This window comes from Peribacillus sp. FSL E2-0218, assembly GCF_037992945.1.
Lineage (GTDB): Bacteria > Bacillota > Bacilli > Bacillales > DSM-1321 > Peribacillus > Peribacillus simplex_B.
The window spans coordinates 3,261,103-3,317,998 of sequence record NZ_CP150304.1 but is presented as its reverse complement, the minus strand read 5'-3'; the positions used below and the strand labels follow the sequence as shown (position 1 = coordinate 3,317,998).

General features: G+C 43.3%; 61 protein-coding genes, 1 pseudogene and 1 riboswitch (1 of these 63 cut by a window edge). Of the genes and pseudogenes, 49 read left to right on the top strand and 13 right to left on the bottom strand.

The window, feature by feature from the left end:
* Positions 1-430, top strand: partial view of a superoxide dismutase gene (locus MHI53_RS15965; RefSeq protein WP_061140655.1) — the 3' portion only. It extends 179 nt beyond the left edge of the window; only the last 430 of its 609 coding nucleotides appear in the window; its start codon lies off the left edge, out of view; the stop codon is at positions 428-430.
* Between the two features lie 158 nt (positions 431-588).
* Here MHI53_RS15965 and MHI53_RS15960 read toward each other — a convergent pair whose 3' ends face one another.
* The gene (locus tag MHI53_RS15960; protein ID WP_340371509.1) at positions 589-1,947 is read right to left on the bottom strand and encodes an IS1182 family transposase; all 1,359 of its coding nucleotides are present in this window, start codon (positions 1,945-1,947) and stop codon (positions 589-591) included.
* Positions 1,948-2,510: 563 nt separating this feature from the next.
* On the opposite strand from MHI53_RS15960, the gene MHI53_RS15955 reads away from it, so the two are divergent.
* From MHI53_RS15955 to phoU, 7 genes are all read left to right on the top strand, one after another.
* A complete protein-coding gene (locus MHI53_RS15955; protein WP_340371722.1) occupies positions 2,511-3,731 on the top strand; it encodes an MFS transporter in 1,221 nt (406 codons plus the stop codon).
* Positions 3,732-3,904: 173 nt separating this feature from the next.
* Positions 3,905-6,082 (top strand): penicillin-binding protein 2, encoded by a 2,178-nt coding sequence (locus tag MHI53_RS15950; RefSeq protein WP_340371721.1) that lies wholly within the window; start codon positions 3,905-3,907, stop codon positions 6,080-6,082.
* A 209-nt stretch (positions 6,083-6,291) separates the two neighbouring features.
* Positions 6,292-7,254 carry a PstS family phosphate ABC transporter substrate-binding protein gene (locus MHI53_RS15945; protein ID WP_061141974.1) on the top strand — a complete coding sequence of 321 codons (963 nt, stop codon included), beginning with the start codon at positions 6,292-6,294 and terminating at the stop codon, positions 7,252-7,254.
* Between the two features lie 139 nt (positions 7,255-7,393).
* A complete protein-coding gene (pstC, locus tag MHI53_RS15940) occupies positions 7,394-8,293 on the top strand; it encodes a phosphate ABC transporter permease subunit PstC (protein WP_061142097.1) in 900 nt (299 codons plus the stop codon).
* Positions 8,294-8,296: 3 nt separating this feature from the next.
* Complete coding sequence (gene pstA, locus MHI53_RS15935) at positions 8,297-9,175, top strand: phosphate ABC transporter permease PstA (RefSeq protein WP_061141975.1); 879 nt, start codon at positions 8,297-8,299, stop codon at positions 9,173-9,175.
* 17 nt (positions 9,176-9,192) lie between these two features.
* Positions 9,193-10,020, top strand: coding sequence for a phosphate ABC transporter ATP-binding protein PstB (pstB, locus tag MHI53_RS15930; RefSeq protein ID WP_061141976.1), 828 nt, complete (start codon positions 9,193-9,195; stop codon positions 10,018-10,020).
* Between the two features lie 18 nt (positions 10,021-10,038).
* On the top strand, positions 10,039-10,692 hold the full coding sequence (gene phoU, locus MHI53_RS15925; protein ID WP_061141977.1) for a phosphate signaling complex protein PhoU: 654 nt from the start codon (positions 10,039-10,041) through the stop codon (positions 10,690-10,692).
* Between the two features lie 53 nt (positions 10,693-10,745).
* Here phoU and MHI53_RS15920 read toward each other — a convergent pair whose 3' ends face one another.
* Together MHI53_RS15920 and MHI53_RS15915 are read right to left on the bottom strand one after the other, a co-directional pair.
* Positions 10,746-11,192, bottom strand: a complete 447-nt coding sequence (locus tag MHI53_RS15920; protein WP_340371720.1) for a hypothetical protein — start codon at positions 11,190-11,192, stop codon at positions 10,746-10,748.
* Positions 11,179-11,577: a hypothetical protein gene (locus MHI53_RS15915; RefSeq protein ID WP_340371719.1), complete on the bottom strand. Its 399-nt coding sequence runs from the start codon at positions 11,575-11,577 to the stop codon at positions 11,179-11,181. The genes MHI53_RS15920 and MHI53_RS15915 overlap by 14 nt, the downstream gene beginning before the upstream one ends.
* 422 nt (positions 11,578-11,999) lie before the next feature.
* Here MHI53_RS15915 and MHI53_RS15910 point away from each other — a divergent pair, with 422 nt between their 5' ends.
* From MHI53_RS15910 to MHI53_RS15890, 5 genes are all read left to right on the top strand, one after another.
* A complete protein-coding gene (locus MHI53_RS15910) occupies positions 12,000-12,608 on the top strand; it encodes a hypothetical protein (RefSeq protein ID WP_061141980.1) in 609 nt (202 codons plus the stop codon).
* 116 nt (positions 12,609-12,724) lie between these two features.
* Positions 12,725-12,874, top strand: coding sequence for a 50S ribosomal protein L33 (rpmG, locus tag MHI53_RS15905; RefSeq protein ID WP_028391797.1), 150 nt, complete (start codon positions 12,725-12,727; stop codon positions 12,872-12,874).
* Between the two features lie 116 nt (positions 12,875-12,990).
* Positions 12,991-13,563 (top strand): 5-formyltetrahydrofolate cyclo-ligase, encoded by a 573-nt coding sequence (locus MHI53_RS15900; protein ID WP_340371718.1) that lies wholly within the window; start codon positions 12,991-12,993, stop codon positions 13,561-13,563.
* Between the two features lie 75 nt (positions 13,564-13,638).
* Complete coding sequence (locus tag MHI53_RS15895; RefSeq protein ID WP_100530859.1) at positions 13,639-13,827, top strand: hypothetical protein; 189 nt, start codon at positions 13,639-13,641, stop codon at positions 13,825-13,827.
* 125 nt (positions 13,828-13,952) lie between these two features.
* Complete coding sequence (locus tag MHI53_RS15890) at positions 13,953-15,491, top strand: rhomboid family intramembrane serine protease (protein ID WP_340371717.1); 1,539 nt, start codon at positions 13,953-13,955, stop codon at positions 15,489-15,491.
* Here the strand turns inward: MHI53_RS15890 and MHI53_RS15885 are convergent.
* Positions 15,486-16,343 (bottom strand): hypothetical protein, encoded by an 858-nt coding sequence (locus MHI53_RS15885; RefSeq protein ID WP_340371716.1) that lies wholly within the window; start codon positions 16,341-16,343, stop codon positions 15,486-15,488. The genes MHI53_RS15890 and MHI53_RS15885 overlap by 6 nt on opposite strands.
* 226 nt (positions 16,344-16,569) lie before the next feature.
* On the opposite strand from MHI53_RS15885, the gene MHI53_RS15880 reads away from it, so the two are divergent.
* The 6 genes from MHI53_RS15880 (at position 16,570) to MHI53_RS15855 (ending at position 22,102) form a co-directional block, all read left to right on the top strand.
* Entirely contained in the window at positions 16,570-16,791 is a 222-nt protein-coding gene (locus MHI53_RS15880) for a YqgQ family protein (RefSeq protein WP_061141985.1), read from the top strand.
* Positions 16,792-16,793: 2 nt separating this feature from the next.
* Positions 16,794-17,756, top strand: coding sequence for an ROK family glucokinase (locus MHI53_RS15875; protein ID WP_340371715.1), 963 nt, complete (start codon positions 16,794-16,796; stop codon positions 17,754-17,756).
* A gap of 152 nt (positions 17,757-17,908) precedes the next feature.
* Positions 17,909-19,075: a M14 family metallocarboxypeptidase gene (locus MHI53_RS15870; protein ID WP_061141987.1), complete on the top strand. Its 1,167-nt coding sequence runs from the start codon at positions 17,909-17,911 to the stop codon at positions 19,073-19,075.
* A 167-nt stretch (positions 19,076-19,242) separates the two neighbouring features.
* Positions 19,243-20,415, top strand: a complete 1,173-nt coding sequence (locus MHI53_RS15865) for a hypothetical protein (RefSeq protein ID WP_340371714.1) — start codon at positions 19,243-19,245, stop codon at positions 20,413-20,415.
* Between the two features lie 861 nt (positions 20,416-21,276).
* Positions 21,277-21,675, top strand: a complete 399-nt coding sequence (locus MHI53_RS15860; RefSeq protein WP_340371713.1) for a protease inhibitor I9 family protein — start codon at positions 21,277-21,279, stop codon at positions 21,673-21,675.
* Between the two features lie 232 nt (positions 21,676-21,907).
* Complete coding sequence (locus MHI53_RS15855; RefSeq protein WP_061141990.1) at positions 21,908-22,102, top strand: hypothetical protein; 195 nt, start codon at positions 21,908-21,910, stop codon at positions 22,100-22,102.
* A gap of 139 nt (positions 22,103-22,241) precedes the next feature.
* On the opposite strand, the pseudogene MHI53_RS15850 reads toward MHI53_RS15855, so the two are convergent.
* A pseudogene (locus MHI53_RS15850) lies at positions 22,242-23,002 on the bottom strand (IS1595 family transposase); the annotation flags it as partial.
* 33 nt (positions 23,003-23,035) lie between these two features.
* On the opposite strand from MHI53_RS15850, the gene MHI53_RS15845 reads away from it, so the two are divergent.
* Positions 23,036-23,284 (top strand): hypothetical protein, encoded by a 249-nt coding sequence (locus MHI53_RS15845; RefSeq protein ID WP_340371712.1) that lies wholly within the window; start codon positions 23,036-23,038, stop codon positions 23,282-23,284.
* Between the two features lie 304 nt (positions 23,285-23,588).
* Here the strand turns inward: MHI53_RS15845 and MHI53_RS15840 are convergent, their stop codons facing one another.
* Positions 23,589-23,762 carry a DUF2759 domain-containing protein gene (locus tag MHI53_RS15840; protein ID WP_064505148.1) on the bottom strand — a complete coding sequence of 58 codons (174 nt, stop codon included), beginning with the start codon at positions 23,760-23,762 and terminating at the stop codon, positions 23,589-23,591.
* Between the two features lie 228 nt (positions 23,763-23,990).
* On the opposite strand from MHI53_RS15840, the gene MHI53_RS15835 reads away from it, so the two are divergent.
* Complete coding sequence (locus MHI53_RS15835) at positions 23,991-24,617, top strand: MBL fold metallo-hydrolase (RefSeq protein ID WP_061142098.1); 627 nt, start codon at positions 23,991-23,993, stop codon at positions 24,615-24,617.
* A 203-nt stretch (positions 24,618-24,820) separates the two neighbouring features.
* Positions 24,821-25,918 (top strand): SAM-dependent methyltransferase, encoded by a 1,098-nt coding sequence (locus tag MHI53_RS15830; RefSeq protein ID WP_185113069.1) that lies wholly within the window; start codon positions 24,821-24,823, stop codon positions 25,916-25,918.
* A gap of 59 nt (positions 25,919-25,977) precedes the next feature.
* On the opposite strand, the gene MHI53_RS15825 is transcribed toward MHI53_RS15830, so the two are convergent.
* Both MHI53_RS15825 and MHI53_RS15820 read right to left on the bottom strand, forming a co-directional pair.
* Positions 25,978-26,220, bottom strand: a complete 243-nt coding sequence (locus tag MHI53_RS15825; RefSeq protein WP_061141993.1) for a DUF2626 domain-containing protein — start codon at positions 26,218-26,220, stop codon at positions 25,978-25,980.
* Positions 26,221-26,304: 84 nt separating this feature from the next.
* The gene (locus MHI53_RS15820; protein WP_061141994.1) at positions 26,305-27,006 is read right to left on the bottom strand and encodes a helix-turn-helix domain-containing protein; all 702 of its coding nucleotides are present in this window, start codon (positions 27,004-27,006) and stop codon (positions 26,305-26,307) included.
* 211 nt (positions 27,007-27,217) lie between these two features.
* On the opposite strand from MHI53_RS15820, the gene MHI53_RS15815 reads away from it, so the two are divergent.
* From MHI53_RS15815 to MHI53_RS15775, 9 genes are all read left to right on the top strand, one after another.
* Positions 27,218-27,598, top strand: a complete 381-nt coding sequence (locus MHI53_RS15815; protein ID WP_061141995.1) for a Spx/MgsR family RNA polymerase-binding regulatory protein — start codon at positions 27,218-27,220, stop codon at positions 27,596-27,598.
* A gap of 104 nt (positions 27,599-27,702) precedes the next feature.
* Positions 27,703-28,773 carry a competence type IV pilus ATPase ComGA gene (comGA, locus tag MHI53_RS15810; protein ID WP_340371711.1) on the top strand — a complete coding sequence of 357 codons (1,071 nt, stop codon included), beginning with the start codon at positions 27,703-27,705 and terminating at the stop codon, positions 28,771-28,773.
* Positions 28,766-29,797, top strand: coding sequence for a competence type IV pilus assembly protein ComGB (comGB, locus tag MHI53_RS15805; RefSeq protein ID WP_061141997.1), 1,032 nt, complete (start codon positions 28,766-28,768; stop codon positions 29,795-29,797). Before comGA ends, comGB begins: the two co-directional genes overlap by 8 nt.
* A gap of 78 nt (positions 29,798-29,875) precedes the next feature.
* A complete protein-coding gene (comGC, locus tag MHI53_RS15800) occupies positions 29,876-30,184 on the top strand; it encodes a competence type IV pilus major pilin ComGC (RefSeq protein WP_061141998.1) in 309 nt (102 codons plus the stop codon).
* Between the two features lie 40 nt (positions 30,185-30,224).
* On the top strand, positions 30,225-30,635 hold the full coding sequence (gene comGD / locus MHI53_RS15795) for a competence type IV pilus minor pilin ComGD (protein ID WP_061141999.1): 411 nt from the start codon (positions 30,225-30,227) through the stop codon (positions 30,633-30,635).
* Positions 30,622-30,960, top strand: a complete 339-nt coding sequence (locus MHI53_RS15790; protein WP_061142000.1) for a hypothetical protein — start codon at positions 30,622-30,624, stop codon at positions 30,958-30,960. The genes comGD and MHI53_RS15790 overlap by 14 nt, the downstream gene beginning before the upstream one ends.
* Complete coding sequence (gene comGF, locus MHI53_RS15785; RefSeq protein ID WP_185113070.1) at positions 30,908-31,387, top strand: competence type IV pilus minor pilin ComGF; 480 nt, start codon at positions 30,908-30,910, stop codon at positions 31,385-31,387. The genes MHI53_RS15790 and comGF overlap by 53 nt, the downstream gene beginning before the upstream one ends.
* Positions 31,380-31,766, top strand: coding sequence for a competence type IV pilus minor pilin ComGG (gene comGG / locus MHI53_RS15780; RefSeq protein ID WP_061142002.1), 387 nt, complete (start codon positions 31,380-31,382; stop codon positions 31,764-31,766). The genes comGF and comGG overlap by 8 nt, the downstream gene beginning before the upstream one ends.
* Positions 31,767-31,869: 103 nt before the next feature.
* Positions 31,870-32,055 (top strand): YqzE family protein, encoded by a 186-nt coding sequence (locus MHI53_RS15775; protein WP_061142003.1) that lies wholly within the window; start codon positions 31,870-31,872, stop codon positions 32,053-32,055.
* A 787-nt stretch (positions 32,056-32,842) separates the two neighbouring features.
* Here the strand turns inward: MHI53_RS15775 and MHI53_RS15770 are convergent.
* Together MHI53_RS15770 and MHI53_RS15765 are read right to left on the bottom strand one after the other, a co-directional pair.
* The gene (locus MHI53_RS15770; protein WP_340371710.1) at positions 32,843-33,640 is read right to left on the bottom strand and encodes a YqhG family protein; all 798 of its coding nucleotides are present in this window, start codon (positions 33,638-33,640) and stop codon (positions 32,843-32,845) included.
* Positions 33,618-35,306: an SNF2-related protein gene (locus MHI53_RS15765; protein WP_061142005.1), complete on the bottom strand. Its 1,689-nt coding sequence runs from the start codon at positions 35,304-35,306 to the stop codon at positions 33,618-33,620. Before MHI53_RS15765 ends, MHI53_RS15770 begins: the two co-directional genes overlap by 23 nt.
* Positions 35,307-35,637: 331 nt before the next feature.
* A riboswitch (glycine riboswitch) is annotated at positions 35,638-35,725 on the top strand.
* A 209-nt stretch (positions 35,726-35,934) separates the two neighbouring features.
* Between MHI53_RS15765 and gcvT the strand changes: the two genes are divergently transcribed.
* The 3 genes from gcvT to gcvPB are packed head-to-tail and all read left to right on the top strand — an operon-like array spanning position 35,935 to position 39,855.
* A complete protein-coding gene (gcvT, locus tag MHI53_RS15760; RefSeq protein ID WP_340371709.1) occupies positions 35,935-37,041 on the top strand; it encodes a glycine cleavage system aminomethyltransferase GcvT in 1,107 nt (368 codons plus the stop codon).
* A gap of 17 nt (positions 37,042-37,058) precedes the next feature.
* Entirely contained in the window at positions 37,059-38,405 is a 1,347-nt protein-coding gene (gene gcvPA, locus MHI53_RS15755) for an aminomethyl-transferring glycine dehydrogenase subunit GcvPA (RefSeq protein ID WP_340371708.1), read from the top strand.
* Entirely contained in the window at positions 38,398-39,855 is a 1,458-nt protein-coding gene (gcvPB, locus tag MHI53_RS15750) for an aminomethyl-transferring glycine dehydrogenase subunit GcvPB (RefSeq protein ID WP_100531640.1), read from the top strand. Before gcvPA ends, gcvPB begins: the two co-directional genes overlap by 8 nt.
* A gap of 154 nt (positions 39,856-40,009) precedes the next feature.
* Here the strand turns inward: gcvPB and MHI53_RS15745 are convergent, their stop codons facing one another.
* Positions 40,010-40,393, bottom strand: coding sequence for a rhodanese-like domain-containing protein (locus MHI53_RS15745; RefSeq protein ID WP_061142009.1), 384 nt, complete (start codon positions 40,391-40,393; stop codon positions 40,010-40,012).
* Between the two features lie 215 nt (positions 40,394-40,608).
* On the opposite strand from MHI53_RS15745, the gene MHI53_RS15740 reads away from it, so the two are divergent.
* The 4 genes from MHI53_RS15740 (at position 40,609) to MHI53_RS15725 (ending at position 46,714) form a co-directional block, all read left to right on the top strand.
* Positions 40,609-41,445 carry a biotin/lipoate A/B protein ligase family protein gene (locus MHI53_RS15740; protein WP_100531639.1) on the top strand — a complete coding sequence of 279 codons (837 nt, stop codon included), beginning with the start codon at positions 40,609-40,611 and terminating at the stop codon, positions 41,443-41,445.
* Positions 41,446-41,829: 384 nt separating this feature from the next.
* Positions 41,830-44,400 carry a vitamin B12-dependent ribonucleotide reductase gene (locus tag MHI53_RS15735; RefSeq protein WP_340371707.1) on the top strand — a complete coding sequence of 857 codons (2,571 nt, stop codon included), beginning with the start codon at positions 41,830-41,832 and terminating at the stop codon, positions 44,398-44,400.
* 323 nt (positions 44,401-44,723) lie between these two features.
* A complete protein-coding gene (splB, locus tag MHI53_RS15730; RefSeq protein WP_340371706.1) occupies positions 44,724-45,749 on the top strand; it encodes a spore photoproduct lyase in 1,026 nt (341 codons plus the stop codon).
* A gap of 83 nt (positions 45,750-45,832) precedes the next feature.
* Positions 45,833-46,714: a patatin-like phospholipase family protein gene (locus MHI53_RS15725; protein WP_061142013.1), complete on the top strand. Its 882-nt coding sequence runs from the start codon at positions 45,833-45,835 to the stop codon at positions 46,712-46,714.
* A gap of 338 nt (positions 46,715-47,052) precedes the next feature.
* Here MHI53_RS15725 and MHI53_RS15720 read toward each other — a convergent pair whose 3' ends face one another.
* Complete coding sequence (locus MHI53_RS15720) at positions 47,053-47,427, bottom strand: SA1362 family protein (RefSeq protein ID WP_061142014.1); 375 nt, start codon at positions 47,425-47,427, stop codon at positions 47,053-47,055.
* A gap of 136 nt (positions 47,428-47,563) precedes the next feature.
* Positions 47,564-48,517, bottom strand: a complete 954-nt coding sequence (locus tag MHI53_RS15715) for a DUF1385 domain-containing protein (RefSeq protein ID WP_340371705.1) — start codon at positions 48,515-48,517, stop codon at positions 47,564-47,566.
* A gap of 328 nt (positions 48,518-48,845) precedes the next feature.
* Here MHI53_RS15715 and MHI53_RS15710 point away from each other — a divergent pair, with 328 nt between their 5' ends.
* The 11 genes from MHI53_RS15710 (at position 48,846) to spoIIIAG (ending at position 56,890) form a co-directional block, all read left to right on the top strand.
* Positions 48,846-49,358, top strand: coding sequence for a YqhR family membrane protein (locus MHI53_RS15710; RefSeq protein ID WP_061142016.1), 513 nt, complete (start codon positions 48,846-48,848; stop codon positions 49,356-49,358).
* A gap of 95 nt (positions 49,359-49,453) precedes the next feature.
* Positions 49,454-49,900: a type II 3-dehydroquinate dehydratase gene (gene aroQ / locus MHI53_RS15705; protein ID WP_061142017.1), complete on the top strand. Its 447-nt coding sequence runs from the start codon at positions 49,454-49,456 to the stop codon at positions 49,898-49,900.
* Positions 49,901-50,962: a Xaa-Pro peptidase family protein gene (locus tag MHI53_RS15700; RefSeq protein ID WP_340371704.1), complete on the top strand. Its 1,062-nt coding sequence runs from the start codon at positions 49,901-49,903 to the stop codon at positions 50,960-50,962.
* A 26-nt stretch (positions 50,963-50,988) separates the two neighbouring features.
* Complete coding sequence (gene efp, locus MHI53_RS15695) at positions 50,989-51,546, top strand: elongation factor P (protein ID WP_034308328.1); 558 nt, start codon at positions 50,989-50,991, stop codon at positions 51,544-51,546.
* A 732-nt stretch (positions 51,547-52,278) separates the two neighbouring features.
* Entirely contained in the window at positions 52,279-53,211 is a 933-nt protein-coding gene (gene spoIIIAA / locus MHI53_RS15690) for a stage III sporulation protein AA (protein WP_340371703.1), read from the top strand.
* Positions 53,204-53,719, top strand: a complete 516-nt coding sequence (gene spoIIIAB / locus MHI53_RS15685) for a stage III sporulation protein SpoIIIAB (RefSeq protein ID WP_340371702.1) — start codon at positions 53,204-53,206, stop codon at positions 53,717-53,719. The genes spoIIIAA and spoIIIAB overlap by 8 nt, the downstream gene beginning before the upstream one ends.
* Positions 53,720-53,739: 20 nt before the next feature.
* On the top strand, positions 53,740-53,943 hold the full coding sequence (gene spoIIIAC / locus MHI53_RS15680; protein ID WP_034308319.1) for a stage III sporulation protein AC: 204 nt from the start codon (positions 53,740-53,742) through the stop codon (positions 53,941-53,943).
* Positions 53,944-53,950: 7 nt separating this feature from the next.
* Positions 53,951-54,346, top strand: coding sequence for a stage III sporulation protein AD (gene spoIIIAD, locus MHI53_RS15675; RefSeq protein ID WP_100531630.1), 396 nt, complete (start codon positions 53,951-53,953; stop codon positions 54,344-54,346).
* 33 nt (positions 54,347-54,379) lie between these two features.
* The gene (gene spoIIIAE / locus MHI53_RS15670) at positions 54,380-55,588 is read left to right on the top strand and encodes a stage III sporulation protein AE (protein WP_061144414.1); all 1,209 of its coding nucleotides are present in this window, start codon (positions 54,380-54,382) and stop codon (positions 55,586-55,588) included.
* Positions 55,589-55,604: 16 nt separating this feature from the next.
* Positions 55,605-56,213 carry a stage III sporulation protein AF gene (gene spoIIIAF, locus MHI53_RS15665; RefSeq protein ID WP_061144413.1) on the top strand — a complete coding sequence of 203 codons (609 nt, stop codon included), beginning with the start codon at positions 55,605-55,607 and terminating at the stop codon, positions 56,211-56,213.
* A gap of 8 nt (positions 56,214-56,221) precedes the next feature.
* A complete protein-coding gene (gene spoIIIAG, locus MHI53_RS15660; RefSeq protein ID WP_061144412.1) occupies positions 56,222-56,890 on the top strand; it encodes a stage III sporulation protein AG in 669 nt (222 codons plus the stop codon).
* Positions 56,891-56,896 lie beyond the last annotated feature (6 nt).

Genomic DNA, 56,896 nt, shown 5'->3' with positions numbered 1-56,896 from the left:
CCTGGATGCAGTACCTGAAGCGGTTCGCACTGCTGTTCGCAACAACGGCGGCGGACACGCTAACCACACTTTATTCTGGGAAATCCTTTCACCAAACGGCGGCGGTCAGCCAACTGGTGAATTAGCAGATGCCATCACATCGAAATTCGGCAGCTTCGACAGCTTCAAAGAAGAATTCGCTAAAGCGGCTACTACTCGTTTTGGATCTGGCTGGGCTTGGCTTGCAGTCAACAATGGCGAGTTGGAAGTAACAAGCACTCCGAACCAAGACAATCCGTTATCTGAAGGCAAAACGCCACTTCTTGGATTGGACGTTTGGGAACATGCTTACTACCTAAACTACCAAAACCGCCGTCCTGAATACATCAATTCTTTCTGGAATGTTGTAAACTGGGATGAAGTATCAAAACGCTACAACGCTGCTAAATAAGCAGTCGGAATTAAAAAAAGACAGGATCCCCTTACGTGGGATCCTGTCTCAGTTTGTAGACAAAAGGGGTTCGGAATTAAAAAATTCCGAACCCCTTTTGAAATTCCTTTGAAATTTTGACCAAAGGTTACGAGATTTGGGCTCTTCGAGCCACTATGTTAAGCCATTTTAGGACCTTGCCATGTCCAAGTGGCCATCTTCTTTAAATTCATGGCAGCGAAAGTAAGCATCGCCTGCATCGACAATTTTTTAAGTCCCCTTAAAGTAGTCCAACGCATACCATGCTTTTCTTTTGCATCTGCGAATACACGCTCAATCGTTTCTTTGCGTTTCGCATATATAGGTTTTACCTCTTGATGATGACGCAGATGATCTGCTTCTTCCACATATGCTTGCCAGATATGCCGTGTCACTACTTTTTGATGGTCTTTGCTTTCCGTACACCGTGATAAAAATGAGCATGTTGCACAAATTTGTTTTGGCGATTTGTATTCGCGATAGCCCTCTTTATTTGTTGTTGAGTACTTTAAAGTTTCTCCCGAAGGGCAAAGGTAACAATCAAAGTGTTCATCGTAAACATAGTCATGTTTGCGAAAGAATCCTTCTTTTGTACGAGGACGTGTATAGGGTAAAGCAGGTGTGATTTCTTTGTTAAATAGGTAGCTTGTAATCGCTGGTGTTTTATAAGCTGCATCTGCGGCAACTGCTTCTGGTTTTCCAACTTTCTCAATCACTTGCTCAACAAGTGGCTCCAAAATATGACTGTCATGTGTATTACCAGGTGTTACAATCGTTCCCAATACAAAACCGTTGCCGTCTGCGGCCGCATGGAATGAATAGGCAAACTGTTTTGTTCGTTCATCTTTCACATAGTAGCCACTCTCAGGATCCGTAGTACTTTCTTTAATTGCTTTGGTTTCTTCCTTATCAAATTTATCTGGTGGAAAAGGCTTCTTTCCGTGGTTTTCACGATCTTGATTGATTTCTTCTTGAAGACGTCCTTGATACGCTCGTGTTTCTTTACGAACGATTTTCTTTTCAAATTTCCGTTTATTCGCACTGGCTTTCACATGTGTGGAATCCACGAAAACGTGTTCTACACTTATTACCTTTTTATTAGCAGCTGTCATTAAAATGCGACAGAAAATCTGTTCAAACAGGTCTGTATCTTTAAAGCGTCGCTCATAATTTTTTCCGAACGTAGAGAAATGAGGCACTTTATCATGGAAACCATAGCCTAAGAACCAACGATAAGCCATATTGGTTTCAACTTCTTCAATCGTTTTACGCATGGAACGAATACCGAAGGTATATTGAATGAAAGTCAGTTTAACTAAAATAACTGGATCAATACTTGGGCGTCCTACCTCTGAGTACATATCTTTCACCAAGTCATAAATGAAAGTGAAGTCAATGGCAGCCTCCATTTTACGAACCAAATGGTTCGGTGGCACCAGTTGATCTAAAGTAATCATTTCAAGTTGATCTCGCTGAATAGAATCATGTTTAGAAAGCATCCTCATCACCTCAAGTTTTAATCCTTCAATTTTAAAACAAAAATGACTCCAGTCAAAAGTGTTCTATCTAAAAGGTAAGACAAAGTTGATTGGAGCGGGTGTTCGAGACTCCTGCGGGAAAAGCGCGTCTAGGGGAGACCCCGCAGGCAAAGCCGAGGAGGCTCCCCGACCGCCCGCGGAAAGCGAGTGCCTGGAGTGGAAATCAACGTCTAAATTGTACAGGCCATAAAAATAGACAAACTCGATTTTTATCGAGTTTGTCTACAGTCTGAGACAGGATCCCCTTACGTGGGATCCTGTCTTTTTTTGTGTTTTCTTCTCTTAGCTGAAATCACCAGAACCGCTCCACTCGCGAGTAAACCCCAAAAATTCGTTTTGCCAATCGAAGAGTTTTCTTTGCACTGTTTTGGATGGGAAGAGCGAAAAGGAAAACAGTATAAGGGCAACTACTTCTCTGTCGTCGCCTTCGTCTTGCCAATCGAAGAGTTTTCTTTACTTTTTTTTTACATAAATCCCCTTGTTTTTTCAAACACTAGAGTGGAATTTAAAGGAGAGTTAAAACAATGGGTATTTTAGAGAGATGGTTGGGTGAAGCGGGAGGGAAGAAGGATCTGCACCTGCTTTTGTTTATCGGCGGACTGTACAGCCTGAGTATTGCTTTGTCCAATACATTCGTTAATGTGTACTTGTGGAAACAATCCGGTCAAATTGTTGATATTGCTGTATATAATCTAACCGTGGTGCTTTTTCAACCGCTGACGTTTGTTTTTGCCGGCAGGCTGGCGAAGAAAGTGGATCGAATCATTGTATTGCGTCTTGGTGTTATCTTCTTGGCCCTGTTTTATTTATCTGTCCTTTTGGTCGGGACGAGAGCCACGGATTTCATTTGGCTTCTTGGTGCATTGATCGGGATAGGGTATGGGTTTTATTGGCTGGCGTATAATGTCTTGACTTTCGAGATTACCGAGCCGGAGACGAGGGATTTCTTCAATGGTTTTCTGGGGATTTTATCTTCTCTTGGAGGAATGATTGGTCCGATTCTTTCAGGGTTCATCATTTCGAGGCTTGAAAAATTCACGGGGTATTCCATTGTATTCGGATTATCATTGCTTTTGTTTTCCGTTGCCGTTTTTCTTAGCTTTTCGTTAAAAAGGCGTCCTGCTCATGGGAAATACTTTTTCCTAAGGATTTTGAAAGAGCGAAAAAACAATCGGAATTGGCTGCTGATCACTCGCGCCCACTTTTTTCAAGGGCTGCGAGAGGGTACTTTCATGTTCATCATTTCAATTATCGTTTACATCCAGACGGATAGTGAACTTGCTTTGGGGAGCTATGGTTTATTGAATTCCGCCATATCATTCGTTGCGTATTTTCTCGCTTCTCGGTATATAAAACAACCGATGCGAAAAAAAGCGATCTTTATCGGCGGAATCCTGTTATATGCGGGGATTTTGCTGATCGCATTTGATGTTACCTTCGGAAAGCTTCTCATTTATGGGGCAATTGTGGCGACCGCCTATCCGATCCTGCTCGTCCCATACATATCCTTGACCTATGACATCATAGGCCGGGCATGGCAAGCTGCGGACATGAGGATAGAATATATTGTCGTCCGGGAGCTATTCGTCCATTTTGGAAGGATCGTATCCATTTTAGGGTTCATTTTATCCGTCCTGTTTTTTGACTTGAAGCAAGTCCTGCCGATTTATTTGTTGATCGTGGGGGCAGGGCATACGATGATATATTGGTTTGTGCGGAAAATCGATATCAACGACCAAGATTGAGAAAGGGGCCCAAAGAGGCCTCTTTTCCATGAAGCATGAGCCGTAAGTCACATTTTGTCGAAAGTGGGTCAGATGTTTAATATTTCTAGAACACTAAGGTAGAAAAAAATAAGAATGTTCTATAGAATAGTAAAGGACCATTATGACTATGTAAAAAGGATGTGTGGCTTAGTGTGAATAAAAAGAAAAAGAAAAAGACGCATGTGCCTTTCAGATTGAATATTCTTTTCTTTTTAGTGTTTGTTTTGTTTTCCGCTCTCATTTTACGCTTAGGTGTCGTGCAGATTGTGTATGGCGATGATTACCGGCGTGAGATTGAAAGAACAGAGGAAGTGACCGTGAATAATTCGGTGCCCCGTGGGAAAATGTATGACCGAAATCTGAAATTGATGGTCGACAACCAACCACTGGATGCAATTACATATACACGAAAGCAAGGTACGAAACCAGCAGAAATGGTGGAAACCGCCGAGAAACTTGCGAAGTTGATCGAAAAAGATACGGATAAAGTGACTGAGCGCGATAAGAAGGATTTTTGGATAATGAATAATCCAAAGCTGGCGGAGAAAAAGGTTACCGATAAAGAGAGAAAGAAAGTCGAAGAGGGTGAGCTGAAAGAGAGTGATTTGTACAAGCTTCAGCTCGACCGGATTACGGGGGATGAAATAAAACTTTCCGATAAGGATATGGAAACCCTCGCTATTTACAGGGAATTTGCCAGCGGATATGCACTTACGCCGCAGATTGTGAAAAACAAGAAAGTATCGAAGGAAGAATTCGCCAGGGTGAGTGAAAACCTCGATTCGCTGCCTGGTGTGGATATATCGACGGATTGGGATCGTTTTTATACGTATAATAAGACACTCAAATCGGTATTAGGTAAAGTATCTTCTTCCGAAGAAGGTTTGCCGAGTGAAAGTCTCAATTATTATCTGGCGCGTGATTACAGCCGGAATGACCGTGTAGGAAAGAGTTATATCGAGCTTCAATATGAGGACATCCTCCAAGGGCAGAAAGCGAAAGTAAGGAACGTGACCGACAAATCGGGAAATGTCGTCGACTCCGAGGTGGTTTCTGAGGGTCAGCGCGGAAAAGATCTTATCTTGACGGTTGATATGGATTTACAGCTGGCAACCGAGGAAATCATTGAAAAGCAATTGATTGCCAAGAAAAAATTGGGGAACACGAAGTTTCTCGATAGGGCGTTCGTCGTGATGATGGATCCTGATACAGGGGAAGTCCTGACGATGGCGGGCAAGAAAATTGAGAAGGATCCGAAGACCGGTAAATCCTCCATAGAAGACTTCGCCTTAGGCAATATCACGACTTCCTATACGATGGGTTCTGCCGTGAAAGGTGCCACCGTCTTAACGGGATACAAGCAGGGAGCGATCCAGCCGGGCACCGTCTTTTATGATACGAAATTGAAGATCAAGGGTACAAAGGCTAAAGGATCGTACAGTAATTTCGGGAACATCAATGATTTGACGGCGTTGAAGGTGTCTTCAAACGTTTATATGTTCAGGACGGCGATCAATATCGCCGGTGCCCACTATGTGCCGAATGAGCCATTGAATATCAGTTCAAGCGCCTTTTCGACGATGCGTAATTCATTCTCACAGTTTGGCTTGGGTGTGCGCACGGGAATCGACCTTCCAAATGAAATGGGCGGGTTCAAAGGCTCGGAAACATCACCAGGTAAGCTGCTTGACCTTGCTATCGGGCAGTATGATACGTACACACCGATGCAGCTTGTTCAATACGTTTCCTCCATTGCCAATGGCGGAAACCGTATGAAGCCACATATGGTCAAGGAAATCCGTGATCCGGTCGATAATAATGAGGAATTGGGACCTGTCGCCGAAGACGTTTCTCCGACGGTCATGAATCGCCTGGATATGAAAGAAGACTGGATCAAGCGCGTACAAAGCGGTTTCGAGAAGGTTTCAATGGAACAAGGCGGGACAGCTTATAGGTTCTTCGGGAATAAACCGTACACAGTCGCTGCTAAAACAGGGACGGCTGAAGCGTTCTATGATGGACCGGACCGCGAGAAGTTCAGTGAGCCTCAAGATACGATGAACATCACGATGGTGGGCTATGCACCTGCTAAAAATCCTGAAGTTGCATTTGCGGTCGTCGTACCGTGGGCATATCAGGGCCATACGGGTCATGACATGAGTAAAGAAATTGGTAGGGATATCATGGACACGTATTTCAAACTGAAAAAAGAACGGGCTAAGAAGGAAACGAATAAAGATGCAGAAAAATCGACTGATTTGAAAGTGGAGAATGGAAAAGACGTACAAAAGGATCAGGCAGAGGTCAGAAAAAGCCAGAAAAATGAATGAATGAAGTCAAAACACGTTTTCGGATAAACCGAAGACGTGTTTTTTTTTTCTATTTTGCCCATTATCAATGCGAATCCGGCATCTTTACAATTAACACACAATAATTTACTGAATATTTACAATCCCTTCAAACGGGGTTTACAGACTAAAAGTATGATTTGGTTGTAGGACAAAATATTCATATAAAAAATTCTTAGGGGGACTTACAAATGAGACGTTTCAAAGGTGTGGCGATGACTGTAGTGATGGGCGGAGTAATTGCAGTGGCTGCGGGTTGTGGATCTGATGATGCTAAGACAAGCGGCAGTGAAGCAAAAGGGTCAAGCCAGCTGCAAGGGGAAGTGATCACGGATGGTTCTTCTACGGTCTTTCCGATCATGGAGGCAGTGGCAGAAGAATATATGAGTGCCCAGCCTGATGTCAAAGTTTCCGTTGGATCATCAGGAACTGGCGGCGGTTTTAAGAAATTCATCGCCGGTGAGACGGATTTAAGTAATGCCTCACGTCCGGTCAAAGAAGAAGAAAGTGCAATGCTTGATGATAAGGGAATTAAATATACAGAATTGAAACTGGCATTTGACGGCATTTCAATCGTCGTCAATAAAGATAATGACTTCATTGATTCACTTACGGTTGAAGAATTGCAAAAGCTGTGGGTTGATGATGGCAAGGTGAAGATGTGGTCGGATATTCGCCCTGAATGGCCGAAGGAAGAAATTAAATTCTACTCCCCGGGAACAGATTCGGGCACATACGATTATTTCAATGAAGTGATCCTGGAAGAAAAACCGATGGTGGAGAATGCGACGCTATCCGAAGACGATAACGTCCTTGTACAAGGCGTGGAAGGTGATAAGAATGCGATCGGATTCTTCGGATTTGCCTACTATGCTGAAAATAAAGATAAGCTGAAGATCATTTCCATCGATAACGGAAAAGGCGCTGTAGAGCCAACTCATGAAACGATTAAAAGCGGGGAGTATGCACCATTGTCCCGTCCGCTTTACACATATGTCGCCAACAAGTCTGTAGCGGAAAAAGAACAAGTGGCCGACTATACAGAATTCGTCATTGAAAATGCAGGGGAACTTTCCGAAGAGGTGGGGTATATAAGCCTTCCGGAAGAGGAGTACCAGAAAGATCTTGATAAATTGAAGGAACTGAAAAAATAATTGATATTACAGGCTATCAAAAATCCCGCCTTGGCAAGGTGAAGGCGGGGGCAACGGCTTGTAAATCCAAATATTGCGGGTCTGAAATGGAGGATGCAAGTTGGAACTGAGAAAAACAGAAACCTATTCTGTACAACAAATGATCCTGGAAAAGAAAAGCAAGAAAAAAATAAATGTAGAAAAAATCATACCGAAGCTCTTGTTCCTTATGGCGGCCATTTCCGTTTTCACTACAATCGGGATTATCCTGACGCTCATATTTGAAACATTCATCTTTTTTGACAGGGTTTCGATCGTCGAATTTTTCACGGAAAGCAAGTGGCTCCCATTTGCATCTGTTCCTTCATTTGGAATCATGCCCCTTGTCGTTGGGACGTTGAAGATTACGGTGATAGCTGCGGTGGTTGCCGTTCCGATAGGGCTTGCAACAGCCATTTTCTTGAGTGAATATGCATCTGAGAAAACACGGAGGATCATCAAGCCGATATTAGAAGTTTTAGCCGGGATTCCGACTATCGTTTACGGCTTCTTTGCCTTAACTTTTGTAACACCGGTTTTGCGGGATCTATTTCCTTCCCTTGACATGTTCAATGCCTTAAGTCCCGGGATCGTTGTAGGAATCATGATCATGCCGATGGTGGCCTCTTTGTCAGAAGATGCCCTTGTTTCAGTACCAAAGTCGATTCGCGAAGGTGCGTATGCGCTTGGTGCAACGAAACTTGAAACGACCATTAAAGTGGTATTGCCGGCGGCCATATCCGGAATTGTCGCATCCATCGTGCTTGGCTTATCCAGGGCGATCGGCGAGACCATGATCGTGAGTGTGGCAGGGGGCTCGACCCCGAGCATGAATATGGATGTCACTTCATCGATTCAAACGATGACCGCCTATATCGTACAGGTCAGTTCAGGGGATGCAGGGTATGGGACAACGATTTACTACAGCATCTATGCGGTGGGAATGACACTGTTCGTCTTTACGCTTGTTATGAATTTACTGGCGCAGTTCATCTCTCGCAGATTCAGGGAGGAATATTAAGACATGAAGCTGATAAATAAAAGTCATGTTGCAAAAAAGATGCCCGTAAGGCTGGCGGTCAACACGATATGTAAAGGATTGTTTTTCTTGGCAACACTGGTTGGCCTTATCGTATTGGCCATCTTATTTTATCGGATATTCACTCAAGGAATTGGCCATTTGAATGGGGATTTCCTGCAGAATTTCGCTTCGAGGAAGCCAGAGGAAGCTGGGATAAAAGCGGCCTTGATCGGGTCGATCTGGTTGATGGCCGTCGTTGCGCCCGTTTCGCTTATGCTTGGTGTAGGGACGGCCATTTATTTAGAGGAATATGCGAGGAAGAATTGGATCACCACTTTCATCAAAGTGAACATCTCCAATTTGGCAGGGGTTCCGTCGATCGTGTTCGGATTGCTTGGCTTAACGGTTTTCGTCCGGGCTCTAGCATTGGATCGGTCCGTATTGGCGGCAGGCTTGACGATGAGTCTCCTCGTCCTTCCCGTTATCATCGTGGCTGCCCAGGAGGCGATACGTGCCGTCCCGCGTGATTTAAGGGAAGCTTCCTTTGGGATGGGAGCAACAAAATGGCAGACGATACGTAAAGTTGTCCTGCCAGCTGCCATACCTGGCATATTGACGGGCGGAATACTTGCTTTATCAAGGGCAATCGGAGAAACGGCTCCATTGGTTGTGGTAGGTATCCCACTGTTCATCGCCTTTTTGCCGCAAACGGTGCTGGATACATTTACCGTGCTCCCGATGCAAATTTATAATTGGACATCTCGTCCACAGGAGGAATTCCAGCAGGTCGCTGCCGCAGGAATCATCGTATTGCTCATCTTGTTGATTTTTATGAACTCAGTCGCGGTCCTGATTCGAAATAAATTCCAGAAAAGATACTGAACGAGGAGGAAGGTAGAATGAATATGACCTTAACGAGAGAAAAAGAGTCAACAGCCATCGCGACGGATGCTGTACAACCCGCCGCCTTACCGGAAAAGGTATATGAAACGTCCGATCTCAATTTATGGTATGGGGAAAACCACGCTTTGAAAAATATTAACCTTGATATGCATCAAAATGAAGTGACAGCCATCATCGGGCCTTCTGGATGCGGAAAATCCACCTATATCAAAACATTGAATAGAATGATCGAATTGGTACCGGATGTCAAAACGACAGGTCAGATCAAATACCGGAACAGAAATATCCTGGATCAGTCATACAGGGTTGAAGATTTACGGACACAGGTGGGCATGGTCTTTCAAAAACCTAATCCGTTTCCTAAATCCATATACGATAATGTGGTCTACGGACCAAGAACCCATGGCATCAAAAACAAAAAGATACTGGATGAAATCGTTGAAAAGAGTTTAAAAGGGGCAGCCATTTGGAATGAAGTGAAAGACCGGCTGCACGAAAATGCCTACGGACTTTCAGGTGGACAGCAGCAGCGCCTTTGCATTGCCAGGTGTTTGGCAATCGAACCGGATGTCATTTTAATGGATGAACCGACTTCTGCCCTTGATCCGATTTCCACCCTGAAGATAGAAGAATTGGTCCAGGAACTGAAAAAGGACTTCAGCATCATCATCGTCACCCATAACATGCAGCAAGCGGCGCGTATTTCCGATAGAACGGCCTTCTTCTTAAACGGGGAAGTCGTAGAGTACGCCAATACCGACACCATTTTCTCCAATCCGGATGATAAAAGAACGGAAGACTACATTACAGGGCGCTTCGGTTAACGAGAAAGGGTGATAATCATGATCGTTCGTGAAAATTTTGAACTTCAATTGAAAGAGCTTCAAGAAAAAGTGGTCGATTTGGCCAACCTAGCTTCGGATGCCATTTCAAAATCATTCGCTGCGCTGGAAAATAGGGATGCAGAAGCGGCATTGGAAGTCATTGAAGATGATACGAAAGCGGATTTACTGGAAGAGGAAATCAATGATTTTGCGATTTTGCTGATTGCTAAGCAGCAGCCTGTTGCCATTGATCTAAGAAGGATCATTGCGGCCATAAAAATTGCCTCCGACATTGAAAGGATGGCAGACTTTGGCGTCAATATCGCCAAGGCGGCAATCCGTATCGGCGATCAGGAGTTCATCCTCCCTTTGACACCGCTGCAACAGATGTATGATATCACGCTAAAGATGATCGAACTCTCGATAGAAGCATTCGAGAAGGAAGATGTCGTGTTATCCAGGGAAATTATCGAAATGGATGAAGAAGTCGATCGTTTTTATGGAGAAATGATTCGCAGCCTTCTCCGGCTTTCTGATGAAAAGAACCTTCAGCAGGTCACGCAGCTCTCATTCATTGCCCGCTATTTGGAAAGGACTGCGGATCACACGACCAATATCGCCGAAAATATTTATTTCCTTGTAAGAGGTAGATACATCGGCAGAAATGACTGATCCAATCCGCAAGTGAAAAAAGAGGCTTTGGAAAAAGCCTCTTTTATTATTGATTAATGAGATAAAGTATTGGCCAATTGCCGATAAGACATCGTATTCGTGACCACGAACTCACCGATTTGAATTTTTTTCGAGAAGCCATGCTCGTTCATGTAAGCCTCAAACTCAGATGCATCATCGATGATCTTTTTCTCGAAAAGCCGCTTGGCAATTTCAGTTGTGGTCATATTCGATTTGACTTTTATGGTATAGGAGACGATAGCCGATTCCTCCGCATTCGGAGAATGATCGGTCTCCTTTGACGGCTGGACAGTTTGCTTCGCTTCTTCATGGGGAAGCGAGACAACGAATCCGTCATTCTCGAGCATTTCCTTCGCTTCCTCAATGGTCACATTGGTTTCTTTCAATAATCCGGTTCCATAGTAACAGCCGGCAAAGATGCAAGTCGTGAAGATGATTCCGGTGGAAATGCCCTGCAGTCTTGCCTTAAACATCTTCATTTCCCCGCATTCTATGCTGTTCGATGACCGATAGGGTTTGTTCCTCGGTTAAGGAGGATTGTTTAGCGATTTGGGCCAAAGAAAGCCCCTGCCCGTATAGGGATAGAACTTGGCTCTTTAGAATCTCATGAATCGCTTCGGAATTCCTGGAAGTGACCGTTGGCTGTGTAATTTGGGCTTTTACGGCAGGAAGGGGATCACCCTCGATGACGAATTCCTCTTCAAGGATCTTCACTTTCTTTTTTAATTGATAGATATCCTGCATATAGGTTATCGTCATCTGTTCTAAATCTTCTTCTAATTTGGCCACCTTATCTTTGCTGAAAAACGAAAGGATAAGAAGGATGACGGCCAACGAGAAGAGAAGGATGATAAGGGTTTCCATGTTTTCACCTCAGAAGATAATTTTCGACATATACTTATATTTTACACATATTTTAAAAAAAATGGAGATTTTCATATTTTTTATATCCTGTACAGGGGTAGCACCCGCCATTTTTTTGCCTGTCTTGTTTTAAAATCATGTCGAAACGTATCAAGAACCTAGCCATGAAAAAAAAATGGCCATGAAAACGGGCATAAAACCTTTGCTAGATAACTTGCATAAAATTCGACAAAATGTGTTTATTGTCCATCAGCTCAATCAGTGCTAACATGAAGGTAGAATAAATCGAAAAACGAATATTTTGAATATTTAGACTCATTGAACCCATAAGGAAATGGTGTGCAGATCCAAGCGTGGATTCTTTCACTGTCAGCGCCTAACGATAAGCTGTTTAACAATAGAGAAGAAGAAGGGATGATTATATGAATTCGTTATACGCATATATGCCGCAGGGTAACCAAGATCTGTATCGTAAGGGGTTAAAGGCTGGTTTATGGATGGATGAGAGTTTTGATTGGTATCCTGAGGAAGATATGATGAGTCATCCGAATGGGGAGATACGGACACTGCTACAAACGTTTACACAAGGCCAGGTGACCTTTTCGAAGTTCACGATCAGGAATACCTCATTCGAGACGAAGCGGCCAAAAGTATTTTTTCACTATGAAAACGCTTTCGAAAAGCAGGCAGTGGCTTTTTACAGCCCCAATGAACGGGCCATATTACATGTAGCACCCCGTTCCATTGCCTTATTAGGCGGTCTCGTAAAAGGGAAAAGCATCTCTCAATATTGCATTCAAGGCAAGGGAAGCCTTTATCAGGAGGGGTGTTTCAAATCATTGAAAGAAGGGCTGCTTGCTTACTCACCGCTTGCGAAAGGGGAAGTGACCAGCATGTTCACGTTGGAGACGGAGATTCTGCCGAAGGAATGTGTCGAAGCGGTGGCCTGGGCGATTCATGCTGAAACGAAGGAGGAAGCCAAAGTCATCAATAATCAGCTTCTACTTACAATGCAAAACGTTACGAATTGAAATGGATAAAAGTTAATGTGCGATTTCCCAAAAAACATACTAGCAATTCACATGGAATAATGCTATTATAGAAAAGTCCTATGTGAAAAAGTCAATATGTTTGGAGGGAAATACACATGCGCGTGAATATTACATTAGCTTGCACTGAATGTGGAGACCGTAACTATATTTCTAAAAAAAATAAACGTAACAATCCAGACCGTCTTGAGCTTAAAAAGTACTGCTCAAGAGAAAAACGCAGCACGACTCACCGTGAAACAAAGTAAGCAACAGGATTTTTCCTGTTGTTTTTTTTATGCTTTTTTTTACGTTCTTACCGACGTTCTGTAAACGAACTGCTATTATGGAATAATAAAGCAGCAGAGCAAAGGAGTGGGTAACGATGAAAGATAACAAGAAAAGGCTTCGACAGGAAGTGAAATCCCTCTTGATGGGGCTGACCGATGGGGAACATGAAGAAGGATCGAACAGGATAGCTGAAAACTTATTTTCGTTGGAAGAATGGAAAAAGGCAAAAACGATCGGCATCACGATTTCCATCCATCCCGAAGTGCCAACAGAACGGATCATCGAACAAGCGTGGAGTGAAGGCAAGGAAGTGGCGGTACCAAAATGTGAGCCCGATAAAAAGACGTTGCAATTCAAAAAAATATCCTCCTTCAAAGAGCTGGAGTCTGTATATCATGGGCTGCTTGAACCTGTAGCCGAAACAGCCAAGGTGACGAAAAGCGAAATGGATGTAGTGATCGTCCCCGGCCTCGCTTTTACGAAAGAGGGGTTTCGCCTCGGCTTCGGGGGCGGCTATTATGACCGGTACCTTCCCGGCTTCAAAGGAACCACGATGGCCCTTGCATACGAAATTCAGCTTGTGGATGAGCTCCCGATAGAGATGCATGATATGGCAGTCGATAAGCTCATTACCCCATCCAAGGTCCTGCAAACGTCCGTCCAATAGAAGATGTTTGATTTTTATCACTTTTAGCTCATAAAAATCCTCTCCTGTATCACACTAATGATAGGAGGGATTGCTATGCTTCGATCCATTATTCACATCTTCTTGGTTGGTTTAGCGGTGTATGCCGGTTATAAAAACCGGTACCGCTTGGTCAATGCGGCGCTATCCAATGGCTTCCTGAGAAGATTTTTAGTGACCAAATCCTTGAGCATGCCAATGTTCAGGGACAAAATGATGCAAAGCATGTTCAGTCAAACCAAATGAAAATGCCTGCATTTCTTAAAAAGGAACCTCATCAAGGTTCCTTTTTTTACTTTTTTCATGATATCGTCTATAGTTTTAAGTAACAAAATCAGAAGCTTGAGATCGATTGGAAAGTGGGGAAGGCATTGGGATTTAAAGAGGATTATTTGTTTTGGGGAACTATAAGGGAGTTGTCGGCCCATTATGATTATCGAATGATTACCGTCACGGAAAACCATCAGGAGATTTGGCTTGAAAGCGATACGAATAAGGAATTCCCTGTCATCAGGCTGATCCGGCATGATTTGGATTGGGCAAACTGGCTGAAGCGTGATATCGAACGGACTCTGCAGAATGGGGAAAGAATCAGGCAGAAATTATACAAAAAACCAATAAACATATTAAGCATCTATGTGAGTAAATTTACGCCTGTCGATGATCATGATTTCAGTTTGCAGGCTGCCTCCTATAAAAAAACGAAGGTGGACACATTCATTCTCACTTCTGAAGCATTTCAACAGTCGCTTCAGAACCTTGAGCATGTCTTGAAAAAATCACTTTCCGTTCAGGTTCTTCAAGAAGATGAAATAGATGAAGAAAAAGTACTTGCCTTAAAGAAGGACGCCATCTCCGAGTCAGTCAAAAAGGCCAAGGCAGAGCAGAAAGTGTTTCAAAATGCCAATAAGCCTTTCTTTACATATATATTCATGGCGATTCAGATAGCTGTGTTCATCTTGATGGAGTTCAATGGGGGCAGCACCAATTCCAAGACGTTGATCGAGTTCGGGGCAAAATCCTCACCATTGATCATGCAGGGGGAGTGGTGGAGGTTCCTTAGCCCGATGATCGTGCATATTGGCTTCCTTCATTTGCTGATGAACACTTTTTCCCTGTATTTAATTGGTGCTGAAGTAGAAAGGATTTACGGCAATGCCAGGTTCCTTTTCATTTATGTATTCGCTGGCTTTGCCGGGACGCTAGGCAGTTTCATCATGACCCCGAACCTATCGGCTGGCGCAAGCGGAGCGATTTTCGGCTGTTTCGGAGCACTGCTGTACTTTGGAATCGTCTACCCGAAGTTATTCATGCGCTCGATGGGATCGTCGGTCATCGTCTTGATCATCATTAACCTGATATATGGTTTTTCGGTTTCAGGCATTGACAACGCAGGACATATCGGAGGTTTGATTGGTGGCTTCCTTGCTGCTGGAGTGGTCCATCTTCCAAAAAACAAACACATTTTGCGGCAGTTGGTTTTTTTAATGGGAACGGTGATTTTGACTTATACTCTGCTCCAGTACGGCTTCCATCATCAAAACAGCTCGGCCGTCAATGATAACACGATGGCGCTGCTTGCCCAAAAATATATCGATGATGAAAAGGAAGCGAAAGCGGAAGAAATGCTGAACGATTATGTAAGTGACAACCCGGATGCACCTTTTTCGCTATTCATGCTCGGAAATTTAGCCTTTGAAAAAAAAGACATTGACAAAGCCAAGGATTATTACGAAAAATCAATCGCGGTGAATCCGGATTTACATCAAGCGCATTACAACCTTGCCTTGGTCGATATGAATCTTGGAGCATACGATCAGGCTAAGGAGCAAGCAGAAAAGGCGATTGAGCTTGCTCCGGACAATAAGTCATATGCCAAACTGCTGAAGAAGATCGAAACCCAACTATAAATCTTGGCGCAGCATGATGGGGGTACCGTCTTTCAGTGTAAACAAGACAAGTAATTCACGTTGATTCTTCGCCATAAGCAATAGGGGGATGGTGCTGCCTTGTGCATTAACGGTGGAACCATCCTCTTTCTTTATTCCTAATACATAACCTTTATAAAGGCCCTCCCAAAGCCTGCCAACAATTTCTTCCCGTTTGAATGGAGGGAATGCGGAAAGCCATTGGTTTTTTTTGTCAGGGAGGTCGGTCAATGAGATGATGTTATATTGATCCAAGTTAATGTGATACGCTTGACTGGCTTTTTCCAAGCCGCTTTGAACCGTTTGCTCGGTCAAGCTATCCAGGGTTTTTTTCCATTCAATCTGTTCTTCCGAAAGCGGACGGTGGAAATATTGAAAGGAAGGTGTCGTTATGGCATATATTTTATCTTTACTGAGCTGCTGAGCACTGGTGAAAATGGTTTCACTTGGATGAACCTCTGCATAATGAAAAGTGACGGCATCATAACGTCCGCTTTCACTTTCTTTCGCCTTCGCTTTTTGGGAGAGTTCTTGTTTATTTTGCCGCCAATTCTTTAAAGCTCCTGTCAATTTTCCATTGGTATATAAAAGGGATACGTCTTGACGCAGGTAGGCAGGCCGGTCCAATGCGGAACTCACCCTCCAAGTGATCGTATAGCTGGACCCCCCGTTTTCCTTTGGCATAAGATGTGTGGAAGCATGTTCAAAATGGAGCGAGGAATCGATGGGAAAAAAAATGATGGTTTCCTCTGCCCGCTCATTATTTGAAAAATAAAGGATGACAAAAATCGTAGTCAAGAGTAATAAAACGGTATACTTCAATTGTAATTTCATTTTTCCCCTCCATGATGCAAGCCTTTACGGGATGCATCGTCTGTCTGAAATATGAAAAATCGAAACAATTTTAGATTAGGCGTTCACTAGCCTTGTATTCCATCATATGAATGGAGTTGGACATGTATGAGGGGGAGCGGGAAATTATCAAATGAGGAAATGAACGCTTGTTACAAAACGGTGGATTCGATATACTTTCTTATAGAAAAGAGTAAAGAGGCTTATTATGAAAACATATTATGATCTTCAACAATATTTGAAAAGATTTGGTACATTTATTTATATGGGCGATCGTGTCGCCGAGCTTGAAATGATGGAGACCGAAATCAGGGAAATCCATCGGATGCAGATGATGGATACGAAAGATTATCAAATGGCAATCCTGTTAATTAGGCAGCAATTGGCCCTTGAGACGGAGAAACAGAAAAAAATTGATAAAAAAAGGTGAGAATGATGGAAAAATGGCTGATGGGTGTCGATTTAGGCGGTACAACTACCAAACTGGCTTTAATCAATTCATATGGGGAGATCATTCATAAATGGGAAATCAACACCGACATCTCCGAAAAAGGGAAATTCATCACGATGAACATTGCCAAGGCAATAGATGCGAAGCTTGAAGAATTGAATGAACCGAAGAGTAAGTTAGTGGGGATAGGGATGGGGGCCCCTGGCCCTGTGGATTTTGTCAACGGTTCGATATACGAAGCAGTGAATCTGGGGTGGAAAGACTATCCATTGAAGGATTTATTGGAAGTCGAGACCTCTTTGCCTGCGGTCATTGATAATGACGCCAATATGGCTGCTCTCGGAGAGATGTGGAAAGGTGCCGGTAATGGAGCCAAAGACCTTGTTTGTGTAACACTTGGGACGGGTGTAGGCGGGGGCATCATACATAATGGCCGGATCGTCCATGGAACAAGCGGTGCTGCAGGTGAAATAGGGCATATAACGGTTATTTCCGACGGCGGAGCTCCGTGTAATTGCGGCAAGACAGGTTGTTTGGAAACGGTTGCTTCAGCTACCGGAATCGTCCGGCTGGCTTTAGAGGCATTGAATGAGGACGATGGAACATCGTTGCTGCAGCAAAAAGTGAACGAAGGAAATGTCGTTTCTTCCAAATTGCTATTCCAATGCGCAAAAGATGGTGATTCCTTGTCAAAAGCTGTGGTCGATAAGGTAGGCAATTACTTAGGACTTGCGCTATCACATGTAGGGAATGTCATGAATCCAGATAAAATCGTAATTGGCGGTGGCGTTTCCCAGGCGGGAGGGATCTTGCTTGATACGGTCCGTGCTGCCTTTGAAAAGTATGCGTTCAAACGAGTTGGCAAGTCAACGAAAATAAGCCTTGCAACACTAGGCAATGATGCTGGGGTAATAGGGGCAGCTTGGCTAATTAAAAATCAATAGAATTCTTGAACCGTTTTCTAAGCAGCCCTGTTCGGACAGGACTGAAAGAAACGTTAAAAAAACGAAGCCTGGAGCGATCCAGGTTTTTTTGGCATTGCATTTTTTCGGGGATCGGTTCATAAAATCAGACTAGGAAGGGGGCGGAGCATTAAATGAAAGTCGTGAGCAGAAGCAGAGATACGTTGGCCTATTACAGCCAATTATTTCAAATCCCGCAAGTTTTACTGGAGGATGCCAATCCCACCATCGCTGAAGGGAATTTGCCAACAGACATCGAGGTTCAGATTCCCGGGTTCGTAACGGATAAAGAATCCCGTTCGGGGAGCACGTTGAGAGAAATCGCGTTACGATCCCAATTGCCCCTCGATGCTTTATCATTATTGAATCAAGTTGAGAAGGAAACGGTTTCCGTACCGGTCAGGATCATCAACCCCTTGCTTGTCATCGAAAAACCGTATGATTACCAATCTCTTCTTGATGACCTTGACATCCTTTCTTTTCATTATCCCTTCATTCAAGTTGAATCGATAGGGAAGAGTGTATTAGGAAAAGAGCTTTTGGAAGTACGGGTCGGTCAAGGGAAGAAGGTGATCCATTATAACGGCTCATTCCATGCCAACGAGTGGATCACCTCGGCCGTTTTGATGAAATGGCTGAATGATTTGCTGGTGGCAGTTACGAATGATCGCACGCTTTGCAGTGTGGATTGCATGTCTTTTTATCAAAATGTAACCATCTCAATCGTGCCGATGGTCGATCCGGATGGAGTCGACCTAGTCATAAAAGGAGAGCAAGCCGCTGAAGGGAAATTCGATGTTTTAAAGATGAATAACGGCAATCCCGCCTTTTACGCTTGGAAAGCCAATATCCGCGGTGTTGACCTGAATAATCAATATCCAGCGAATTGGGAGATTGAAAAGCGAAGAAAGCTTCCAAAAGCTCCCGCACCGAGGGATTTTCCAGGACAGTATTCTTTATCTGAGCCAGAAGCGTTGGCCATGAAGGAATTGGCTGAAAGACGGAATTTTGAAAGAGTGATAGCCCTTCATACACAGGGGAAGGAATTTTATTGGGGATATGAAGGACATGAACCCGAGCATTCGGCGAGTATGGCGAGGGAGTTCGAGATGCGCAGCGGATATCGTGCCGTTCAATACGTGGATAGCCATGCGGGGTATAAAGATTGGTTCATACAGGAATTCAAACGACCTGGCTTCACGATTGAGCTGGGTACGGGAATCAACCCACTTCCTTTGTCGCATCTTCCTGGAATTTATGAAGATTCCGTGAAGATTTTAATGGCAGGACTGTATATGTGATTAGATTTTACTACGGAATATACTTCCACAAAAATATAAGATAATTATTCGCCACATTTTCTCTTTTTTACTTTATAATGAAAGTCGTAAGGATTCGAATAATCCTTGCTCTTTCTAATGTCTCGCTCACATATGCCAGGCGTTTTTAGTTTTGAAGTTGGAGGTGTGTGGAGATTAAAGCAATCAAAGCAGCGCTTTGTATGCGGCTTACCATTGGCAAGATGTTGTGTATCGTCCCATTATTTATCTCCACTATCCTTCTTATCTCGGCTTGTGAGCCTTCCAAGGACCTTAGTAAACCCGTAACTGATACGGAAAAAGAACACTCCCCATCCAACTTAGGGAATTCTTCCCGTGATTGGAAGATCCCGACTGATGAAACCGAAAAAATCGATCAAATCTATGGATGGCTTGATACCAAAACCATTTTATTTGCTGAGAAGCGGGATGGCAATAAAGTCCCCCAGTTAATGGCTTGGAACCTGGAAACGAATGAAACGTCCGTTTTCTATCAGCCCGCCATTGCGTTTTCCGAAGTTTCAATCAGTCCATCTGGAACGCATACTTTGATTTCGTCCTTCACGTCTTCGGGCAAAGCATCGATCACCATTCTCGATCGTACAGGCAATCCATTGTATTCTATGGCGATACCCGCCTATGAATTAGCTTATGAGTGGAACTCCTATCGAGATGGAACGCTGTTTTTATCAAGTTTTAACGAAGATTGGACCTATAGCTCTTATGTGCTGAACCCAGATGATCAATCAATGGAAACACTGGACTTTCCACAGCCCTTTGCTCAATGGGCAGGTGAAAAGGATTTGATGTTTCTCGATTGGGACCGGGATGAACCTGCTTTGACGGCTCCCTTAGTAAAGAAGGCGCTGAATGATGATACGGCGGATAGCCTTATGCTCGATGTCATTCACTTTAAAAAAATGAAGCATGCGCTGATGACGATTCAAGTGGAGACAGAAAAACATGATCGGGGTACATACGCTTTTTATGATCAATCTAACAAGCCGATTCACTCTTTTTCCGTGCCGCTATTGAAAAGCTTTTCAGATTGGGTGATTCCTTCCTATGATTTCAATGAAAAAAACAAGGAATTCATCACGTTCATTCCAAATGAATCAAAAGACGCGGACCAATATGAGGGAAGGTTTACCTTGACTAAATTAAATTGGGAAAAAGGCACACAAGAAGAAGTGATGAAGGACATGGAAAATGAACCGTTAAGCTGTTCGCTTGATGGCAACTTCTGCTTATATGGATATCAATTCGAGAAAATCATTGATATGAAAACCCATCAAATACAAAGACTATTTAAAAAACAATGATGATCTAAATTAAAAGCTCGCCACAATGGCGAGCTTTAGCTTTCATACTGTAGGCACACTCTGTAAGGATGGAGTGTGTTTACAGTATTTTTTTAGGTTCAGAAAGTCTGAACACTGTTTTTCAAACGACTTTGCGTGAAAACTATTATAAATCCTCTATTACCCACGTTAGTTTCTGTCCATCGACCGTTTCATTCGTTGACGCGCCTTTCCCGCAGGAGTCGTTGCTTTCCGTTCCATTACACTTAGATTTAACAGATAGAAAGAACATCTCTGCCCACAGTATCGGGTTTCTACTTAGACCGTTTCATTCCACTTCAGGCACTCGCTTTCCGCGGGCGGCCCGTGAGCCAGCCTGCGGGGTCTCACGTTGACACGCATTTCCCGCAGGAGTCTCGTTGCCTTCCGTTGCATTCCACTTTGCGTGTGATGGAATTCCCATTGTTCTCAGTTAATCCACATGATTAGCCTGGATAATAATAGTGTAGGCACTTGCGATACTGACATAGGCTCCGAGACTTCACGAGATTCTTCGCTAAATTACCTAACTATTAAATCGGTCCCCATGATAATGAAAAGTCCTCATATAAACCTACTAGTTCGAATTGCTAATTCCAAATTTAAGAATACACATTTCAAAATTGGAACGCTATGGTGTAGTTTTACATGATTTAATTTGATTATTAACAAATACACCGTAGTAAGTTTTGTATTATTAGGGAGGGCTGAAAACAATTATTACCTCTGCGATGTTTCTGTTTCATATACTCCAGATGATTTATAGATATGTAACATTCCATCGCATTAGTGAATTTGTTAAAAAACTAATTTAAGACAAGAAAGAACTAGGAGATGTATTAGTTGAAAAAAATAATTTCATTTATTGCAGTTTTCATCTTAATATTTGCATTTTTTTTACAGCCTCGTGAAACTAAGGCAAAGAATCAAAGCGAAAAAAATTACTTAGTAGAGTTTAATAAAAAATTGGATACTAAATTAATAGAAAAAGAGGGAGGGGAAATTAAAGGAAAATACAAGCATTTTAAGACTGCAAAAGCATCATTAACAACTGATGAATTATATAAAATAAAGAAAAATCCAACTGTAAAATTAATTGAAGAAGATTTAACCGTACAATCTACTCCTTTAAATGGAGAAACATATCTTGAAAATGGATATAGTTGGGGAACAAAAGAATTAATGCAGATAAAGCTCATGAAAATGGTATTACTGGAAAAGGCATTAAACTTGCCATTTTAGACACGGGAATTTCAAAGCATTCTGGGCTTCATTTATAGATAGTGAAGAAGATGCTATAGATTTAAACGGTCACGGAACAGCAGTAGCTAGTGTAATTGCAACTTCATATGAAAATTCTGGTTACCACGGAGTAGCTCCAGATGTTAAATTGTATGTTGGGAAAGTACTCGATCAAAATGGTAATAAAAGGTTAAGTTTATTTACTGATAAATAAAATAAAGGGGAATTTACTTTGTATTTGTTAATATCAATTATTTTATCTGTTATATTAGGTTATCTATTGCTTATGATGGGACCTTTGGTTGGTGGCTTCCTTGCTTTTGGGATAGTTGCTGGCACCTTATTTAGAGGGCTTTATCTTTTAAATGACATACATAAAAGACTACCAAAAGATGCACCAAAACCCGAAAAAGCAAAAGAGGCTTAAGAAAACTATTTGAAAGAGAAAGACCGAGGGTAGAGAATTTTCTCTAACCTTTTTTTAATTACACAGCACATCTATACGCATTAACTGTTAAGTAGTTAGATTTTTTGCAGGATGAAATAAGCATTTGCTCCACCTGTTATTCAAAGTTCAATGTTTAACAATTTAGATTATTAAAACAATACAGGTAATTGTCAAGATATTTGGTTATAACACCTTGAAAACGCCTAATCCAAGTTTTCAAGCGACTGGTGGAAGTTGTTCACGTTCTGGATGTGAAAGATACCTTTCTTTATATATTGTTTCTGTCTTTCATTGATAGTTTCGTGTTGTAATCCCTTTATTCTTGCTAACACTTTTTAGTTGGTTGCTGTCTCTGTGCATAGTAAAGAAGAGGGGATGTATAAACTCACCTATGACTGCATCTACTTCTTCTGCTATTACACGACCAGTCCCACCTTTAGGAGCAATCATATTACCATTTCGGTCTTGGACTAGGACAACGGCTATTTTAAAATCAGGTCCTTAATAGTTCGTTTCTTAGGTTCTCGATGAGTTACTTCTCTACCTTTTAAAGACTCCTTAAAGAAGGTCTCGTCACTTTCAACGATACCTTGTGATTGGTTGAAACTTAACGAACTAAGGGCGTTCAATATCTTATGTTTCTAATAAAATGCAGTTGATATGTGTATTTTTAAGCGGTTAGCGATTTTCGGAAGAATAAAGCCCTCCACCATCATTTCCATATACTTCACCCTTTTTTCAGGATAGAGTGAGCCCGCAAATGGGTTGGTCATATCGTTGAAGGTCTTGTTGCAATCGTTACAAAGATAGGGTTGGCTAGTGTGATATTACCATTACGTTTCAATGATGTACTATCCAATGAACACAAGCCATTCCACTATTGTGCATAGCATAAAATAGGAGGTGATAAAAATGGGAAAGAGAATTTTTCCGCTTTTTATAATACTTATTGTTTCTGCAATGGCGATAACTTTTTTATTGCGTATGGGACCTTTTGAACAGCCCATCTGGATGCAAGTAGTATTTTTATTTTCCACCTCTACGTTTACATATATTGCTTTTAAGAATAAATCTGAAATTTCATTTGTTATTGTAAGCATTTGTGCTATCGTAATGCTATTTTCTTTATCGCTAAGGTTTTTTTTGTTTTTGAATTCATAGGAAGTTCGCTTTACTCAATATGAATTGCCCCGTATATGTTAGACACCAAACTAACATGTACGGGGTGTTCTCTTATTACGTAACCCCGATCCATTAGGACTATATGAATAGAAACACTAATGTATTTTAATAACCTTCGTTGAGACTTCCCCCAAACAATATCTATATTGTTTCGATTCTAACCTTAGTTTTCACGCCGAGGGGAACGGAACAGAGCGGTCTAAGTACAGATACTCCAAACTTTAGGCAATCGGGGAATCAAAAAAGGTTTCGGAAGGGATATCCTTCCGAAACCTTTTTTGATTTAATGGGCAACAGGAAAGCCGCTGTTAATGATTGTCATGACAGTGAACCAGCCAAATACGACCGCACTGCCGGCTGCAAATATGAATCCTAAGAAGTTTCTCTTTTTTAATGAGGTAAATACAGCAGCCACTCCCAATATAGCCACCAGTCCGAACACGACCATTAATATCATCGTAAAACCCCCTTTTTTCGTAATGCCAATCCTTAATAATATACCCAGAGGATGAAACAACTACCAAAAATATGTAGAAAAGAATGCATTTGTTAATATTTTAATATTTTTTCAATTATTTGTCGAGGCTTAAAGGCGAATCTCACCTGGCTAGCAGTGTTTTGGATTACCATGAACGGCATGATTTGGTGTAAGATGGAGGGAGAAAATCTTATTGGAGTGATGGAAATGAAATGGACACAAATTCCTCTTGGACCCCTGCAAACGAATTGCTATGTCGTTTCGGATGGAAATGATTGCATCATTTTCGATCCGGGTGAAGAGCCGCAGAAAATCATACAATATATACAAACAAAAAAGTTGAAGCCTTTGGCAATTTTATTGACGCATGCTCATTTTGACCATATCGGTGCTCTTGATGTTATTCGGGATCATTATGAAGTGCCTGCCTATCTTCATGAAAAAGAGGCCAAGTGGCTGCTTGATCCCGCATTGAACGGCTCGTTGAACTGGTTCCCAGAAAACCCGATGCGCATGAAGCCGGCTGATCATATTATAACAAATGAGCACGAGCTTGCGATTGGGGGATTCACTTTCGAAGTTTTCGAAACCCCCGGACACTCACCCGGCAGTGTTTCCTATTTTGCAAGGGATGAACGGCTGCTCTTTTCAGGAGACGTCTTGTTCCAAGGAAGCATCGGCAGGACTGATTTAATAGGCGGGAGCGAAGCGGTCCTGCTAAAAAGCATAGATTCGAAACTGCTGCCGCTTCCTGATGATACGATCGTTTTTCCGGGACATGGGCCAGTCACGACCATTTTAGATGAAAAGAATGACAATCCCTTCTTGAGATAACAATCCCTCAGGTGCCAGATGGCACCTGTTTTATTTTTCGTTCTTAAATGTGTGAATATTGAAAAAGGTCGCTCGCGGAATTATACTGAGTATATTTCAAGGAAAAACGAACACACGGAATTTTGAGCATGACTGTTGAAGAAGCACCCACCGGGAGGTTCAGTTCCTTAATGATCGCGGTTCAAGGAAGAGGAGGCGTTATGTTGAGACATCACTTGAAGGAAATGATTGAAAGCAGCCCGAAAAAGAGAATTTCCTATCATGACTACATGGCTGCCGCTTTATATGCCCCCACCATCGGCTACTATGCGAGCCCCAAAAAGAAAATCGGTTCTAGAGGGGATTTCTATACGTCGGGCAATGTCGGGGACGCATTTGGGAGGTCGCTTGCGAGATGGTTCGTTCATTTGATAAAAGTGTGCGGGATTTCCCCTAAAATCGTCGAAGTCGGTGCGGGGGACGGGAAGCTTGCTTACGACATCCTTGTCTATATAAAAGAAACCGAGCCGCTGATTTGGGACTCGCTGACGTATGTCCTGGTGGAAACGAGTCCCTACCACAAAAAGGCGCAACAAGAACGTATGGGGATGTTCAAACAAGCATTTTTTGCTTCAGGGGCAGAAGAATGGACAAGCATGGATGGAATCGTCTTTTCAAATGAATTTTTCGATGCATTGCCTGTCCATGTCATTGAAAAGGATGATGGGGCCCTAGTAGAGGTATTTGTCACGATTAAGGATGGCCATTTGCTGGAAGTGAAGGAACCTTTGTCAAACCCGGACATTCTTTCTTACCTTACAGAACGATCCGTGACATTACATGATAAGCAAAGGTATGAAATTCCGCTAAAGATGGTTGAGGAGTATGAAAAGATCGCTTCAAACATCGAATCGGGGATCCTTCTTACGATCGATTATGGTTATATTCAAAAGGAATGGATGGAACCTGCACATCATCAGGGAAGCCTAAGGGGCTATTATCAGCATGAAATGATTGGAGATGCCCTTATGTATCCAGGTGATATGGATTTGACGACACATATCCATTTTGACACATTAATGGATAGGGGAGAAAGAAATGGTTTAGGAACCTGCAAACTTTATCAGCAGCATGAATTCCTGCTTAAAACGGGAATTCTTCAGGAATTGAAGGAACACCAAGAAACGGATCCATTCTCAAAAACGGCAAAACGTAATCGTGCGATTCGGGGGTTAATCGTTCCAGGAGGGTTCAGTGAGCATTTCAGGGTGCTGGTTCAAACGAAGAATCTAGCTGTAACAGCAAAGGTTTTTCCTGAATGATGACATGTGAAAACCCATGAACCAAAATTCATGGGTTATGTATCATGCTTATTTCGTTCTTAATGGGCGGCACCAGGAGTCATCATAAATACGCTCCAGTACGAAAACCCTGCAAAGAAAATGGTAAGATAGGCGCCAAAAACATAAATATACATGCGCTCAGATAATTTCAAATAACTTAAAAGAACAAAAAAGATAGTTTGTGCGAAGAAAAGTAAAGACGTTTGATGCATATGGCCCAGATAAAAGAAAATAGCCATAATTCCTGTCCAAAAACCACATACCCTGAACATGCGTTCCATCCGAATCCCTCCTTTTTCTAGTCTTCTACATTCCAAATAATTATAAATGAAATTGTAAGGTAATGTAAAGGATGCCTTTTGTTTCTATGTGAGAACCGAAGCTTGATAAGAGCACGTGGAACAATCAGACATCATATTTTCCAGTTCCACAATATGGACATTTGTAAACAAGGCTTCGAACATTCCTTTTAAGAAGGAGTTGTGCATGGAGCAGATGATACTTGGCTCTACGGCGGTAACTTCCTTGAACGGACAATTGAAGATACGGAAGTGTATGTTATTTTCTTCTTCGCTTGCTTGAATTTCAGGCGAGAACCCCGCAATGGCAGCGGCATTTTTAAGCATGCCGACTTTTTCCGCAAAAGAAAGGCTGTCGACCGAGTTTAAGCTCATGGCTAGTTGCTGGTTGACCAATTCCTCGCCGAACACCTTTCCCGTATCATATAGCGCCTGTTTGCCTTGCTCCCCTAATGTCATCATCGTCTGGATGGCAATCCTTGAAAGCAGCTGATAGTCCCTATAGGGAAAATGCAGCTGAATGACTTTATCAGACAAGCGATAAAGCCTGCTTGGACGTCCGCCTTTCCCGGTTTTACGGGCTTCGGATGTCAGCATGTCAATATCTTCGAGTTTTGATAAATGCAGACGGGCGACATTTGGATGGATGCTGAATGAATCGGCAATTTGCTGTACCGTCACATCCCCATGATTGTTCACAATATATTGATATATATAATACCGAGTGGGATCTGCTAACACGTTCGTGATTTTTAACGTATGCTCCATTTTATCCTCCTGATTACCATAGTTTTACTTGTTTATTATAATACAGGCAGAAAAAAATGGAATAACAGAACTGGCAATCTCGCTTCAGATACAAAAAGTTCACATTTCCCCCGTTTTTTATCAAGCTAATTAATATACAATTATTGTACAAATGTTATACAATGATTCTGTAGATTAGTTATATATAAATTGTGGATGAGGGGTTGTGAATATGGAACGATTGACTTTCTTTTCGTATCCAAGCTGTACATCATGCCGAAAAACAAAAAAATGGTTAAAGGCCAATCATATTTCTTTCGAAGAGCGCCATTTATTCAGAGAAACGCCAACGGAAGCAGAATTAAAACGGATTCTGGCATTGACGACCGAGGGACTTGACGAACTACTGGCAACAAGAAGTGAAGCATATAAAGGCTTACATGTTAATATTGACGAAATGATGCTATTTGATGTAATCCAATTACTTACAAAAGAGCCAAGGCTATTGAGAAGGCCCATCCTCATCGATGGTGAAAAATTAGTGATCGGCCACAATGAAGATGCATTGAAAAATTTGGTTTCCAAAAAGCAGGATTTGAAAATGAGCATGTAAAAATCATTCTCGGAAATTTTTCGGGAATTTTTTTATTTGTAAGGAGGAAATTGTCGGTCGTTGTCGAATTTTAAAATCAAGAAAAATAGGAGGTGAAGATTGATTTGATATCGATAGAAAAAACGGCAGAAAAAATCCTGACTCGTGCCATTCGGTTATCGGCGACTGACATCCATATTTTTTTTCGCAGGGAGGGGCCGCTCATCCAATTCAGGATAGACAATAAGCTCGTACCGCAAGAAACAATATCATTCTTTGAAGCTGAAAGGCTTATAGCCCACTTGAAGTTCCTTGCCGCAATGGATATAGGCGAAAAAAGGAGGCCGCAAAGTGGCGCCATCACCATGAATTTAGCTGACCAAGTGGTAGGACTTCGCCTCTCCACACTCCCCACTGCCTATCTCGAAAGTCTGGTCATCCGCTTGATACCCCAACAGAATATCCTTCCGCTAGAACAATTATCCTTATTCCCGAATACCGCCCAAAAATTGATCGCGCTCCTGAAGCACTCCCATGGCATGCTCATTTTTACCGGCCCCACCGGCAGCGGGAAAACGACTACCCTATATTCCCTGCTTCATCATGCACGTGTGATGCTCAATCGAAATATCATTACACTTGAAGATCCGATTGAAAATGTGTCCGAAAAGGTGCTGCAAGTCCAAATCAATGAAAAGGCGGGCATTACCTATTCCGTCGGCCTAAAAGCTGTGCTTAGGCATGACCCGGACGTGATCATGGTGGGGGAAATCAGGGATTCGGAAACGGCGAAAATCGCGGTGCGTGCCGCATTGACCGGACATTTGATCCTGACGACGATGCATACAAGGGATGCACAAGGGGCCATCTCCAGGCTGCTTGAATTTGGTGCAAGCCTGCTTGAAATAGAACAAAGCTTGGTTGGCGTGACAGCTCAGCGTCTGGTTGAACTTCGCTGCCTTTCGTGTAACGGGGATTGTCCATCTGCTTGCGAACGGACGGATAGGACGAAAAGGGCGAGTGTGTATGAATTGCTTTTTGGGAAAAGCTTGGCCGACCTTTTCCAAACGATTAAGGATGAAAAGGGCGGCGCGTCTGTCAGCTATCGTAGATTAAAGGATGAAATTGGTAAAGCGGTTGCCATGGGTTTTGTCGGTACACAAGAATACGATCGGCTGGTATATCGTGATGACTAAAAGTAAATGGCAGTTGAAGGAACAAGCCGTCTTCGTTACGAAGCTAGGTGAATTATTAAGCCATGGCTATCCCTTGGCAGAAGCAATCCGTTTCCTCGAGTTTCAAGAATCCAAGAAGAAGGCGGGAGATTTCTCTAAAGCCTTACAAGATTTAAGGAATGGCTATCCCTTGCATCAAGTGCTGTCCCATCTAGATTTTCATCCACAACTTGTCAGTTATATCTTTTATGGAGAGCAGTACGGCGACCTTGATCGGGCGTTGAAAGAAGGCGGGGGATATTGGAAGAAAAGAACGGAAGATCTGGATAAAGTAAAAAAAATATTGGTTTACCCCATATTCCTGGCTTTTTTTGTAGGCATCGTGTTTTATATTCTCCAAAGTGTTCTCCTTCCCCAATTCCAGGCCATCTATTTAACGATGGATGTCGATCAAAATGCCATCCTGATTCTGTTGTCTGCATTTTCCTTCATTCTGCCTCTTCTTCCCTTCGTTTTGCTTTTCTTGATCCTATTCTCGTATCTGCTCAAGCTCTTTTGGTTCAACCGATTATGCCCTTTACGGCAGCGAACGATCCTGATGGGCATTCCGGTATTAGGGAACTTCATCAAATTATATGAAACCTATTTTTTTGCAAGCCAATTCAGCGGCATGCTTTCCGGTGGATTGTCCATTAACGAAAGCATTAAATTGTTCTCGATAAATCAGCAGCAGCCATTTTATCAAAAACTCTGCTCGATCATGAAGGATGACCTGACAGAAGGCCGTTCGCTTGAAATGATTTTTCGTGAATTGCCTTATTTTGATAAGAATTTGCCAGTGGTTGCAGCAAATGGACAAAAATACGGGAGGCTTGATGTGGAGCTATTGCATTACAGCCGTTTCTTGCTTGAGAGGATGGAAGAGAAAATGAACGTCACCCTAAAAATCCTCCAACCCCTTATGTTTTCGGTGATAGGTCTCCTGATCGTGTCGATTTATTTAGCGGTTTTGCTGCCGATGTTCTCATTGCTCGATGGGATTTAAGAATTTCATTATTGAAATGTGGAGGTGAAACTGCACAAAAACCATTCTGAGATCAGATGGTTTAAGGAGCAGGATGATATGAAGAAAGTTTTGGATGAAAGAGGTTTTACCCTAATTGAGATGCTTATTGTTTTACTAGTCATCTCGATACTTTTGATCATTACCATACCCAATATCACCAAGCATCAATCGACGATCCATACAAGAGGATGCGAAGCCTTCGTAAAGATGGCCCAAGCACAAGTGCAGGCATATGAGATTGACAATGCCAAGCTGCCTGGGAGCATAGATGAATTGGAAAGCCAAGGTTATCTTAAACAGACCACCTGTCCGAATGGAGATGAGATCAGCTTGGATAAAAAGGGGAAAATAACGATTGTTGAGTAGAAGAAAAGGAATGATTAAGCATGACAATGGGGGATTTACGATGTCGGAAACCCTAATTGTCCTTGTCATTTTTATACTGCTGCTTTCCATAACCCCCAATTTATATCCAAGCTTCAATAGAGGAATGGAAGAAAGGCTGTTCCTTTCCCAATTTCATGAGGATCTTTTCTATGCACAACAATATGCCATCAGCCATGAAGGGTTGATTTACCTGCATATCGATGATGTCAATAAGATATATACCGTTTCCTCATACAAAGAGGGTAAGATCCTGGAGCGAAGCATACCGGCGGATATCCACTTTTCAAGTGGCACTTTAGGGTTTAGCTTTTATTTTAATCAGAATGGAAATGTATCAAAAGCAGGAACATTGATGATTGAAACATCGAAGGGGAAGTACAAATTGGTTCTGAATATCGGCAAAGGGAGGTTCAGGATTGAGAAATTGTAAAGGGTATGTGTACCTTGAGCTGATGGCCGCCTTTTCTGTTTGTGCATTTTTGGCGCTCTCGATTTTACCGATCCTTGAGAATGTGATGACCGACCGCAAAAATATGATCATGAAGACGGAAGCCCACCATTTGTTGTATGAAAGGTTGACGGCGTTCATGGAAGGGGAGGTACAGGGCATGGAGCAGGAATTCATTATTCAAAAAAAATCCTACCGCATGATTTGGAAGGACGATGGAGATTCATCGGGAACTATTGAAGGATGTGTACGTTATGAAAATGCATCGGGAAAAGATGAGTCGATTTGTGATATTGCGGCAAAATGATGGCTTTACGATGATTGAAATGCTTTTTTCACTACTGATTTTGATGTTGATTTCTCTTTTTGTTGTGCAGCTTTTCTCCATCATCCAAACCCAGGTGGAGGCGGTTAATAAATTGCATCCTAAAGAGTGGGAGGTCTTCACCATGCAGATGCATCAGGAAATCCGGAGCTCCAAATCCCAGGTTGTAAGGGGGAGTGGATTATATTTAATGTCAGGTGATCAATTATCATCCATTGAACAATATGAAGATAAGGTTCGCAGGAGGGTCGATGGCAAGGGGCATGAAGTCATCCTGCAGAACATATCAAAATTTCAGGTGAAGAAGGATGGCAGCGTCATTGTCCTGGTTGTGACAGATAAGGCAGGGACTACTTTTAGCCGAAGCTTTCATCCATACTTTAAAGATGGGAACGAAGCGGATGAATAATCAAAAAGGAGTCGTTTTCCCGATGGTGCTGATTATAGCCAGTGTTTTCATCATGCTGATGATTTTAATGATCGATCAATTTATCATCGATAAAAGATTTTATAAAGAAGTGGAAGAATCGTTGGTGGCAGACCATCTTGTCCATCTAGCCGTTAAGGAAGTGACGGCAGGGTGGGAGGAGGATATGCCGGAAGTATTCCAAGGGGACATAACGTATCCAGATGGTGCGGTGCGGTATTCGTTGTTGAAGCATGACGGTCGATATGCATTTATCGAATTTTCCTCCACGACTAAAAATGATCGAGTGGGCAGGATCGTCATACAATATGATAAAGAGGCGGGGAGAGTGGTGGAATGGATCGAAAAACAGACTGGCTGACGCGTTCCGATTGGCGATCAACGAGATGCTGGCCGTGTTAAGAAAGGACGTCCAGGAATAAAAGTAGCAGCAATCGGGCATGCTTATCATAGGGTGATACCATATGTCTACTAACGCTTATATTAAATATCTGACGCAACAGTTTGTCGAATATTTTAATCTGACCAAAAAAGAACGAAGAGAAAAGCGCCGTCATAAAAAAGAGGATAAAAATCACGGGATGTCCCATTGGTTTGGCATTGTCCCTTTTGCGTTGACGATGTTTGTAAGGAAGAATATCAAAAAATGAAACAGATGTCCTTCATTGTACATGGACATCTCAAACTGTAGACAAACCCAAAAATGATAAGGGGTTTGTCTACAGTTATTTTGTTTGTATTGAAATTGAATTCATTCCACTCTGCATTTGAAATATAAGAGTGGATTCCAATTGCCCACAGGTAGAGATGTGTCCAATGACCATTCCGTTTCACTGTGGGCGCTCGCTTTCCGCGGGCGGTCCGTGAGCCTCCTCGTCTTTCAGCCTGCGGTGTCTCACGTGACACGCATTTCCCGCAGGAGTCTCGCACCCTCCGTTCCACTCCCATTTGTGTGCAAAATAAGCTGGAATTGCGATTGCGCACAGTTTTGATGATGTGTCCAATGATCGTTGTTTCACTGTGGGCGCTCGCTTTCCGCGGGCGGTCCGTGAGCCTCCTCGTCTTTCAGCCTGCGGTGTCTCACGTGACACGCATTTCCCGCAGGAGTCTCGCACCCTCCGTTCCACTCCCATTTGTGTGCAAAATAAGCTGGAATTGCGATTGCGCACAGTTTTGATGATGTGTCCAATGATCGTTGTTTCACTGCGAGTGCTCGCTTTCCGCGGGCGTTCCGTGAGCCTCCTCGTCTTTCAGCTGCGGTGTCTCACGTGACACGCATTTCCCGCAGGAGTCTCGCACCCTCCGTTCCACTCCCATTTGTGTGCAAAATAAGCTGGAATTGCGATTGCGATTGCGCACAGGTAGAGATTTGTCCAATGACCATTCCGTTTCACTGTGGGCACTTGCTTTCCGCGGACCGCATTTATCGCAGGAGGTCTATCCCAATGCGCGGTCTGAAAGGTAAAATAATCCCCCGTTAATGATCGATATTCGTATGTTGGGTTCATATTGGGCCTTGAGTGCCTCTTTTTCGGTAAAATAGCTATCACTTTTTTCGTCCATGTCCTTGTAAAAATGCTCCAACAGATTCAAGTCATCCTGCCAGCGTCTCATGGCTTCTTCCGCCCATGAATGGTCATCACCCTCGAAACTGGTCCTGATGTAAGTATCGAGTCTTGCCAATCCACTTTTAGGCATGATGAGCGGTGAAAGGGTAAAGGAGTAATCCGGGATCTTCGGGGTGACTTTGACTGGCTTGAGCCGGTTATGAAACCCTTCCATGATTTCTCCTGAAATGAGATTCAGGCCGATCGACATAAAGGTATCTTTTTTACGATCGCATTGATAAGATATTTTCACATTGAGTGTCAGCCAAGGAAATAACGGATGATTTCCGCCTTGAACCGGAGGGGTATCCTCAAAGAGTCTCGTATATCCGGCCAGCTTCTTCGTCGATTGGATAATCTGATGAAGGCGGGGGGAACCGAAATGAATCATTTCGCCCTTCAAATCCGCTGGGGCTAGAGCTGGGTCGGTTATGAAGGTGATTACTGCCGGGTTCGGGATCCCGCCTGTTTTTTCAAGATAGTGCCAATAGAAAGGGCGGTTCATTAATTCCTTATCCATGTCGATTGTCAGCTGAACGGTAAGGTGGGAGCCTCCATCGGCCAAAATTTCGCAATCATTGGCTTTAAAGTAAGTGTGTAAAAAATCATGAATTTCCTGTTGCTGCATGAACCTCACCTTCCTTCATGGCTTGTGCGAATTGAATTAACGACGAGAAATTATCCATCTTGATTTTCATTTCTCCCTCGGTTTTCGACTCGCCGACTACATCTATTAAATATTCCTCAATATTGCTGATGTCCAACTTGGTTAGGATATCATCCAATTCCCCAATCACCTTTTCAAACAAATTGATTTTTTCGTATAGTAATTTGAGGATATGCTCTTCGACCGTATTTTTCGTCGCAAAGTTATAAATCATGACATCTTCTTCCTGACCAAGCCGATGTATCCGCCCGATTCTTTGCTCAAGTCTCATCGGGTTCCAGGGCAGGTCGAAATTAATCAAGTGATGGCAAAACTGCAGGTTTATTCCTTCCCCTCCAGCTTCCGTAGCAATTAACACCTGTATGTTCTTTTGGAACAATTCCCGCATCCAGTCTTTCTTTCCTCGTTTGAAGCCGCCGCGAAATGGAACGGAAGAGATTCCGTTTTGCTGTAAATACCATTGTAAATAGAGCTGGGTGGCGCGGTATTCGGTGAAAATGATCACTTTATCATCGATTTTCTTGATCAGTTCCAGAGCCTTTTCGGCTTTAGAGTTCTGAACCGTTTCATTCACCTTTGTAAATAGTTCATCAAGCTTTGCCGTATAGTCGGGCGAAGGATCGTCATATTTAGCTTTCATATTTTTTAAAGTGTAATAGACTGCCTCCCTGCTTGAACAAGCTTCCCTTTGGAGGGTGAGAGCGGAAAAGGTGCTTCCCTTCGTTCCTTCTGTAATCGGCTTGAATTGTGAAACAGCATCATATAAGGCTTGTTCGGTGGGAGAAAACTCGATGGTGATGGTTTCCACATGCCTTTTTGTCCATTCGATCCCGGTATCGGCCCTCCGATTGCGAATCATGACCGTGTTTACGAGTTCCTTAAGATGTTCATCCTCGATAATGCCTCGGCCTTTTCCTTTATATTTTTCTGAAAAGAGTGAAGCATTCCCCAAATGCCCTGGTTTCAATAAGGAAACAAGGTGAAAGATTTCCTCGACTTTATTTTGGATGGGAGTTGCCGTCAGGAGCAGGCAAAATTTCTTTTTCAGATTTTGGACGAACTCGTAGTTCTTCGTTTTGTTGTTTTTTAGTTTATGGGCTTCGTCAATGATGATGAAGTCATATTCCTGATTGAAGATGATATCACGATGGGGAGCGCGTTTCGCCGTATCAATCGAAGATATGACGACATCGCAGGATTCCCAAACGTAGCTTTTCCTTTGGGCGACTGCCGGGATATGAAACTTCGTATTCAATTCAAATGCCCATTGTGAAACGAGGGAAGCGGGTACAAGGATCAATACTTTTTTGACAAGGCCTCGTATCATATATTCCTTTAAGATCAGCCCGGCTTCGATCGTTTTCCCGAGCCCCACCTCATCAGCTAATATGGCCTTCCCATTCATCTTTTCCACGACTTGTTTTGCTGCCTCCAATTGGTGGGGAAGCGGGGTTAGATGAGGCAGGTGCTTGGGTGCCTGTAATCCTTCAAAATCAGGGATGATGAGGTTTTCTTCCATTTGAACAGCCAGCTTATAAAGCTCCCAATTTCCCCATGGTCCGTCATTTTCAATTTTTTGCAGAAACTCGTCATTCCATTCTAAATTGGAGGATATATTGATTTTCATAGAAAAAACTCCCTCTTACATCATAATTTCCTTAATATAAGGTCAAAATCCGAACATTTCATATGTGAAATAAGAAAAATATTTATCTTCAAAAGATATTGCAGAGATAAGTTTCTTAGGGTAGGATATAAGTATATTTAGAAAATTCCAATTTTCCACGCTTGAAGTACTTTGATTTTGTGGTTCACGTTTCATTAGTATGGGCCATAGGCTCCCACTTTATCCAAGTTAACTGAAGATAAAAGAGGTGGCAGTGAAGTTATTCCATGAATGCCCAGGGATTACGAATGCCAGGGAGTGGTCCCTTGCATGGGTAAACCATTATATGCGGTTGAAGATAAGGGGAGAGACTACGGATGTAGCGCCGAAGGAGCAAACTTAGCAGTGAATCTCTCAGGCAAAAGAACTCTTATTGGACGCAACTCTGGAGAGCGCCGCCGATTGGACGGCCACCAAAGGGGAAAACCTATCATATAGGTAAACTTTCAGGTTTCAGGACAGAGAAAAAGCTCAAACGGGCTTTCTCTGTCCTTTTTTGTGCTTTTTCATATCAGGAATCACGAATGATTTTGAAGCTATTCGATCATGAAGCCTATTTAATCCAAAAATATCTGAGGGGGGTCATTTTTTGACCAATTTAAAAAGAACACCACTATTCGAGGTTTATCAGGAAAGCGGAGGCAAAACGATTGATTTTGGAGGCTGGGAACTGCCCGTCCAATTTTCGGGCATCAAGGATGAGCATGAAGCCGTTCGTGCAAAGGCGGGTTTATTCGATGTTTCGCATATGGGAGAGGTTGATGTAAAGGGTCCTGGAAGCCTTCCTTTTTTACAGAAGATGCTGACCAACGATGTATCGAAGCTGCAGCAGGGCGGGGCGCTATATACGGCAATGTGTTATGAAAACGGGGGGACGATTGATGACCTCATCGTTTATAAAATGGCGGAGGATGACTATTTGCTCGTGGTCAATGCAGCTAATACGGAAAAAGATTTTAACTGGCTGCAAGCAAATTGTCCGGAAGATGTCCAACTTACGAATGTATCAAGTGACTATACACAGCTAGCCCTTCAAGGACCGGCTGCAGAGAAGATATTGCAAAAACTGTCAGGTGACACGGATCTTAGTGAAATTGGCTTTTTCAAGTTCAAGGAAAACGTCATGATAAATGGGATCGCTACGATCGTTTCCCGTACCGGATATACAGGCGAAGATGGATTTGAGATATATAGCCGCAGTGAAAATGGTCCTTCCCTTTGGAAGGCGATTTTGGAAGCTGGGAAGGAAGAAGGAATTCAGCCGATTGGTTTGGGTGCCCGTGATACCCTGAGATTTGAAGCGAAACTGCCGTTATATGGACAGGAGCTATCAGCGGACATCACCCCGATAGAGGCGGGGATCGGTTTTGCGGTAAAAGTGGATAAGGAAACTGATTTTTTCGGGAAAGCTGTTCTTGCTGAACAAAAGGAAAAAGGGGCTCCTCGCAAGCTTGTTGGAATTGAAATGATTGACCGTGGCATTCCACGTCATGGTTATAAGGTATACAGCGGGGACCAAATCATTGGCGAGGTCACGACAGGCACCCAATCCCCTACATTGAAGAAAAATGTTGGGTTGGTACTTATCGACAAGGAATTTTCGGCGCTGGATGCAACTGTCGAAGTGGAGATCCGTTCGAAACGTTTGAAAGCCACTATCATACAAACACCTTTTTATAAAAAACCACGTAAATAGAGGGGAATGGTCATTAGATGAAACATCGTTATTTACCCATGACAGAACAAGATCAACAGGACATGCTGCAAGTGATAGGGGTACCCACGGTTGAAGAACTTTTCAAAGATATCCCTGAAAGTGTTCGCTTTCAAGGAGAATATGATATCAAACCAGCTAAATCGGAACCGGCCTTAATGAAGGAATTAGCGAGGCTTGCTTCCAGGAACGCGGATCTTAAAAGCTATGCTTCTTTCCTAGGAGCGGGTGTATATGACCATTATGCACCGGTCATCGTCGATCATGTTCTTTCCCGTTCGGAATTTTATACCGCGTATACACCTTACCAGCCAGAAATTTCACAAGGAGAGCTTCAAGCCATCTTTGAGTATCAAACAATGGTTTGTGAGTTGACGGGTATGGATGTGGCTAACTCCTCGATGTATGACGGGGGGACGGCGCTGGCTGAAGCTGCCATGCTTGCTTCTGGTCAGACACGCCGGAAGAAAATTCTCATTTCAGGAGCGGTACATCCTGAATCAAGAGAAGTGGTCAAGACATATGCGAAGGGGCAACGCGTGGAAGTGATCGAAGTACCTTATAAAGACGGCGTGACCGATGTGGCCGCTTTAAGGGAAATGGCCACTGAGGACATCGCTGGCGTGATCATCCAATATCCAAACTTCTTTGGTCGCATCGAGCCTTTGAAAGAAATGGAAGAAATCATCCATAATGCCAAGTCCATGTTTATCGTGTCCAGTAATCCTCTTGCATTGGGAGCTTTGGCATCGCCAGGCTCGCTTGGTGCGGATATCGTAACCGGAGATGCACAGCCCTTCGGAATCCCAGCAGCATTTGGCGGACCTCATTGTGGATATTTTGCCGTCACGAATAAACTGGTGCGAAAAGTGCCTGGCCGGCTCGTCGGTCAAACGGTTGACGAAGATGGCAAAAGAGGCTTCGTGCTGACGCTGCAAGCTCGCGAGCAGCATATACGCCGTGATAAGGCAACCTCCAACATATGCTCCAACCAAGCGTTGAATGCACTAGCGGCTTCCGTTGCGATGACCGCCCTTGGAAAAAAGGGTGTCAAGGAAATGGCTGTGCAAAATATTCAAAAGGCGCATTATGCGAAAAAAGCATTCATGCAAAAAGGAATAGAGATTGTGTTCGATGGTCCATCATTCAATGAATTCGTGATCAAACTTCCTGCTCCATTCTCGGAAGTCAATAAGAACCTATTCGAAAAAGGAATGATCGGCGGCTTCGATTTAGGCTCCGTTTATCCTGAACTGAATGGTCATATGCTTGTCGCCGTAACTGAACTTAGAACGAAAGAAGAAATCGATGCATTTGCGCAGGAATTGGGGGAGCAACATGAATAACCAAGATCAATCACTCATTTTTGAAATCAGTACACCCGGACGCATCGGATACAGCCTGCCGGAAATGGATGTGGAAGCTATTCCTCTTGAAGAAATTCTTCCAAACGGGTATATCCGTACAGAAGAAGCGGCGCTTCCCGAAGTGTCGGAGCTGGATATCATGCGTCACTATACAGCCCTCTCCAAGCGTAATCATGGCGTGGATTCGGGGTTTTACCCGCTAGGATCATGCACGATGAAATACAATCCGAAAATCAATGAAAATGTGGCACGTTATAACGGGTTTGCCCACATCCATCCATATCAAGACCCATCTACCGTCCAGGGAGCCCTGGAGCTGTTATTTGATTTGCAGGAGCATTTAACGGAAATCACAGGGATGGATCAAGTGACTTTGCAGCCTGCCGCAGGTGCCCACGGTGAATGGACCGGGTTGATGATGATCCGGGCCTTCCACGAGGCCAATGGCGATACAGCACGGACGAAGGTAATCGTCCCGGATTCGGCACATGGTACGAATCCGGCATCTGCCACGGTTGCCGGTCTTGAGACGATTACGGTGAAATCGGATGAAAATGGGCTAGTTGACCTTGAAGATTTAAAGAGAGTGGTAGGAGCGGATACGGCAGCCTTGATGCTGACGAATCCCAATACGCTTGGATTATTCGAGGAGAACATTTTGGAAATGGCACAGCTTGTTCATGATGCCGGCGGGAAGCTCTACTACGATGGCGCCAATCTGAATGCTGTGCTTTCCAAGGCTCGCCCTGGTGACATGGGCTTTGATGTAGTCCACTTGAATCTTCATAAAACCTTCACGGGCCCACATGGCGGCGGAGGCCCGGGTTCTGGCCCTGTCGGGGTGAAAGCGGATTTGATTCCCTTCTTGCCGAAGCCGCTTGTGGTCAAAAAGGATGAGCGGTTCACCTTGGATTATGATCGCCCGCAATCGATTGGAAGGGTGAAGCCATATTACGGGAATTTCGGAATAAACGTGAGGGCATATACGTACATTCGCTCCATGGGTCCCGATGGTCTGAAAGCCGTCACCGAAAATGCTGTCATCAATGCAAATTATATGATGCGAAGGCTGGAACCATATTTCGATTTGCCATATAATCGCCATTGCAAGCATGAATTCGTATTGAGCGGTCGCCGGCAAAAGCAATTGGGAGTAAGGACGCTCGACATAGCGAAAAGGCTGTTGGACTTCGGTTACCATCCCCCAACCATATACTTCCCGTTGAATGTGGAGGAAGGAATGATGATCGAACCGACTGAAACGGAGTCGAAGGAAACCCTCGATGCTTTCATTGATGCCATGATCCAGATTGCCAAGGAAGCGGAAGAAACTCCGGAAGTCGTTCAGGAAGCTCCGCACACTACCGTCATAAAGCGGCTGGATGAAACACTAGCTGCAAGAAAGCCAGTTCTGCGCCACCAGGCGTAGCCTTTAAGTCCTGTAAGCACAAGAAGAAATCCCAGCCAGCATGGCGGGGATTTTTTCTTGTTTATGTATCTTGCGAAGCATTCATCCTGTCCATGCGTGCACGTTCATTCGAATGAACCGCAAAGCGAGGCTGACCCACGCAAAAACTGGGGGCCTATTTCTTTGCTTTGATTTTACCGGTCCACATTTTGAAACCGCCTTTTAGGTGATAAAGTTCCCTATACCCTTTTTTGTATAGCATGGCCGCAGCTCTTCCGCTGATGATTTCGCTTTGGGCATACAAGTATACGGGCTTGTCCTGCCTAATCTCCACCAATCGGGTTTTCATTTGCGTCATTGGGATGTTCCGTGCTCCTAAGATATGACCATTATCAAATTCATTCGGTTCCCGCACGTCGATTAGCTGCACTTTTCTGTAGTTGGCGATAAATTCGTCCTGTGTCAATGTTTTAACGATTTTACGCTGGCGGTACCAATTAAAAAGTGAATACACAATAACCGCTCCTAAGATGATGAGCAGTGTATATAATATTTCCAAGCATAAAAACTCCCTTCTACCTTAACGATTACAGACAATCCTTATTATATAATTGCTTTACCCAATAATCAAAAAGAATTTTCAGCAATTTCGGCATCAATCTCAATGGCACTTCCTTTTTTAGAGGGATAAAGTCTGTTAAACTACTACATGTGAGTTTTTTATGGGGATGACGGACTTACCGAGATAAAGTCTATTTGAAATGAGGGGTAAGGATGATGAAAGAAAAATGGGGATTCATTGATTCAGGATATTGTTCACCAGCCTTTAATATGGCGTTGGACGAAGCACTGTTGAACTGGCAAAGCAAGGGGGAGATTCCTCCCATCATACGCTTTTACGGATGGGATCCGGCGACATTGTCGATTGGTTATTTCCAGAAGGCAAAAGCGGAAATCGATATTGAGGAAGTCAAACGGCAAGGTCTTGGATTTGTGCGCAGACCAACCGGGGGACGGGCGGTCCTGCATGAACATGAATTGACATATAGCGTAATCGTGCCGGAATCCTATCCAGGCATGCCGAGCACTGTCACCGAAGCATATCGGGTTATTTCAGAAGGCATATTAATGGGGTTTAGGAACCTGGGCTTGGATGCTTACTTTGCAGTGCCTCGAACCGATTTGGAGAAAGCGGCATTAAAGGCGCCGAAGTCCTCCGTCTGCTTCGATGCCCCAAGCTGGTATGAACTTGTCGTGGAGGGCAGGAAGGTTGCCGGCAGCGCCCAAACGAGGCAAAAGGGAGTCATCCTTCAGCACGGTGCAATATTACTTGAACTTGATGATGAAAAACTGTTTAGTGTATTTAAATTTTCCAATGACAGGGTTAAAGAAAGAATGCAAAAAAACCTGAAAAATAAAGCAGTGGCGATAAATGACATTGCTGGTAGGAAAATCGGCATACCGGAAGCGAAAGTTGCTTTCGAAAAAGGGTTTGCAGAAGGATTGTCCATTGATTTAGAGCCATACACGCTCTCTGAAAAGCAAATGCTGGAAGTGAAGGCCATCGCAGAAAGTAAATATGAAAGCGATGAATGGAATTTCATGAGATGAAAAAGGAATGATGGGCTTGGATAATAAAAAAGTTTTTTCAGATTTGTTTGACCAAATAGGCTTTTCCTTGATGGGATAAGACCTTAAAGGGATGGAAAAAAAGCAAGGCTCAAATTAATTGAAATCTGATGAAAAATTATTGTAAATCGACATTTTCCTCCCTTTTGCTAACTATATTAATTGATTCAACGTTTGACAAAATAAAAAGTTAACGAAAAAAACACAATATATAGTGGTTGGAATATTTAATGGTACACTATATGTTGATATTTGAGTTTCGCTATGATAAATTTATAGTACTTGTTTAAGCGAAACGGACATGTAAGGCTACATATAGATTTTTGCGTCAGCAAGGATTTTGAAACAGATAAAGGAGAGGGAATTATGTCGGTTGTAATAAAAGATGCTCTAAAGGTTGATCTAGAAAGGTTGAATAAGGATATTTCTTTATTTCCCCAGGTTCACCCCGTAACCGCTGATATGAAAATGACGCATAAGGGTGTATCCCGTCTAGTCATGCTTGACCGCTATTCTTTTAAGGATACTGAAAAAATCACGCTCTCGGCAGGCGATTTTGTGGTGCTGACAATTAAGGAAGATCCGAAATTCCCGGCAAGGGGTCTCGGCTACATCGTTGAAATAGATTGGGAAACGAAAAAAGCCAAGGTATTGGTAGACGATGAATTCCGCGGCGTATTGGATAATCCGGAAGAAGTGGAGACGGGGATCGTAAACCGCCCGCTGGATATCATTGAAAAGCCGTTAGAAATATTTTATGAGCAAATCGCGAAACGTAATGCAACGGGACTGGCTTCAGTTGAAACAACGGAAGAAAAAAGGACGGAATGGTTCAATAAATTTTATCAAGAATTGAAAAACCTTCATTTCGTGCCGGCAGGACGCGTATTATATGGTGCGGGATCCAATACGGACGTTACCTATTTCAACTGCTACGTCATGCCTTTCGTACCGGATTCGCGTGAAGGCATTTCCGAGCATCGGAAACAGGTGATGGAGATCATGAGCCGCGGAGGCGGAGTCGGAACGAACGGTTCGACACTTCGTCCAAGAAACACACTGGCAAAAGGGGTTAATGGAAAATCCTCTGGTTCGGTGTCATGGCTTGATGATATTGCGAAATTGACACATCTTGTTGAGCAGGGCGGCAGCAGACGCGGTGCGCAAATGATCATGCTTGCTGATTGGCACCCGGATATTGCGGAATTCATCATTTCTAAAATGCAAAATCCACGGATCCTTCGTTACCTGGTGGAAAACACGAAAGATGAAGCCATCAAGAAATATGCGACCGATAAGCTGAAGTTCACTGCGCATACCGAACAGGAAATGGCCATGTATCAAGGTATCATCAATTATAAAGAGATTCCTGGACTGGGCGGGTTTAACGAGAAAATCATTAAAGATGCAGAGGACAAACTCCGTACGGGCGGAACCTACAGCGTTCATAATCCTGATTTTCTTACGGGCGCCAACATTTCGATCTGTTTGACGAAGGAATTCATGGAAGCGGCAGAACGAGACGAAGAGTATGAATTACGCTTCCCTGACGTGGAAAGCTATAATTCCGAAGAAATGGCAGTTTATAATGAAGAATGGCATAAAGTCGGCGATGTTCGTGAATGGGAGAAAATGGGCCATAAAGTCCGTGTCTACCGTAAAATCCGCGCTAAAGAGCTTTGGAACTTGATTAACATTTGTGCGACATATTCTGCTGAACCAGGCATTTTCTTCATTGATAATGCCAATGAAATGACAAATGCGAAAGCTTATGGTCAACAGGTCGTTGCCACGAATCCATGTGGAGAACAGCCATTGGCCCCATATTCAGTATGTAACCTTGCGGCTGTCAATCTGGCTGAAATGGCTGATAAAGACAATAAAACCGTCGATTTCGAGAAGCTTAAAGTAACGGTGGAAGTCGGTGTGCGCATGCAGGACAATGTCATTGACGCCACTCCTTATTTCTTGGATGAAAACAAAAAACAAGCCCTTGGCGAGCGGCGGGTAGGCCTTGGTGTCATGGGTCTGCATGATCTGTTAATCTACTGTGAAACGGAATACGGCTCGGAGGAAGGAAATCTCCTCGTCGACAAGGTATTCGAAACGATTGCGACTACAGCTTACAGGGCTTCCGTGGAACTAGCGAAAGAAAAAGGCAGCTTCCCGTTCCTGGTCGGTACGACCGATGAAGAAACCGATGTGCTTAGAGCACGTTTCACTCAAACCGGATTCATGGAAAAAATGCCGGAAGATATCAGGGAAAGTGTTGCTGCACATGGCATCCGGAACTCTCATTTATTGACAGTGGCGCCTACAGGAAGCACAGGAACGATGGTCGGGGTATCAACGGGGCTAGAACCGTATTTCTCCTTCACCTATTTCCGCAGCGGGCGTCTCGGTAAATTCATTGAAGTGAAGGCCGATATCGTCCAGGAATACCTGGATCGCCATCCGGAAGCGGCCACGGAAGAGCTTCCAAAATGGTTCATTTCCGCGATGGAATTAGCACCTGAAGCTCATGCTGATGTTCAATGCATCATTCAACGCTGGATTGACAGCTCAATCAGTAAAACGGTCAATGCACCAAAGGGATATACGGTCGAGCAAGTTGAAAAAGTATATGAACGTCTATACAAAGGCGGAGCAAAAGGCGGTACCGTGTATGTAGATGGCAGCCGTGACAGTCAGGTCCTTACGCTTAAAGCGGAAGAAAACCAAATGGACGAGCAGCTTGAAATGGACGAATTGACAGATGTGGAAGTAAAGAAAAAAGTCGTATTGGTCGACACGATAAATGAACTGCGTTCGACGAATGTGACGATTGGATCGGAAGTTGGCAACACCTGTCCTGTCTGCCGTAAAGGCGAAGTTCAGGAAATGGGCGGCTGTAACACTTGCACCAATTGCGGCGCACAATTGAAATGCGGACTCTAAGCTAGCTGATAAGCCGTTAAGGTGCTCTTCAACCTTAACGGCTTTTTTTTCTCAGCATGTAACCTATCATGTGTTCAATTTTTATTTTTCTAATATGAAGAAGACCGAAGTATGTGATTTGGTCTTCTTTTTGCATTCCATGAACATTGCCTCAGCCCCTGAAGGGATATAGATGGCCATTTTCCTTTCCCTAGGCCACCTTCATTTTAATTTCCAACTAAAAACAATCATGAGGATAACAGAATAAAGAAAAGCTATCTGTATCAATTATATTGTTTTGTTCAAAGTAAGGACTGAACAGGACTACAAGAATGGAGAACGATATGAAACCATTTATCCCACAGTTAGTTTACATCGAACCTAAGGCTTTGGAATATCCGCTGGGCAGGGAATTGAAAAAGAAATTCGAGGATATGAATGTTGAAATCCGCGAGACAACCTCACACAACCAAATCAGGGACCTTCCAGGAGAAAATGATTTGCAGAAATACCGTGTAGCCAAATCGACGCTCGTGGTAGGGATCAGAAAAACATTGAAATTCGATACCTCCAAGCCTTCTGCTGAATATGCGATCCCGCTTGCCACTGGATGTATGGGACATTGCCATTATTGTTATTTGCAGACAACACTTGGATCAAAACCTTATATTAGGACTTATGTGAATCTTGATGAAATCTTCGAGGCAGCAGAAAAGTATATCGAAGAGAGAAAGCCTGAAATCACCCGGTTTGAGGCTGCCTGTACATCTGATATCGTCGGCATCGATCATTTGACGCATTCATTAAAACGGGCCATCGAATATTTTGGAAAGAGTGAATATGGGGTTCTCAGATTCGTAACCAAATTCCATCACGTCGATCACCTTTTGGATGCCGAGCATAACGGAAAAACAAGATTTCGGTTCAGCATCAATTCCCGTTATGTGATTAAAAATTTTGAACCCGGAACCTCCACCTTCGAGGAAAGAATGGAGGCAGCTCGTAAAGTGGCAGGCGCGGGATATCCGCTCGGATTCATCGTTGCCCCGATTTATCGTCATGAAGGGTGGGAGGAAGGCTATCATGAATTATTCGAACGATTAAGTGTGGCGTTGGAAGGCGTGGATATCCCTGACTTGACGTTTGAACTGATCCAGCATCGGTTTACAGGCCCGGCAAAAAAAGTTATCCAAAAAAACTACCCAAAAACGAAATTGGAACTGGATGAATCAAAGCGCAAGTATAAATGGGGGCGGTATGGTATCGGGAAATATGTTTATCAAAACGAAGAAGCCGCCGAACTGGAGACGACCATCCGCGGGTATATAGCTGAATTTTTCCCTAAAGCGGAAATTCAGTATTTTACGTGATGAAGGAATTTTTCAGATAAAATGGTCATAATTGGCCCTAACCCCGCTTAAAAATGTAAAGACCGGATTAGGGGAGGGCAGCTATGATTATTGACGGCGTTTTTTCCGGAGGCGGGATTAAAGGCTATGGTTTAGTGGGGGCCCTGCAGGAATTGGAGGATCGGGGATTTGTTTTTCATAGGACAGCCGGTACAAGTGCAGGTTCGATAATAGCTGCTTTCGTGGCTGCTGGATATACCGGAAAAGAAATGGAAAAGCTTTTTTTTGATATAGATTTAAGCAGTCTCCTGGATAAAAGGCGGGGACTCTTGCCCATTCCGCTCGCCAAATGGCTCCTTGTATATTGGAAACTGGGGCTCTATAAAGGTGATGCGATGGAGGCATGGATTGCCGGAAAGCTTGCCGAAAGAGGGGTGGTCACCTTTAAGGATGTTCGGCCGAATTCCCTCCGTATCATTACATCTGATATCACGCATGGGAAATTGGTTGTATTGCCTGATGATTTGCCGAACTATGGATTCGATCCATTCACATTTCCGGTGGCCAAGGCAGTAAGGATGAGCTGCAGCATTCCTTATTTCTTTGAGCCCGTCAAGCTTGACGCAGGGAAGAGCACTTTCCTATTTGTTGATGGAGGTGTGTTGAGTAATTTTCCCATGTGGTTATTCAATTCTGATCAGGTTAGGAAGGAAAGGCCGGTCATAGGCTTGCGCCTAAGTGTCGATGAGATATGGAAACCGCATGAGGTGGACAATGCGGTTGAATTGTTTTCCGCCCTGTTCAAGACGATGAAAGATGCCCATGATGCTCGTTACATTTCCAAAAAGCATGTCCAGAATATTGTTTTTATCCCCATGAAGGGGATTTCCGCCATGGATTTCAATCTGAATGATGAAAAGAAGGTTGAATTGATCAATCGGGGCCGAGAGCGGACGAAAGAATTCCTAAAGCACTGGTCCTATTGATGAAAAATCCGGTTCTTTAAAAAGAAACCGGGTACTGCAGACAAACTCGCTGATAATGGAGCTTTGTCTGCAGTTTTTTTGGTTTCTTACTGTATGACCGTTCCATCCTCAATAGTGAATGAAAGAAGTACAGCGGGTTCTGAAGGCTGTTTGAAAGATGGATGCCCAATCACGAGGCCGCAGACCGCAACGGTTTTGGATGGTGAATTGTAAGAAATGCCCAAGACAAGCAAATCACTGTCGCAGCTGCAATGTGGATTTCTTGTTTTCAGGAGGGGAATTCAAAAGGGGGTCCGGAATAATTCCGAACCCCTTTGTCTACAAACTGAACCAGGCTCTTAAAAAGAAGCCCGGTTTTTCTTTTTGTTCTTTTTTCCTTCGATGACGGTAAGATGGCTATCCGTTTTCTTTCTCACTTTTATTTTCTTTGAAGATTTTGCTGCAGAAAAGCTAGCCACATTATCTTTTTTCGACGTTCGGCTTTTCAGCCTCTTTTTCGATTGGCGGGCAGCCTTCCGGAATGCCTGCTGCTCTTTTTTCACTGGTTTACCCTTTGTTAATCCGGTATAAATCATATAAATAATCCCTGCGACAATGGCTATTATGAGAATGTTCCTGAAAAAGCCAATCGGGTCATTAAATAGTCGGCTCAATAATCCGAGGACTCCGAGGGCGATGATTCCGTATATCATGAAAGATATGAAACGTTTCAACAAAGACACCTCCTTAAGAGCATCATAAGCATTTTTGGCTTATTTTAAACATTCTTCATATAAAATATTTCAAAAAAATGAAGATCATTCCCTTAGGTAGTATATGTTATTTCATGATTTAATTGTGTATAGTTTTTTACACAATAACATCCGACTCTAAACCTTTTTCAGTTTCTTTTTCCATTCTTAACAATTCGTGGAAGGATGCCAATGCGACTTCCACTTGATCATCGGTGGGGGCCTTGGTCGTTAATAACTGAAGCCAAAGTCCAGGGTAACCAAGGTAGCGCAGAATAGGAATATCCTTTAATTTGTTCGTTGCCTGCAATACCTCGAAGGCAATGCCTAGCACGACGGGGATAAGCAAAATGCGATTGACGACACGAACCCATAACGGATCGATTGGTACGAGAAGATAGACAAACATTCCTACAATGACAGTAAATAAAATGAAACTGCTGCCACAGCGATAATGAAGGCGGGAACTTGCCTGCACATTTGCCACAGTCAATTCTTTTCCGCTTTCGAAGCAATTGATCACCTTATGCTCAGCTCCGTGATATTGAAAGACTCGCTTGATCAATGGCGTCAAGGAGACTACATAAATATATACGAGCAATAAGATCAGCTTGAACAAGCTTTCCACTAACACCTGAGCCGTCTGGCCACTGAAAATGGGTTCCGTCAATTTTGCGAGGAAGACAGGAATCAAAGTGAAAAGCAATTTCCCGAATAGGAAGGAGATGACACCGATCACGGCAACACCTAGCCAAAGACTTAATTTAGAAGGTTCTTTCGTTTCTTTTTTCGTTTCGACCTGTTTTTCCCCGTCTTCTTCTTCATACTGTTCTGTGGAAAAGTTCAGATGTTTCGAGCCGGTAGCACTGGATTGGATCAAAGATACGATCCCCCGCAGAAACGGTATTTTTTTCATAAGCTTTACAGCAGGCTTCGATTCACGCGGTAAATGATAATAAGCGATCGTTGAATCCTTGCGGCGGACCGCAGTGACTGTGTGATGTTTGCCGCCGAACATGACGCCTTCCACAACAGCCTGCCCTCCATAAACGGGTTTTTGGATCTCAGACATTTCTACACCAACCTAATAGTTATTCACGTAGCTCTCTCATGGGTGCTAACATGTTTATTATCAAGCATTACAAGGTTTGAGGCGACTTCCTGAGGGGAATTGCGCTTTTAATTCCTGCAACGCTTTATGAATGTTGAATCACGGGAAGAAGCATCCTGTGTACAATATAAACTTCAACAGAGGGTACATATATTCCTTTGTTGAACGTCCATTATTTATGATTTAATCATACAGAATAAATCGAAAAACCTCTAGTGATTCTCCTCCTTAACAATAAAAAAAAATAGTTCTATATAACAAAGGGCATACTACAAGCGGAGGTGTTGGTATGTCTACTAATGAACATGGACAAAAACAACAGGAAAATCAAAGTATGCTACTATATAACGCATTAATCATCGGTTTTGTTGGCGGTGCGGCAGCCAGTCTTGCGGGCATGATTGCGCACTATGTCAATTTCATGGATTTCAGCCCGAGATTCATTCTTACTTCTTGGTCGAATATGAGCTGGATCGATCACTGGTTAGGTGCAGTCATGACCATCATCATTTTCGGAATCTTATCTGTGGTGATTGCATTGATATACTATGGCTTTTTTAAAAGGATGAAGAGCTTTTTTACAGGGATTATTTTTGGAGGGGTTTGCTGGGCTTTGTTGGTCTTCGTTTTAAAGCCGATGTTCTCCGACCTGCCAGCCTTTTCGAAAATGTCGACGAATACGATCATAACAAGTGCCTGCATTTTTATTTTATACGGACTTTTTGTAGGATATTCTATATCATACGATCATCAGGAATATATACGCGATAAAAACACCGCCCAGAAGCAGCAGGAAAGCTGAAGGCACCTTAGTTGTAAAAAAGTAGTAAGACAATTTGCAATTATGGTAGAATGTTGATGGTAAGCATTCTTTTATGTATGAGCAGGTGTTGGATGATGACAAAAATCTTATTAATCAATGGTCCGAATTTAAATCGGTTAGGGAAGCGGGAGCCGGCGCATTATGGATCCTCGACGCTTGCGGATGTGGAAGCCATTTTACAGCTGCAAGCTGAAGGGATGCATGTGGAATTGTCTTCTTTTCAATCAAACCATGAAGGAGCGATCATCGATAAGCTCCATTGGTCAGAGGATCATGGAATCGACGGGATTATCATTAATCCTGGTGCTTTTACTCATTATAGCTATGCGATTCGTGATGCAATTGCCGGAATTGATGTTCCAGTTGTGGAAGTGCATATTTCGAACATCCATGCCCGTGAAAGCTTTCGGCATGAATCGGTGACCGCCCCCGTTACGGCGGGACAGATTGTCGGCTTGGGGATACACGGATATGAATTGGCATTGCAGGCGATCACAAAGATTGCAAAGGGGAGAAATTGAATGAATAAACTTATTAGCTTAAGAGCTTCAATGGAAAAGGCGGGCATTGATGGCTTTTTGATCACCAGTACATATAACCGCCGATATATGACTAATTTTACGGGGAGCGCAGGTGTCGTACTGATTTCCCAGAAAGAAGCTAAATTCATCACTGATTTCCGCTACGTGGAGCAAGCGGGCAAGCAGGCAACGGATTATGAAATCGTTCAGCACAAGGGGACCATCATCGAAGAAGTCGGTAAGCAGGCTAAAGAAATGAATATCGGCACGCTCGGTTTCGAACAGGAGCACCTCTCTTTTGCAACTTACAAGACATACGAAGCAGCTGTTGAAGCCAAACTTACGCCTGTGTCTGGAATTATTGAGAATTTACGCTTGATAAAGACTTCATCAGAGATTAAGATATTAAAGGAAGCGGCTGCTATTGCCGATGCTGCCTATACACATATCCTCGATTTCATCCGTCCAGGGATTTCGGAATTGGATGTATCCAATGAACTTGAATTCTTCATGAGGAAACAGGGGGCAACTTCTTCTTCCTTTGATATTATTGTGGCTTCCGGCAAGAGGTCGGCACTTCCCCATGGAGTGGCTACGGATAAAATCATTGAAAAAGGCGATTTTGTCACATTGGATTACGGAGCATACTATAACGGGTATGTGTCTGATATAACTCGGACATTAGCAGTTGGCAAGCCGAGTGATGAACTTATTACCATTTATGACATTGTTTTAGAAGCGCAGCTGCGCGGAATGGCTGGGATCAAACCTGGCATGACGGGCAGGGAAGCGGATGCACTAACTCGTAACTTAATTGAAGAAAAGGGATTCGGGCAGTATTTTGGACATTCGACCGGACATGGAATCGGTCTAGAAGTTCATGAAGGCCCAGCATTATCCTTAAGGTCTGATATCATTTTGGAACCAGGTATGGCCGTAACCGTTGAACCGGGCATTTACTTGCCGGGCGTTGGCGGGGTGCGGATTGAAGATGATACAATCGTTACAATTGACGGTAACGAAGCACTTACTCATTCAACGAAAGAGTTAATCATTCTGTAAACATGTACATGTAGGAGGACAAATTTATGATTTCTGTAAACGATTTTCGCACGGGTGTTACGATTGAGGTAGATAACGGAATATGGCAGGTTATCGAGTTCCAACATGTTAAACCTGGAAAAGGTGCAGCCTTTGTACGTTCTAAGCTTCGCAATCTCCGTACAGGTTCCATCCAAGAGAAAACATTCCGTGCCGGTGAGAAAGTTGCAAAGGCACATATCGAAAACCGCAAAATGCAGTACCTTTATGCAAGCGGCGATAGCCATGTATTCATGGATAACGAAACATATGACCAAATCGAGCTGCCTGCTTCAAGCATCGAGCGCGAATTGAAATTCCTTAAAGAAAATATGGAAGTGCATATCATGACTTTCCAAGCCGAAACGCTTGGGGTTGAGCTTCCGAATACAGTGGAACTTGAAGTTGCGGAAACTGAGCCTGGAATTAAAGGCGATACATCTTCAGGCGGAACGAAATCAGCTGTGCTTGAGACAGGCCTATCCGTTCAAGTACCATTCTTCATCAACCAAGGTGACAAATTATTGATCAATACGAACGAAGGTTCATACGTATCACGCGCATAATGGCTAGAAGGCCGAGATTCATATCTCGGTCTTTCGTTTATAGAGAAAAGGGGTTCGGAATTAAATGTCCGAACCCCTTTTATATTCCCCTTTGAACCTTCGCTTGAACCTTTTTTGATCCCCTTATAGCAACCCGGCTCAGGTACGCTTTTCTTTTGCACTCTACTTTTAATGAATAAAAATTTGGGGAGAAAAGTTGTTAAACCAAGTTGAATGGAGCGGAAAGCGGGACTCCTGAGGGAAGGCAATGATCTACTCTACAGGTACTCCCGAGTTTAGGTTTTGCCTCGAATTTGAGGCGATTTCTCATAAAAATCCTGCGTTTCCCGCTAGCTACATGTGATTGTCGGGATGACATCCTCGTTTTCATGCAAAGTGGAGGAAAGCGGGTGTGCGTGCGACACTCCCGCGGGGAATGCCTGTCTTCGTGAAACTCTGTTGGCGCAAAGACTGAGGGTGCTTACGGAGCGCCCGCAGTGCCATGAAACGGTCTAAATACAGATACTGGCGGGCAACAGAGTGCAATTTTTGTTTTTACGTAAGGTACAAAGCTCAATTATGATCGCATTTGACGATGGCGTTGGCAGAGATTGATGTCTCGGCCTTTTTTTGCTTTTTTAGCAAGGTCCATAAACCTTCGATAAATGCCCAGTTTCTTTAATAGCTTGGCATCATTAACGACCCACCGGCATATATTTTATTGAAAGTGGTGTATACAGGAGGATTGTCAAAATGGAAACGATTCTTTCTTTTTTACCGAAAACCCTATACGAGCAGCTCCAGGGTATGACACCGATGATGATAGAAAAAATGGAAGAGCTGCGAATACGGATCGGAAGACCGCTTGAGGTCATTATTGGTGGGGAACCTTTCTTCTTTTCGTATGCCGTTTCCAAAACGGATGCAGATCAATTATTGAACCAAATAGGTCAATTTTCGTTGTATACGCTTGAGGAAGAATTGAAGCGAGGCTATATAACCATCGCTGGAGGCCATCGAGTCGGCCTTGCCGGAAAGGTCATCCTGGAGAATGGAGCGGTCAAGGCAATAAGGGATATTTCCTCATTCAATATCCGGATTGCCCGTGAAAAAGTCGGTGTGGCTGAGCCGCTTACTCCATATTTATATAATGGGGAATGGCAGCATACATTATTGATCGGCGCTCCGCAAACAGGAAAAACGACGGTGTTGCGGGATATTGCAAGAATGATATCGTCTGGAAATGAAATGAAGGGCATTGCACCGCAAAAGGTGGGAATTGTGGACGAGCGCTCGGAAATAGCAGGATGCGTTCATGGAGTGCCGCAGCTTGAATTTGGAACAAGGCTGGATGTCCTCGATGGATGTCCCAAAGCGGAAGGAATGATGATGATGATCCGTTCGATGTCCCCGGATGTATTGGTCGTGGATGAAATAGGCCGCGCTGAAGATACTCAAGCAGTTCTCGAAGCAGTGAATGCAGGCATTAAACTCATGATAACAACACATGGACATACACTGGAAGAAGTGAAGAAGCGGCCCTTCATCGCAGAGATATTAAAACAAAACATCTTTGAACGTTTTATCGAATTACGAAGAACGAAAGCCGGGACTCGAAGCTACAAAATCCTCGATGCAGCTGGGGTCCCTATTTTTTCTGATGAAAGTGTGAAGCCGCATGTTTAAGTTGGTTGGTGCTGCCATCATCATCATAGCCACGACTTGGGCAGGTTTCGAGGCTGCCAAAAAATTGAGTTTGAGGCCGCGGCAGCTGAGACAGCTTAAAGTTGCGATGCAATCGCTTGAAGCGGAAATCATGTATGGACATACACCTTTGCAAGAAGCGGCAAGGAAGCTTTCCAAGCAGCTGACAAATCCATTATCCAAATTTTTCGAAACATTCGCCAATCGGCTCAAGTCAGGTGAGACCACCGTCAAGGAAGCATGGGATGAGAGCTTGAAGAAAATATGGAAATCCCTGGCCTTGAAGCAGGGGGAGTTCGAGATCCTTTCACAGTTCGGGGAGACGCTTGGGAAAAGCGATAGGCATCATCAACAAAAACAGATCATGCTGACGATGGCACATTTGGAACGGGAAGAGAGCGATGCACTCGAACGACAGGGAAAATATGAAAAAATGATGAAAAGTCTTGGTTTTCTAACTGGATTGTTATTGATCATTTTGCTGATGTAGTTTATGTGGGGGGAATGAAAATGGGCATTGATGTGGACATCATATTCAAAATAGCGGGTGTGGGGCTTGTTGTAGCATTTCTTCATACGATACTCGACCAGGTCGGGAAGAAGGAGTATGCCCAGTGGGTGACACTTTTCGGATTCATCTATATTTTATTCATGGTCGCATCCGTAGTGGAGGACTTATTCCAAAAAATTAAATCTGTATTCCTATTTCAGTAAGGGGGGATTGGCGATTGAAATCATAAAAATCGTAGCCATTGCCCTGGTTGCCACCTTTCTGGCCTTGATCGTCAAGGAGCAAAAACCAAATTTGGCATTCCTGCTTATCGTTTTTGTAGGGTGCTCCATTTTTCTTTTTCTGGCAGATAAAATATACGAGATCATTTTAATGTTAGAGAAAATCGCAGTTAATGCCAATGTAAATACGGTCTATCTGGAGACCATCTTAAAAATAATCGGAATTGCCTATATTGCTGAGTTCGCCTCGCAAATTACAAAAGATGCCGGGCAGGGCTCGCTCGCTTCAAAAATAGAATTGAGCGGGAAAATCCTGATCCTGGCGATGGCAATTCCAATATTGACGGTCATTATCGAAACGATCATTCAGATGCTCCCGAGTTAATGGATGATTCCTACTAGTCAATGAGGTGAATGTATGAAGCAGCGGATGCCTTACTTATCGATCCTATTCATTTTACTCTTTTTTTTGCATACATCTATTGGACAAGCTGCCGAAAATCCTGAAAATACAGAAAGCGTTCAAGAGCCGATCATGCAGTCCGAACTGGTACAAGCCCAAATAGAAAGACTGGGGGTTGATGAGCTTAAACAATATTGGGATGACATTGTCACGGAATATGGCGGATTCTTACCGGAAAGCCAGAAAGGGAGTTTCATGGATTTTGTAAGCGGGGATAAGAAATTCTCCTTTGACCAGTGGCTGAAGGGCATCACAAAATTCGTTTTTCATGAGCTGCTCGTCAACGGCAAGCTGCTGGGCTCTCTTATCCTGTTAACTGTTTTCAGCATGTTTTTGCAGAATTTGCAGAATGCGTTCGAGCAAAGTTCCGTGAGTAAGGTCGCTTATGCAATCGTTTATATGGTGCTTATCATTCTGGCGCTCAACAGTTTCCATGTCGCGATCGAATATACAAAAGACACGATAGATTTGATGATTTCCTTTTTGATGGCGCTCATCCCGCTTCTTTTGGCTTTGATAGCTGCGTCAGGCGGGCTTATATCAGCGGCCTTCTTTCATCCGGTCTTAATGTTTTTAATGAACACAAGCGGCATCCTGGTGCAATTCATCGTTCTCCCCTTATTATTCTTTGCAGCGATTTTGAGCATCGTCAGCACGCTGACCGAACATTACAAAGTAACACAGCTCGCCCAGCTTCTCCGTAACTTTGCCATCGGCATCCTTGGAGCGTTCATGACCATATTCCTTGGCGTCATTTCCGTTCAAGGGGCATCCTCCGCTGTAGCGGACGGGGTTACGATCAGAACGGCCAAATTCGTGACAGGTAACTTCATACCAGTAATCGGGCGCATGTTCACTGATGCAACGGATACGGTCATCAGTGCCTCCGTCCTTCTGAAAAATACGGTGGGCTTATCGGGCGTCATCATATTGCTGCTCATCACGACCTTTCCAGCGATAAAAATCCTGATGATTTCTTTTGTCTATAAACTGGCAGCCAGTCTTTTGCAGCCGCTTGGCGGCGGTCCGGTAATAAAATGCCTCGACATCATCAGTAAAAGCATGATTTATATTTTTGCCGCCTTGGCGATCGTATCACTCATGTTCTTTTTAAGTATCACCGTAATTATTGCCTCTGGAAACATTACACTGATGGTTCGTTAGAAAGGAGGAGGGCTTGGTGAGTTTTTTAGCTGGCTGGGTATCCAATATCATTGTGTTCGTTTTGCTTGCCACAGTAATCGATATGCTCCTTCCCAATTCAGCCTTGCAGAAATATGCCAAAATGGTCATCGGACTTTTATTGATTGCGATCATCATCACTCCTATATTGGGGTTATTCAATAAGGATTTCGATGAAATATTATCTGCCGCGACGAGCGAATTTGAAAATCAGAAAAAAAAAGATTTGGGAAATTTGACAGAAATGAAGAAAAAAGAAATACAAGCTACCCAGGGTGCATATATTTTAAAACAAATGGCTGTTGACTTAAAGGCAGATGTGGAAGAGGAGCTGATGAAGGATTATAACATGAAGATCAGTGCGATTGATGTTGCCGTCAAGAATGAGGAAAAACCAAGCGTGGAAGATTTGCAAAATATCAACATTTCTTTGGAAAAGGCAGAAGGGAAAGAAGACACTTCGATAGAGGCTGTTGCAAAAATCGATATTAACGCAGAGAGGCCATCACCTTCGAACGATGCCAATCTGGATGCGGTCAAAAGTTTTCTGGCAACAAGTTGGTCTGTCGATAAAGAGATCATTGAAATCGCCGGGGAAAGGAAGTGACTTAAGTATTGAACAAAGACAAAGGTCCATTATCCTGGCTGCAAAAACTATTGAATAAGGATCCTGACCAAAAAGAGCCGAAGGAAAAAAAACCTTCCCTGTATGTCTATGCTTTAATCGTTGTCCTTTTGGGAGCGGGGATCATGATGGCAGGTAATCTGTTGACCACCAACCAGACGGGACAAACATCCGACGTGAAGACGGTATTCAATAACAAGCAAGAAGAAAAGGATGATGTCGAAACATTCGGTCAGAAAAATCAATCCGAATTCAAGAACACGAAGGATTATGAAATATACCTTCAAAATGAAATGAAGGAAGCGTTGGAATCGATAACGGGAGTCAAGGATGTAAAAGTCGTAATCTACGTGGATGCATCCGAGAAAAAAGTATATGAAAGAAATAAAGTCACCCAAAAGCAGGTCACGCAAGAAACCGATCAGGAAGGCGGCAAAAGGACGGTCGAGGATACATCGGTGGATGAACAACTAGTTTTAGTCAAAAGCGGCGAAAAAGAAGGGCCGATCATTTCCGAAACAAAGAAACCTATTGTAAGGGGAGTCCTTGTAGTCGCTAAAGGAGCCGAAAACATTCAAATCAAAAAGTGGATCGTCGAAGCTGTCACACGATCACTTGATGTACCGAGTCACAGGGTTTCTGTCATGCCTAAAAAATAAGGGGGA

What these genes read in the sequence shown, in the direction of transcription:
- MHI53_RS15700 (WP_340371704.1), top strand. Translation starts at nt 49,901, where the DNA reads ATGAATAAACTTATTAGCTTAAGAGCTTCAATGGAAAAGGCGGGCATT.
- MHI53_RS15725 (WP_061142013.1), top strand. Translation starts at nt 45,833, where the DNA reads ATGATTATTGACGGCGTTTTTTCCGGAGGCGGGATTAAAGGCTATGGT.
- pstC (WP_061142097.1), top strand. Translation starts at nt 7,394, where the DNA reads ATGATCCTGGAAAAGAAAAGCAAGAAAAAAATAAATGTAGAAAAAATC.
- phoU (WP_061141977.1), top strand. Translation starts at nt 10,039, where the DNA reads ATGATCGTTCGTGAAAATTTTGAACTTCAATTGAAAGAGCTTCAAGAA.
- MHI53_RS15815 (WP_061141995.1), top strand. Translation starts at nt 27,218, where the DNA reads ATGGAACGATTGACTTTCTTTTCGTATCCAAGCTGTACATCATGCCGA.
- splB (WP_340371706.1), top strand. Translation starts at nt 44,724, where the DNA reads ATGAAACCATTTATCCCACAGTTAGTTTACATCGAACCTAAGGCTTTG.
- MHI53_RS15775 (WP_061142003.1), top strand. Translation starts at nt 31,870, where the DNA reads ATGTCTACTAACGCTTATATTAAATATCTGACGCAACAGTTTGTCGAA.
- comGG (WP_061142002.1), top strand. Translation starts at nt 31,380, where the DNA reads ATGAATAATCAAAAAGGAGTCGTTTTCCCGATGGTGCTGATTATAGCC.
- MHI53_RS15900 (WP_340371718.1), top strand. Translation starts at nt 12,991, where the DNA reads ATGAAAGATAACAAGAAAAGGCTTCGACAGGAAGTGAAATCCCTCTTG.
- MHI53_RS15715 (WP_340371705.1), bottom strand. Translation starts at nt 48,517, where the DNA reads ATGTCTGAGATCCAAAAACCCGTTTATGGAGGGCAGGCTGTTGTGGAA.
- comGD (WP_061141999.1), top strand. Translation starts at nt 30,225, where the DNA reads ATGTCGGAAACCCTAATTGTCCTTGTCATTTTTATACTGCTGCTTTCC.
- MHI53_RS15845 (WP_340371712.1), top strand. Translation starts at nt 23,036, where the DNA reads ATGGGAAAGAGAATTTTTCCGCTTTTTATAATACTTATTGTTTCTGCA.
- MHI53_RS15915 (WP_340371719.1), bottom strand. Translation starts at nt 11,577, where the DNA reads ATGGAAACCCTTATCATCCTTCTCTTCTCGTTGGCCGTCATCCTTCTT.
- MHI53_RS15885 (WP_340371716.1), bottom strand. Translation starts at nt 16,343, where the DNA reads ATGAAATTACAATTGAAGTATACCGTTTTATTACTCTTGACTACGATT.
- spoIIIAC (WP_034308319.1), top strand. Translation starts at nt 53,740, where the DNA reads ATGGGCATTGATGTGGACATCATATTCAAAATAGCGGGTGTGGGGCTT.
- MHI53_RS15840 (WP_064505148.1), bottom strand. Translation starts at nt 23,762, where the DNA reads ATGATATTAATGGTCGTGTTCGGACTGGTGGCTATATTGGGAGTGGCT.
- comGF (WP_185113070.1), top strand. Translation starts at nt 30,908, where the DNA reads ATGAAAATGCATCGGGAAAAGATGAGTCGATTTGTGATATTGCGGCAA.
- MHI53_RS15735 (WP_340371707.1), top strand. Translation starts at nt 41,830, where the DNA reads ATGTCGGTTGTAATAAAAGATGCTCTAAAGGTTGATCTAGAAAGGTTG.
- MHI53_RS15960 (WP_340371509.1), bottom strand. Translation starts at nt 1,947, where the DNA reads ATGCTTTCTAAACATGATTCTATTCAGCGAGATCAACTTGAAATGATT.
- spoIIIAB (WP_340371702.1), top strand. Translation starts at nt 53,204, where the DNA reads ATGTTTAAGTTGGTTGGTGCTGCCATCATCATCATAGCCACGACTTGG.
- aroQ (WP_061142017.1), top strand. Translation starts at nt 49,454, where the DNA reads ATGACAAAAATCTTATTAATCAATGGTCCGAATTTAAATCGGTTAGGG.
- comGC (WP_061141998.1), top strand. Translation starts at nt 29,876, where the DNA reads ATGAAGAAAGTTTTGGATGAAAGAGGTTTTACCCTAATTGAGATGCTT.
- MHI53_RS15835 (WP_061142098.1), top strand. Translation starts at nt 23,991, where the DNA reads ATGAAATGGACACAAATTCCTCTTGGACCCCTGCAAACGAATTGCTAT.
- MHI53_RS15770 (WP_340371710.1), bottom strand. Translation starts at nt 33,640, where the DNA reads ATGCAGCAACAGGAAATTCATGATTTTTTACACACTTACTTTAAAGCC.
- gcvPB (WP_100531640.1), top strand. Translation starts at nt 38,398, where the DNA reads ATGAATAACCAAGATCAATCACTCATTTTTGAAATCAGTACACCCGGA.
- MHI53_RS15765 (WP_061142005.1), bottom strand. Translation starts at nt 35,306, where the DNA reads ATGAAAATCAATATATCCTCCAATTTAGAATGGAATGACGAGTTTCTG.
- gcvPA (WP_340371708.1), top strand. Translation starts at nt 37,059, where the DNA reads ATGAAACATCGTTATTTACCCATGACAGAACAAGATCAACAGGACATG.
- MHI53_RS15710 (WP_061142016.1), top strand. Translation starts at nt 48,846, where the DNA reads ATGTCTACTAATGAACATGGACAAAAACAACAGGAAAATCAAAGTATG.
- MHI53_RS15740 (WP_100531639.1), top strand. Translation starts at nt 40,609, where the DNA reads ATGATGAAAGAAAAATGGGGATTCATTGATTCAGGATATTGTTCACCA.
- MHI53_RS15895 (WP_100530859.1), top strand. Translation starts at nt 13,639, where the DNA reads ATGCTTCGATCCATTATTCACATCTTCTTGGTTGGTTTAGCGGTGTAT.
- pstA (WP_061141975.1), top strand. Translation starts at nt 8,297, where the DNA reads ATGAAGCTGATAAATAAAAGTCATGTTGCAAAAAAGATGCCCGTAAGG.
- MHI53_RS15820 (WP_061141994.1), bottom strand. Translation starts at nt 27,006, where the DNA reads ATGGAGCATACGTTAAAAATCACGAACGTGTTAGCAGATCCCACTCGG.
- MHI53_RS15880 (WP_061141985.1), top strand. Translation starts at nt 16,570, where the DNA reads ATGAAAACATATTATGATCTTCAACAATATTTGAAAAGATTTGGTACA.
- rpmG (WP_028391797.1), top strand. Translation starts at nt 12,725, where the DNA reads ATGCGCGTGAATATTACATTAGCTTGCACTGAATGTGGAGACCGTAAC.
- MHI53_RS15955 (WP_340371722.1), top strand. Translation starts at nt 2,511, where the DNA reads ATGGGTATTTTAGAGAGATGGTTGGGTGAAGCGGGAGGGAAGAAGGAT.
- spoIIIAE (WP_061144414.1), top strand. Translation starts at nt 54,380, where the DNA reads ATGAAGCAGCGGATGCCTTACTTATCGATCCTATTCATTTTACTCTTT.
- MHI53_RS15825 (WP_061141993.1), bottom strand. Translation starts at nt 26,220, where the DNA reads ATGGAACGCATGTTCAGGGTATGTGGTTTTTGGACAGGAATTATGGCT.
- MHI53_RS15875 (WP_340371715.1), top strand. Translation starts at nt 16,794, where the DNA reads ATGATGGAAAAATGGCTGATGGGTGTCGATTTAGGCGGTACAACTACC.
- MHI53_RS15870 (WP_061141987.1), top strand. Translation starts at nt 17,909, where the DNA reads ATGAAAGTCGTGAGCAGAAGCAGAGATACGTTGGCCTATTACAGCCAA.
- comGB (WP_061141997.1), top strand. Translation starts at nt 28,766, where the DNA reads ATGACTAAAAGTAAATGGCAGTTGAAGGAACAAGCCGTCTTCGTTACG.
- spoIIIAA (WP_340371703.1), top strand. Translation starts at nt 52,279, where the DNA reads ATGGAAACGATTCTTTCTTTTTTACCGAAAACCCTATACGAGCAGCTC.
- MHI53_RS15945 (WP_061141974.1), top strand. Translation starts at nt 6,292, where the DNA reads ATGAGACGTTTCAAAGGTGTGGCGATGACTGTAGTGATGGGCGGAGTA.
- efp (WP_034308328.1), top strand. Translation starts at nt 50,989, where the DNA reads ATGATTTCTGTAAACGATTTTCGCACGGGTGTTACGATTGAGGTAGAT.
- MHI53_RS15920 (WP_340371720.1), bottom strand. Translation starts at nt 11,192, where the DNA reads ATGAAGATGTTTAAGGCAAGACTGCAGGGCATTTCCACCGGAATCATC.
- pstB (WP_061141976.1), top strand. Translation starts at nt 9,193, where the DNA reads ATGAATATGACCTTAACGAGAGAAAAAGAGTCAACAGCCATCGCGACG.
- MHI53_RS15910 (WP_061141980.1), top strand. Translation starts at nt 12,000, where the DNA reads ATGAATTCGTTATACGCATATATGCCGCAGGGTAACCAAGATCTGTAT.